This window comes from Paenibacillus plantarum (assembly GCF_013141695.1).
GTDB classification, from domain to species: Bacteria; Bacillota; Bacilli; order Paenibacillales; family NBRC-103111; genus Paenibacillus_E; species Paenibacillus_E plantarum.
In genome coordinates this window covers 288,358-346,028 of record NZ_WHNY01000040.1, presented here as the reverse complement: position 1 = coordinate 346,028, position 57,671 = coordinate 288,358, and the positions used below count along the sequence as shown (strand labels likewise).

The window sequence follows — 57,671 nt, the reverse complement described above, 5'->3', positions numbered from 1 at the left end:
TATTGGTCTTGATGACCAGGGTGTATATGTGTCGAGAACAATCCCAGGTTCCCCAGCAGAAGCTGCGGGGCTGCAGCCTGATGACTATATCCGAGCTGTAGATGGTGTTGCCGCTTCGACGACTTCAATTGATGCTGTTCGGAGTAAAATCATTGGCGTCGCGGGGACCAAAGTAAAAGTTACCGTATTGCGCGGGGATAAAGAATTAACGTTCGAACTTACTCGCCAAGCTGTAAATTCGCCCGAAGTGTATAGCAAAAGCTTTACAAATGGCGTTGGTTACGTACAAATCACGGACTTTTCAGATGAAGCGGATGAAGAATTTGACAAACAACTAAGTGCGCTGCAAGCCAAAGGACTGAAGTCGTTGATCCTAGATGTTCGTGATAATCCCGGCGGATATCTAGAAACGGCACGTAATATTGCTAAGCATTTTGTAAAAGAAGGCGTCCTCATTCATACCCAGAACCGTGATGGTGTGGATGATCCAGTGACTTTTCAGGATGGAAGTCCGCTGGGGATTCCAGTTTATATTTTAGCAAATGAGAATAGTGCAAGTGCTTCAGAGGTACTTTCGGGTGCTTTACAGGACTACGGAGTTGGGAAAGTGATTGGTATGCAAACATTTGGTAAAGGAAGCGTTCAGCAGCTCTTCGAGCTTCCCGATCAAAGTGTATTGAAGGTCACCGTTGAAGAATACTTAACACCCAAAATGCGAAAAGTGAACAAAGTAGGCATTACTCCGGACTTGAAAGTTGATGGCGTATCGGCACAGCTTATTACAGCACTTCATGAAACAGGTATTTCGGATATTCAAGTGTCGTTTACAAAGCATAATGTTACTTATAACGGTGTTGACGTTGGCTATGGCTTCGGCAGCTTCAGTGAAAAAGGTAAGTTCTATGCATCGGCACGTGGGCTAGCTGCTCTTATCGGGGCCAAAATTACATGGAATGATCAGAATCGCACCGTGGATATCACTGATAGCAAGGGAACACATGCGTTTGCGATTGATTCCGATAAGTTGATGATTGTCAACGGTATGAGCTATGTGAATGTTGATGTATTTGATGAGTATTTTCCACAGCTGAAGGTCACTCATCAAGGGGAGAACGTTTCAATTCAGGCTACAAAGGGGAATTAAGACGATGGGGAAAATTCAGCTCTTAAGCGAGCATATTGCGAACCAAATTGCAGCAGGTGAAGTGGTGGAGCGGCCTTCATCGGTCGTGAAAGAGCTGGTTGAGAACTCGGTTGATGCGGGGAGTACCCGTGTTGACGTCACGATTGAAGAAGGTGGATTAACCTTAATTCGGGTATCTGATAACGGCTCAGGCATGGCTCTTGAGGATTGTGAATTAGCTTTCCAGCGGCATGCTACGAGTAAAATTGCAACGAGCAAGGATCTGTTCTCGATCCGCACGCTAGGCTTTCGGGGTGAAGCCCTGCCAAGTATTGCTTCTGTCTCCAGGCTTGAGTGTGTAACCAGTGCGACGAATGATGGGTTGGGACGTAAAATCACCATCGAGGGCGGCACGATTCGTGCTGTGGAAGAAACAGCCGCATCGCGTGGTACAGAAGTGACAGTACGTGATTTGTTTTATAACACGCCAGCTAGATTGAAATATATGAAAACGATCCAGACGGAGCTTGGGCATATTTCTGATTATTTATATCGTCTTTCGCTCGCTCATCCTGGTATTGCTTTCACCTTGAAGCATAATGGCAATGTATTGCTCCAAACGTTAGGCAACGGGGATCTGCTTCAAGTCATTGCTGGCATCTATGGCACGGCGATTGCCAAGCAAATGCTTCCAATCCAAGTGGAAAGCTTGGATTATACCATCTCGGGCTTCGTCGCCAAGCCCGAAATGACGCGCGCGAATCGCGGTGGCATATCGACCATCGTTAATGGTCGATATGTGCGCAACTTCGCGCTGAATCAAGCCCTGCTGCAGGGGTATCACACCCTGCTGCCGATCAATCGCTTTCCCGTTGCTGCGCTGCACATCGGGATGGACCCTGCGCTTGTGGATGTCAACGTACATCCATCCAAGCTGGAGGTCCGCTTCAGTAAGGAAGCGGAGCTTACGGCATTGATCGAAGCCGAGGTGAAGCGGCTATTCGGCAGACAAGTGCTGATTCCTACGGGAGTCAAAGCGTCATCAGTGCCAAAAGGCGCATACGTTCAGGAGCAACTAGAGCTCACACGTACTGTAGAGCCGCCAAAGGAAACCCGTAGTCCGTCGATGGAGTTGGATGCGGAGTTTTATAAGGATCACAAGGATGCTGAGGATTCGAAAGATTCGAAGGGTTTGCAGGGTTTGAATGCTTTGGACGGTCTGAAGGAAACAAGTTCTAATCAGAGGAAGGATGACTCGCAGTGGTTGCCACCTCAGATCAAAGAAACTGCTCCTGATTACCGTCAGGCAGCGTCATTTCCTTCGACACTACCTTCGCAGAAGCCGCAGCCTGAGGTATCATTTTCGAGTGCCAGTTCACCTACAGAAAGTGGATTTGCAACCAAAAGAACACCAACGGCTAGTCAGAGTTACACGCCTGTGCGCGATGCATCATTTCGAAACACTTCTATTCAACAGCAACGTCGAACAAATGAGGCATTTATGGATTTGATGCCTTCGAATGAGGACAGTGATGCACCTAAGCTCCCAACGTTTCCTCGTTTGGATCCGATCGGACAAATGCATGGCACCTATTTGATTGCTCAGAATGAGACAGGGTTGTATTTAATCGATCAACATGCCGCACATGAACGTATTAATTATGAATATTATTATGAGCATTTTGGCAATCCTGCTGAGGCGAGCCAAGAATTGCTCGTTCCGATTACATTGGAATTCACTCCTTCTGAAGCGGGGGTTATTGCGGATAAGCTAGCCTTGTTTGAACAAGTTGGCGTGTATATGGAAGCCTTTGGCGGCAACACTTTCCTCGTACGTGCGCATCCTCATTGGTTCCCTTCAGGGGAAGAGAAGGCTATCGTTGAAGAGATGTGTGAGCTCATTATTTCGGATCGCAAAGCTTTGGATATCGCCAAACTGCGTGAGAAAGCAGCGATTATGTGCTCGTGTAAGGCATCGATCAAAGCTAATCAAAGCCTTGGTATACTGGAAATGGAGACATTAATTGATCGTCTCGCAGGCTGCCGGAATCCGTATACGTGTCCGCACGGACGACCGATCGTAGTAAGTTTTACAACGTATGAGTTAGAAAAAATGTTTAAGCGAGTGATGTAACCCTGTGCTAGTAACAACTTCGTATAACCCGTCCGCTGAATTGGTGGCGGAAGCCGCACGCTTATCCGTATTATATGGGGGCCGAAATGTGCCCCGTAAGAAGTATTCTTTGGAACATCTTAGGAGAAATTATAAGGATAGTTCTGTTCTGCTTGTGACAAGGGAAGAGATCAGGTACTATGAAGAAGACCACCCAGCAACTTTTTTCCATCCAAGTATGTCTCTCGTTCGTGTCAAACGGATGCAGAGGGGGGAGCCTGATTTACTCATAGAGGCATCAGGAGCCGTTTCCGGCGACCGTATCGTAGATTGTACAGCGGGGCTTGCGTCGGATGCTATCGTCTTCTCCTATGTGGTCGGTATGGAAGGGCGTGTAACAGCGCTTGAAAGTGAAACGATCCCAGCCATGCTGATTCAAGAAGGCTTGGTGCAGTATCAATCGGAAATACCGGAATTGAATGCTGCAATGAGACGCATTGAGGTTAGGCACACGCATCACCTATCCTATTTGCAGCAATTAGACACGCAGAGTGTGGATGTGGTCTATTTTGATCCCATGTTTCGCAGTCCGATTGAGGAATCGCATGCGATATCCCCACTTCGGCATCGTGCGAACGATGAAGCCGTTAGCTTGGCTTCGATCGCTGAAGCAAGACGCGTTGCACGCAAAAGTATTGTGCTTAAGGAAAACCGTGACAGTTCTGAGTTTGCTCGGCTCGGGTTCGAGCATGTGTTACGTTCAACAACGAAAACAACGTATGGAGTGATTCGATTGTGTTAGCCCCATCAGCCAAGCCGAAATTACTCGTGCTACTTGGTCCAACCGCTGTTGGCAAGACCAAGCTCAGCTTGGAAATTGCTCAGCGCTTCGATTGTGAAATTATTTCTGGTGATTCGATGCAGGTATATCGTGGCATGGACATCGGAACCGCCAAAGCGAGCGAGGCGGAGCAGCAAATCGTCCCGCATCATCTAATTGATATTCATGATCCATCGTATTCGTTTTCTGCAGCCGAGTTTCAAGAGCGAGTAAAAGGATTAATTCAAGACATTCACTCGCGCGGCAAGCTGCCTTTTATCGTTGGTGGCACAGGATTATATATCGAGTCGGTATGCTATGATTATCAATTCACGGATGTCAGCATGGATGAGGAATTCAGATTAATGCAGGAAGAATTTGCAAATACGCATGGGGAAGAAGCCCTGCATGCCAAGTTGCGGGAAATTGATCCTGAGAGTGCGGGCCGTCTGCACGCGAATGATCGCAGGCGCGTCATACGAGCACTTGAGATTTTCCATATATCTGGGGAAACCATGACCGCTCATTTGGCCTCCCAGAAAAAAGAATCTCCCTACGAACTATGTATCATTGGACTCACGATGGACCGAGCCCTGCTCTATCAGCGGATTGAAGAACGTATCGATGCGATGATTCAGGAAGGGTTGGTCGAAGAGGTACAAGCGCTACTTGCTGCTGGCACCCCAAAGTCAGCCATTTCGATGCAAGCACTTGGTTATAAAGAGATCGTCAGTTATTTGGAGCATGAGCTCAGTTTCGAAGATGCCGTAATCTTGCTCAAGCGGGATACACGTCGATTTGCGAAACGTCAATTGTCTTGGTTTAGGCACATGAAGGACATTGATTGGGTTGATGTGACAGATACAGCAAATTTTTCTGCCCATTTCGAAATGATTAGTGATATACTAGCAGGAAAGTTTGTACATAAAATAGAATATAATTAACAAATATCACCAATGATAAAAACTTCTATCGAAGTCATTTCGAAGATGAGCGACCGCGTTTAGAGGTTGTTTTTATCGCCAATAGGAAAGTTTGTTACGCACTTTATTGCTTAACAAAGGTAAACTTTCCTATGTGGTAGAAAATAGCGCCGTATGGGCGAAAGTTTCATTCCATTAAGGGGGACATACTGATGAACCGATCCATTAATATTCAGGACAATTTTCTAAATCAGCTGCGTAAAGAAAGCATTCCCGTAACCGTTTATTTAACGAATGGCTTTCAAATTAGAGGACTTATTCGTGCATTTGATAACTTCACGATCATCATTGACAGCGAAGGCCGTCAACAAATGGTGTACAAGCATGCGATCTCTACCTTCACACCACAGCGTGCTGTTTCGTTAATGGCGGCTGCAGAAGCAACGGAATAATCTGTATATCGCTTCAATTTGCAACTTTTTAATGGACTGAAACGTCTAACCGAATAGAAACTTTTGGGAGCAACCTTGTATAAAGGTTGTTCTTTTGTTGAAATTTAGTCGATTTTTCATTGGACTTGATAAATCGACTATCGCTCTAGAGAGAAACGAAACGTAAGGGAGTTGGTGAATATGGATAAAAAACCTACGAGACATCCATCCGCGCCGCAAACCAAGCCAAGGGAGTCTAAACCAAGCCAGAAAAAGGGCCCCAAGAAGAAAAAATTCAATGCACGTAAGCTCATTATGGGTTCCATCATTGCCGCAATTGTCGCTGTGATTTGCGCAACGGGGATTTATATTGTTGTCATCATGAGCGGCTTCAAAATCCTGGATGCAAATATTGATAAAATTATTTCCACAACAGAGTCTACCCTTATTTATGCGCAAGAGGAAGGGAAAGATAAGGATGGGAAAGAAAAACCTGCCACTGAGATATCCAAAATTTATCGCGGTGAAAATCGGGAAAGCGTCAATATCAAAGATGTTCCGGAACGGCTGAAGCAAGCTTTTATCGCCACGGAGGATCGTCGTTTTAATGAACACTCAGGTGTTGATTTGAGAGCCATCGGGCGTGCGCTTGTCACAGATATTATTCATATGTCTGCAGTTGAAGGTGGCAGTACAATCACGCAACAGCTTGCCAAGAACGTATTCCTAAGCTCAGAGAAAACAGCCTTCCGGAAAGGTACGGAAATGTCGATCGCATTTGCGTTGGATGAGCGGTTTACGAAGGATGAAATTCTGGAGAAATATTTGAACCGAATCTTCTTCGGAAGTAACGCTTACGGGATTAAGGCAGCAGCCAAGGTTTACTTTAACAAATCCAATTTGAACGAGTTGGAAGTATGGGAAATGGCGACACTTGCCGCACTACCCAAAGCACCTTCTCGCTACTCGCCATTAACCCACCCTGATTTATCGAAAGAACGTCGAGCAGTTGTCCTGCGGCTGATGACGGATCAGGGTTATATTACGGAGGCTGAGCGCGCCAAAGCCGCTGATGTCGATTACGTGCCGCCTGTATCGACAAGTACGGGAGGGACGAAACAGTATGCTTCGTTCGTGGACTATGTGGTTAATGAAGCAGAGGACATGTACGGTATTGAAGAAGATGAGCTACTAACCAAAGGATACCGTATATACACAACGATGGATATTAAAGCTCAGCAAACTATCGAGCAAACCTACGCGGATCCGAGTTTCTTCCAAAAGGATGCAACAGATGGTCAGAAAATTCAAAGTTCCATGGTTATACTGGACAATAAAACCGGTGGCATCATGGGATTAATCGGTGGCCGGGATTATAAAACCAAAGGGTTCAGTCGTGTGTATTCCAAAAGACAGCCAGGGTCGTCATTTAAACCAATTGCGGTCTATGCACCCGCTTTAGATAGTGGGAAATATACACCGTATTCGTTGTTAGATGATACGCAAACGTCTTTCGGTTCGTACACACCACAAAACTATGATCGCCAAACACATGGGCAGGTCACCATGTTTGAAGCCGTCAAGAAATCCTACAATCTGGCACCTGTCTGGTTATTAAACCAAATCGGTGTGAATACGGGGATTGCATTTGCGAATAAACTAGGAACCACATTAAATCCACAGAAAGATAAGAATTTAGCGATTGCGCTAGGCGGGCTTACTGACGGTGTATCGCCATTGCAAATGGCTGGAGCCTATACAGCTTTTGCAAACCAAGGTATGCAAAATAAAACTCATGCGATTTTACGCATTACAGACGCTCAAGGTAAAGAAGTTGCCGTGTATAAGCCTGAGAAAAAGCAAGTTATCCAGCCAAAGACTTCCTACTATATGACCCTGCTGCTGCAAGGTGTTGTGGAGACGGGTGGTACGGGTGTGAAAGCGAAGTTCAATCGTCCAGTTGCTGGGAAAACAGGGTCAACAGGACTTGATATTAAGGGCATTGAACAGTACGATCGAGATGTATGGTTCGTTGGCTATACCCCTGAATGGACTGCGGCCGTATGGGAAGGCTTCGATAAGGTCGATTCCAAACATTATGTGACGGTGGGGAGCGGCAGTACGGCCAACATTTTCAAGACCGTCATGTCTAAAGCTCTAGACGGCAAGCCAATTACAAACTTCGTTAAGCCTGCTAATGTAGACGATTTGAAGGAACCGCCTAGTGGAATCTCAGATGTTACGGCCACTTATGTACCAGAGTCAAAGCGTGTTAAGATTGCATGGACATCTCTCGGAGAGAAAGTTAGCTACGAAGTGTATCGTAAAAGCGCTACTGAGGCTGAAGCGAAAATGATTGTTCAAACACCTAAAGTGCTGGTCGAGGACACGACGATAAATAGCGGTGAAACCTATCAATATTATGTGGTACCGCTGGCGAGCGAATCGAATACACCGGGGGCGAAGTCGAATATCGCGACTGTTGAAATTCCGAAGGATGATTCGCTTCCGAATGGTGGTATTCCGTCACCATCCCCATCGGTTTCGCCGTCACCGTCACCAGGTAACGGGGGGAATAATCCTAATCCATCCCCATCACCGAGCGGGAAGCCAGGTCCTGCGACATCCCCAGGAGCAACGATTAAACCTGGCACAGGAACGGAAACAAGTCCAAGCCCAACACCAACACCAACACTAACGCCAACACCTAGCCCATCCATAAGTCCAACGCCGAGTCCAACGCCGACGCCATCACCGGTAAATAAGCCGATTGACGAGAAACCGAAGAATGGCACGTAAGCTGTCAGAGTGAGCATAATAAGGCCCAGAAAGGGCCTTATAGCTCCAGCGGGCCGAAGCAGACAAGCCGTAGCACCCGAAAAAGGCGTTACAAAGGCATTTTCTCGCTGAAATGTAGCTGAGTGAGCACTTTAAGACCCTAAAAGGGCCTTAAAGATTGGAATGCTAGTGTCGGACAAGCCGTAACGCCCGAAAAAGGCGTTATAAAATCTTTCTCGACCGACTAGACCTTATCTGCACGTATCATCACAAAACAAAATCAAACTGGAGGACCATTCAATGAAACTAGCCACTAAATCCATGAAGTCCAACATGCTAATCACCGCTTCCTTGCTTGCATTAACCCTGATCGCATCCGCGTGCGGCAATAAACCTACGGAAACAACTGGCGGCACGGCAACGCCTGGTACTAGCACTACTGCTCCAACATCATCCGCAACAGCAACAGCAACACCTGCGGCATCGACATCGGCAACAGCAGGCAAGCAATGGAGCAAAGCCCCAGATATGATGATTGATACGAACAAAACATATCAGGCAGAAGTAACAACGTCGAAAGGAACTTTTACAATCGACTTGTACGCCAAAGAAGCACCGAAAACGGTGAATAACTTCGTTTTTCTGTCCAAAGAAGGCTTTTATAACAATGTGACGTTTCACCGTATTATCAAAACCTTCATGATCCAAACGGGAGATCCGCAAGGGACAGGCAGAGGGGGCCCAGGCTATAAATTTGCTGATGAATTGAAAACAACGCATAAGTATGAACCAGGTACTGTGGCGATGGCTAACTCAGGTGCGAATACAAATGGCAGCCAATTCTTCATTTGTTCGGGTACGGATTGCGCGAATTTGAACAGTACGCCGAATTATTCAATTTTCGGAAAAGTCACAGCAGACAGTATGGCCACCATTACGAAAATCGCAGAAACACCAGTGGAAATGGGTGGAGAATCTACCCCAAGTAAGCCAAAAGAGAAGGTAACGATTAACACCATTGTAATCAAAGAAAAATAAACTAACATAAAGAAAGCTTTCATAAAAAGATAGGAGTGGATCTCATGAAACAACCGTGCCTATTGTTCCATGGATTTACAGGTGGACCTTATGAGGTTGAGCCGTTAGCTCGGCATTTACGAGAGCGTGGACAGCTGTGTGAGGTGCCAATCCTACCTTGGAATGGAGAATGCCGTCATCAGCTTCACGCTTCGCGTTGGGAAGAATGGGTGCAGGCAGCCGAATGGCATGCGGCCAAGATGACAGAGACGTATGGCTCCTTTGATATGGTTGGATTTTCTATGGGAGGTCTATTGGCAGCCTACTTATCGGTTCGTTACCCTGTACGTAAACTCATTCTGCTAAATACGGCGGTCATTTATGTGAGCCCAGGCCGGCTCTTGAACGTCCTTCGTGAGGAATGGAAGTATCAACGTAAAATTAGTTTCATCAAGGGGAAATCAACACCATTGGTGGCGACCTGGCAGTTTACGAGGCTTGTCCGACATCTGAAGCCGGAGCTCAGTCTAGTCAATAAGCCTACCCTTATTGCACAAGCGGAACGAGATCAAGTGATTCACCCGCAGAGTGCACGGTATATATATAGCAAGCTCAGAGGGCAGCGAGAGCTTCACTGGCACGCCAAATCAGATCATTTAATCTGTTTGAGCGAGGACGCCCCAGCCTTATTTCGGCAGGTAAGTACATTTCTGGATAAGGAGTAGGAAGGATGCCGGCAAAGCCTAGCATGAACAAAAAACAACGCGCCATCGTACCTGCACCAACGAAGAAGAAGGCCAACACTTCGAAAGTAAAAACACCATCTAGGTTGTACCGCCTATTTGTAAGGACGTTTCAATTCGTGTTGATCTCCTTTGCTTTGCTGGTGAGTTGGGTTGTGTTTATCCAGTGGAAGGTACAGTTAGGCCCAAATCAGCCGAGCTTGCCTAAGCAAGTTGATGTAGGTATCGTATTGGGAGCTTCGCTGCGTAATGATACCCCAAGTCCTGGGCTACAAGAGCGGCTGGATTTGGCTGTGGAGTTGTACAAGCAGGGGCGTTTCAAGCAGCTTATAGTATCAGGTGGTTTGGATCATAATGGTTCTAAGCTGACAGAAGCTGAGGGCATGAGGGACTATTTGGTAAAGAATGGCTTACCTAAGTCAAGCATACTGCTCGAGCCTAAGGCAACGAGTACTTATGAGAATTTACTTTTCTCTAAGCAAATTATGGACGAGAAGTCTCTTGTTAGCTCAATTATCATCACACATAAGTTTCATAGCTCTCGTTCACTTGATATTGCAGAAACGATTGGTTTCAAAGATCCGCTAGTCTCCTCTACCAAGTCAGAGGTGCTTTTCATGCCGTATCATGATACAAGAGAAACACTAGCCTACACAAATTGGTATTTAACCAAACTGCAATTGAAGCTCGGGCTGAAATGAAGAAAGCATGACAGGATAGCGGGGAATGCCGCTGCTTGTCATGCTTTCTTTTATTTATCCGTTTACGATGGTACCACCGTTGATATGTAGAATTTGCCCTGCCATGTAAGACGAGTCTTCACTAGCTAAGAATACATAGCTTGGTGCTAATTCACTAGGCTGTCCAGCCCGTTTCATCGGTGTCGTAGAGCCGAAGACCTCAACTTCCTGCGCTGTAAATGTAGACGGAATTAACGGTGTCCAGATGGGACCAGGGGCAACGCCGTTTACTCGAATGCCTTTGGCGTTCAACTGCAGCGAAAGCGAGCGCGTGAAGGTGACAATCGCTCCCTTTGTTGATGAATAATCAATTAATTGTTCGTGACCATGGTAAGCAGTAATCGAAGCGGTGTTTATAATCGCACTACCTGGCTTTAGATGAGGAAGTGCGGCTTGCGTCATATAAAAGTAGGAGAAAATATTCGTTCGGAACGTTCGTTCAAGCTGCGCTGATGTAATATCCGTTATACTTTTCTGAGGATGCTGCTCAGCGGCATTGTTCACCAGAATGTCGAGCTTCCCGAATTCTTTGACGACTTGGGCAACGACTTGTTTGCAAAAGCTTTCTTCACCAATGTCACCTGCGACGTGTAGGCACCTTCGACCCGCCTGTTCCACATGACGGTGTGTTTCTTCTGCGTCCTTATGCTCGTTCAGGTAGACGATGATCACATCGGCACCTTCTTTGGCGTAAGCCACGGCAATAGCGCGTCCTATGCCGCTGTCACCTCCAGTGATGATGGCAACTTTATCCTTCAGTTTACCAGCGGGTTTATAGTTCGCATTCTCAAATTCGGGAAGTGGCTTCATTTCCGATTCGATACCGGGTTGATGGTTCTGATGCTGTGATGGAAAAACAGGTTTTTCCTTAGTGGCAGTCATGCAATCGGCTCCTTTCATCCTAAGAAATTCTTAGTTAGGATGATACAAGTTCAGCCAAATCATACTTCACTCGGTAATGATAGCCATATTTCACTTGGTACCCAAGTTTCTCGTATAACGTAACTGCGGGCACATTGGTGGCGATTACTTGCAAATATTGCTGTGTTGCGCCTTTTGTGATGCTCCATGCCGTCATGGCATGAAGAATGGCATAGCCGTATCCCTTGCCGCGGTGCTCTTCGTGCACGATAACATTCACGAAGCCAGCCCATTCTCCTTCAACGATGACTGTGCCAAGTGCGACAATCTGGCCATGATCTTTCAGTGTAACGAAGGCTTTCGTGGCCGGCATGCGGTCACTTAATCCTTGATAAAAGCTTCGACGTTCCTCCGGGTACTGCTCTAAGAAGAGGAAAGCATCTAGCCATTCTTTCGTTACGGATTGTGTAATTTCTAATTCAAGATCGAGTGCTGAAGGATATTGCTTCTTTATGCGTTCTTCCGTGTATGAAGCCACTTGCTGGGAATTAGCTGTCATCATGTAACAAGGAGTATCTAATTCGTAGCCCTGGTCTTGCAGCAAATTGTCCAATTGATCAGGAGAGGCAGAACTAACATGAAAAATAGCAGGTAACCCATGACTATGGTAAAATTGTTCAACATGGGATAACCAATTGTCATCACGAGGGAAAGAGCCAATAGCAAACACGCTGTTTGCGCGTTTCGTTATTCCTTTGGATGCTCGAATGAGCCATTGATCAACCATTGTATTACTTTCAGCAGGCCAAGTATTTGCAGCCACACGATCAAGATATTCGAAAAAATCATATTCTGTTTGCATGGAAAGTGCCTCCATCCTCAAAAGTTATTACATAAATATACAATTTAGTGCATAAAAATTCAATTGAAAAATTGAAAAACTTGCGAACATTTTATCAATGTGTATGTGGGGAGGAAGACTACGATGGAACTACGATTGCGAACGGCCACATGGGAGGACTATGATGCAGTGAATACGATCATCCGTGAAGGTCAGGAAGAACATGCCGAGGCATTGCCAGATCGATTTGCCAAACTTGATCATGTTGTTGCGATGGGCTGGTATCGAAGCTTCTCGGATCGAGCGGACAAAGAGATTATCGTTGCAGAGATTGGGCAGGAAGTAGTCGGTGTCGCTATGTTAGAGATGAAGCAAAGTCCAAACTATGAAGCGCTTGTACCGCGTAAGTATGCTTATTTAAATGAACTTGCCGTTGCCTCCACACATCAACGTCAAGGAATTGGCAAGAAACTTTATCAGGCTGCTGCTGATTGGGCACGAGCACGCGAAGCCGAATCACTTGAGTTAAATGTTTGGGAATTTAATGAACGAGCGTTGCTTTTCTATGCATCCCTTGGCATGCAGACATTAAACCGCACCCTTACGACAAATTTATAAAAATAGAAGGAGATTACCTATGCTTTTTATAGATAATGAAGGAATCACGGATCCGAGAATTAATCTGGCCATTGAAGAGTTCGCCTTGCGTAAGCTCCCAGCGGGAGAGAGTTATTTACTCTTTTATATAAACGAACCTTCGATCATCATTGGCAAAAACCAAAATACGCTGGAAGAAATTAATCCCGAGTATGTGAAAGCGAATAACCTGCATGTGGTTCGGCGATTATCTGGTGGAGGTGCGGTCTATCATGATCTAGGGAACTTGAATTTCAGCTTCATCACCCAAGATGACGGGAATTCGTTTCATAATTTTCAGAAGTTTACGGCGCCAGTGGTTGAAGCGTTGCATTCACTGGGGGTTCAAGCTGAATTAACAGGACGTAATGATATCCAAGTTGGTGAACGCAAAATCTCAGGTAATGCGCAATTTTCAACCAAGGGAAGAATGTTCAGTCATGGGACACTTTTATTCGATTCGGAGATAGAGAATGTCGTTTCAGCACTTCGCGTGGATCCCGATAAAATTCAATCCAAAGGTATTAAGTCGATCCGAAGTCGGGTCGCGAATATTGTGGAATTTCTGAGAGAACCGATTACGATGGCAGAGTTTCGATCTAAGTTGCTTAGTTCTATTTTCGGAGTTGATGCTGAACATGTACCTAGCTATAAGCTAACAGAGGAAGATTGGGCACAGATTCATGAGATTTCGGAAGAACGCTATCAGAACTGGGATTGGAATTATGGGAAATCACCTAAAAGCACTGTTCAGCATGCCAAAAGAATTGAAGCCGTTGGCAGATTGGATATTCGTTTAGACATCGAAGAAGGTCATTTGCAGCATGTTAAAATATTTGGTGATTTCTTCGGTGCCCATGATGTCGCTGAACTTGAACAAATGCTGGTTGGCACGAGGTATGAGGAAAGTGCAGTTCGTGAACGATTGGCAGATGTGGAACTGAGACGCTATTTCGGAGCTTTGGACAAGGAGACATTCGTGGCCTTACTTATGCTGACTTAAACGTAATTCCATGTAAATAAGCAGAGACTACTGTATTCGGACAGAGGTTGCGGTCTAAAATGGCGTTTACAAGCGTAGGATGGTGGATACGCACTAATAAACCATCAAGTAAACGAGGTGATCCTCATGAGTGGTAGAAGCTTGCCATCCAGACAAATCAACATCGTTCTACGGCAGCCGGAACCGGGCAGTCAGCGGCGAACTGTTGAGGGATCAGGTGGGCAGTCAGGCGCTTCACCCCTTGCCGACGCCGAACCGATGATCTCTGGCAAAAGGACGCCAATGGAAGGTCCGCTATCGGATGTTTTCAAAGAGCTGAATGGGCTGATTGGCTTAGAAAATGTTAAAGAGCTCGTGCATGAAATTTATGCGCTGCTGCAGATCTCTCAATTTCGAGTTGAAGCCGGACTTATGAGCAATGCTCATGTGTACCATATGATTTTCAAGGGCAGCCCTGGAACGGGGAAGACGACGGTAGCACGATTGTTAGGTCGTATGTTTCATGCGATGGGCGTACTGAGTAAAGGGCATTTCATTGAAGTGGAGCGTGCAGACCTCGTAGGTGAATACATTGGACATACTGCACTAAAAACGCGCGAACTCATGAAAAAAGCGATGGGCGGCGTCCTATTTATTGATGAAGCATATAGCTTGGCACGTGGTGGGGAGAAAGATTTTGGCAAGGAATCGATTGATGCGCTGGTCAAAGGAATGGAAGATAAGAAAAATGATTTCATCCTCATTCTAGCTGGATATAGTGAAGAAATGGAGCAATTCCTAGCAACGAACCCTGGACTTCCTTCACGGTTTCCGATTCAAATTGATTTCGAGGATTATGCCATTGATCAATTGATCCAAATTACGGAGTTGATGGCGAAGGATCGGGAATATGTCCTGCTGCCGCAAACATTAGCGAAGCTTAAGCAACACTTAGCCGAGGAGAAGGCGATGACCTGGCGTTCTTTCAGCAATGCGAGGTATGTTCGGAATATTTTGGAGAAAGCGATGCGGCATCAAGCCGTACGATTGTTAAGTCAATATGTGAACGCACCGTCTAAACTTGAGCTGATGTCGATTCGTCCGGAAGATGTGAAATTTAAATGACAGATCAAAGAGCCAATTAACTTATTTAAGTTAATTGGCTCTTTTTTATGGGAAAGTAATTGACAGTTTAGAGGATCAGAGTAAAATATACAGAGTAATTATTTTGCTGATAATGATTATCAATATTGTTTCTAAATAAATGTTGGAGCGTGTAATGTTCACTACTCCAAAGGAGTTGTCATGTATGCGGAAGGTTGTTTTAGCCAGTTGGATCGCTCTTTTATTGTTTCTATCAGTACCATTAATCGCCAGTGCCAAGCCTCAGGATGATCTAGCCAAAGAAGATGCAGGCATCGTACGTGCAATTCAAGCTGCAGAAAGCGGAAATATCGAGCAAGCAACGAAGTTGTTTGAAGCTTTTCAAATCAATTGGCTTAGCTATGAAGATGGGATTAAAGAGCAATCCCTAGCTGCCTATCAGAAAATCGAAGGTGCAATGGGCGAAGCATCGCTGCAAATGATGAAGCAGCCTGTTGATGCTCAGAAGCTAGCTGCGAAGTTGAAGGATTTACATACGTTGAACACGTATTTCGTAGAAGGCAATCTCAGTGCGTTTGGAGCTTCAGCGAAAAGTGATAGTAATGTAACCGTAGCATCGTTAGTTACTTTATTGGAGAAAGCATCAGATCAACTGAAGGAGAAGGATATAGAGGGAGCTTCCGAAAGTATTCAAACCCTGCGTAATTCCTGGTTACTTATTGAGGGAATCGTGTTGACACAGTCCTCAGCCGTGTACACCTCCATGGAGCGAGACATGGTAACAGCGTACGCACAGCTTTCCGCTAGTCCGCCTCAAATAGCGGATGCCACTGTGACGATTACTCGGATGCATGCCGATTTACAACCTTTGGCAGCAAAGACAAGCTACTCCATGCTTGATGCCACGACGATTATCCTTCGGGAAGGGCTCGAGGCCTTGCTTGTCGTTATTGCGTTACTTGGGTTTCTCAAAAAGGCTGGCCACGAAAACAAGAAAAAATGGATTTGGTTTGGCGTATATGGGGGACTCATTGTCAGCATGGCTCTGGGCATTGTGGTGCAACAGTTATTTTCGGCGAGTGCGTTTGGGAATAACAACTTTCTAATTGCCGGATGTACCGGAGTTTTTGCTGCTCTGATGCTCCTGTATATGAGCTATTGGCTGCATAGCAAGTCAAGTATTTCGAACTGGCAATCTTACATTCGTAATCAAAGTGTAAAGGCGTTGGCAACTGGAAGTTTAGCATCGCTTAGTTTACTTGCTTTTCTAGCTGTGTTCCGTGAAGGGACAGAGACGGTCCTCTTTATGATCGGGATGGCATCCTCCATTTCATTGGCTTCGCTGCTCGGCGGAATTGGGATTGGTGTAGGTTTGCTGCTCATTATTGCCTTTCTAATTCTGAAGATCGGACTGCGTATACCGATGCGTCCTTTTTTCTTGATATCAAGTGTTTTTGTTTTCTACTTATGTTTCAAATTTGCAGGGATGGGCGTTCATGGACTTCAATTAGCTGGTTATTTGCCCGCAACTACAGCCGATTGGCTGCCAAGCTGGGATGCCGTTGCTCTATATCCTACCTTAGAGAGCGCAATTCCACAGTTCCTCTTATTGCTCCTGGCCCTCATTGCAGTGATCAAGGATCGTCTTAAAACCATTTCTAACAGAAATATGACATTAAACAATAAATCCTAATTTAAAGAAAAGTGGAGGGAATATCCCATGAAAAAAAGTCAACAACTTATTATTTTAGCAGCAGCAACTACACTTGTACTCGCAGGTTGTGGGAAATCAGAGCCAACTGAGGTCGCAAAAGTGCCATTTAAAGAGGGTTCAACGACTTTAGTAACTAGTGTCGATAGTTTGAAGGGTCAATTAGATGCTTCGAAAGTCAAGGATGCCAAGAAACTTGCCGATCAGCTGCAAGATCAATGGGCAAGCTTTGAGGATGAAGTAAAGCCTAAATTCCCTGAATTATATTTTAAAGTTGAAAAGTTTTTGACGCCGCTTGAAGCGGGCTTGAAAGAAGATAAGCTGGACTTCCCTACGTTAACGGCTTTGAATACGAATTTAAAAGCAGCGTTAACGGAGTTGACAACTTCTTTTGCAGATAACAAAGGTGCAGTTAATAAAGATGTCATTGAAGCTTCTGCTGCGCTGAAGGATGCTGCCAAAGCCTACAATAAATATGTGCAAGACCAAGGCAATCAACTGGTGACATTGCTCGATCAACTTAATACAGCTATTAAAAGCGGTGATATGAAAAAAGCGACAGAAGCATATGGACTAGCTCGTATGCCGTATGAGAGAATAGAGCCAATCATCGAAACGTTCAGTGAGTTGGATGGAGTAATGGATGCGCGTGTAGATGATTTTAAAAATGAGAAGGATCCTGCTTTTACAGGGTATCACCGAATTGAATACCTATTGTTTGTGAAGAAAAACATTAAGGATGCCGAGCCATTTGCAGCGCGTTTGCTTGAAGATGGTAAGAAAATGCAACAAGCGATTGCAGCAACAACGATTGCTCCTACAGATTTCATCGCAGGCGTTGGAGAATTGATGGAAGAAGCGCAATCCAGCAAAATTACAGGTGAAGAAGAGCGTTGGAGCGGTGCGACTGTGCCGGTGATTCGTGCAAATGTAGAAGGCGCTCAAGCAATCTATGATCTGGTTAAAGTTGAGTTGAAGAAGAAAGACGCAGCGTTGGATGAGAAAATCAGCAAGAGCTTAGCAACCGTTATCGAAACGATGAACACACTTTCACCTGTTGGCCCAACATGGAATGATTTCGGTAAATTAGAACAAGCCAAACAAGTCGATTTGAAAAATAAATTAGAAGCTTTGGCTGAACCGCTTGTGAAAATGCCGGGAACGCTAAGTAAATAGAGGAATGGGGTTAAGTGGTATGTCGGACAAAATGAATCGTCGAGCCTTCTTAGGAATGACCGCTGCGGGTGCGGCGGGCGTTGTTTTGGGAGATTTGTTGGGGAAGGCGCAAGTCGCGCTGCCAACGAATAAAGCTGCCGCTACCACGACCAATGAGACACTGAATTTCTATGGCACCCATCAAACGGGAGTTGTCACTCCTGCACAAAATTTTGCTAATGTGGCGGCTTTCGATGTCACGACTAGTGATGTGAAAGAACTGCAAGCACTTATGAAGCAGTGGACGGAGATGGCTGCCACCTTGATGGCAGGTAAACCGTTGGCTGTGGAGCCGCAGGATGGGGCTTTTCCACCAACGGATACCGGCGAGCAGTTTGGTCTTGATACGGGGAAATTAACTCTTACGTTTGCTTTAGGTGCCACTTTTTTTGAAAAAGAAGGTGTTGACCGTTTCGGGCTTCGCTCCCGTAAACCGGCAGGATTGACCGAGATGCCGATCTTTCATAAAGATTCACTTCAAGAGCAATTGACTCATGGGGACATCGTTGTTCAAGCATGTGCTGACGATCCGATTATCTGTTTTCATGCGATTCGCAACTTAACGAAGGCGGCTAGAGGCGTTGCTCACTTGCGCTGGCAGCAAACAGGTCAACTTGGCGTGAAGTCACAAGGAACGAAACGTAATTTATTTGGCTTTAAGGATGGTACGGCTAACCCTGCCTTACAAGATGAGACTTTTATGAAAAATAACGTCTGGATTGATGCTAGCGATAAGGACAGCGCACCGTGGTTAGCAGGCGGAACCTATATGGTTGTTCGTCGCATTCATATGCGAATCGAAACATGGGATCAACAAACCTATTCGGATCAAGAAGAGATCATTGGCCGTCAAAAGGTATCTGGAGCACCCATGGACGGCAAAGCTGAATTCGATACGCCGCAGTTTGCCGCAGACGCCGAAGGCAAGGTAACGGCTTTGGACTCGCATATACGGTTATCTAACCCACGTACTGGTGAAAATTCTGAGCGTGAACGTATTTTGCGACGCGGATATAATTTTATGGATAACCTGGACAGCGTAGGTCGCATCAATGCCGGATTGTTGTTTGTGTGCTTCAATCGGAATATCCAAACGCAGTTCGAATCGATCCAGAAACGCTTAACGAATCCTAAGATGCCTGATCAAATGCTGGCCTATACGGATACGACTGGCGGCGGTTATTTTGCTGTATTGCCTGGTGTTTCTTCGAAAGGCTCGTACTTAGGGCAGACATTGTTTGAGTGAAATAAAGAAGCAGGAGCAGGGTTGTTACGCGAGTAGAGCGATCTACTTGCGCGACTGCCCTGTTTTTTGTTGGCAAGACCGTTATAATTGAATTTTCCCGTGTCTCAAATTGACTTTCCTAATCATTTCCTCCACAATGATGAAGGAATAGGCCAATTAGGCCTTATTTCAGTCATTTTAAGCATTTTGAGGGAAGTAAAGGAGACGACTATGAAAACAACTTCACATATGGTAGAAAAAGAAATCGACGACAGAGCGGTGCTCGTCAGTTTGATTACACAGAAGCAGAAGAAAAATGAGCTGCTGGCAGAATATTCGTTGCAAGAACTTGTGAAACTGGCAGAAACGGCTGGCGTTCAAGTGCTGGACACAATGACACAGAACAAAGAAGCTAAGGATACCAAGTGGTTTATTGGGAAAGGGAAAGTCGAAGAGTTAAAGCTGATGTTGGAAGAGCTTGGCGGGAATACGGCTATCTTCGATCAGGAACTGTCGGGTGCACAGGTTCGTAACTTGGAAGCAGCACTTGATGTGAAAATTATCGATCGTACTCAGCTCATTTTGGATATTTTCGCACAGCGTGCCAAAACACGTGAAGGCATTATCCAGGTAGAATTAGCGCAGCTAAGCTATCTCTTGCCTAGACTGTCTGGACAAGGCAAAAACTTGTCGCGTTTAGGTGGCGGTATCGGGACAAGAGGTCCCGGTGAATCGAAGCTGGAAACGGATCGTCGGCATATTCGCGGACGTATTGACGAACTGAAAGCGCAGCTGGAAGAAGTTGTGCGTCATCGTACTCTGCATCGTGAACGTCGTAAGAAAAGTGGTGTATTTCAAGTTGCCTTAGTTGGGTACACCAATGCAGGGAAGTCTACGTTATTGAAACAATTAACACAAGCAGACGTCTATATTGAGAACCAACTATTCGCTACGCTAGATCCGACATCTCGGACAATGGTATTGCCAAGCGGCAAAGAAATCGTCCTTACAGATACAGTAGGCTTTATTCAAAATCTCCCTCATGATCTAGTAGCTTCGTTCCGTGCCACGTTAGAAGAGGCGAATGAGGCAGATTTGATTCTGCATGTGGTGGATAGCTCTACGGATATGCGTAACGAGCAAATGCGCGTTGTTCAAGAAGTATTAGAAGAACTTGGCGCTCATCAGAAAGAACAAATCACCATTTTCAATAAAATTGATCTTTGTCCTCAGGCGGATCTGGAGATGCTTTCAACGGAAGGCGAATTCATGAAAATGAGTGCTTATACGCCTGAAGATTTGGAACGACTCCGCATTACCATTGAAGATAAGCTCATGGGCGATAGCAAAGAGTTCCGGATTCCAGCCAACAAAGGGGATATTATCGCACTGATGTATCGCATTGGTGAGGTGCTGGAGACGGATGTGGATGGGGAAGACATGGTCTTCAAGGTAAGAGTGAACACGGAAGATTATGTGAAACAAGCTTATTTACTGGTAGATTATGATCAATCAGTATCGAAGCAAGTGCAGGATGAGAACGAGGGAGAGAGCAACTAAGATGCATTTCGGGGAAAAAGTTATGGCTAGAATGGAAAGGGCGGAGCAGCGTGTAGAGAGCGCTTTTCGTCAAATTGAGAAAACGATCGATCTCAATCAATGGAAGGTCATACGTGCTTTCCAAACACATAAAGTAAGTGATTATCATTTTGCTTCTTCCACGGGTTATGGCTACAATGATCGAGGCAGGGAAGTGCTTGATCTCGTCTATGCAGATGCTATGGGAGCAGAAGCAGCACTAGTTCGTCCACACTTTGTATCGGGGACTCATACGATCGGTACGGCTTTGTTCGGTGTACTGCGTCCTGGCGAACATCTACTTTACATCACAGGTAAGCCCTATGATACGTTGCACAAGGTCATTGGAAAGCCTGGCGATGGCACAGGTTCCTTGCAAGACTTTGGCATTGGCTACGGTGAAGTGGAGCTATTGGAAGACGGCTCGCCGGATTGGCCGGCAATTACAGCGGCCATTCAGCCGAACACGAAGGTGATCGGCATCCAACGTTCACGCGGCTACTCCTGGCGGCCGTCGTTCACGGTCGAACAAATCGGCGAAATGGTCCGATTTGTGAAAAAGATCAACCCAGAGCTCATTGTCTTCGTGGACAATTGCTATGGTGAATTCACAGAGCCGCAGGAGCCGACGCAGGTTGGCGTCGATCTGATGGCCGGCTCGCTGATCAAGAACCCCGGCGGCGGCATCGCCCCTTCGGGCGGCTATATCGCCGGGCGACGCGACCTCGTGGAGCTCGCCGCGTACAGATTGACCGCCCCCGGCATTGGGGGCGAGGTCGGGGCCATGCTCGGCGCGACGCGAGCTATGTTTCAAGGGCTATTTCTTGCCCCGCATTTGGTGGGGCAAGCCGTCAAGGGCTCGGTCTTCGCGGCAGCGATATTCGAAGACCTCGGCTTCGTCAGCTCACCGCGCTGGGATGCGCAGCGAACGGACTTGATTCAAGCGATCCGCTTCACGTCCGCGGAGCATTTGATTACGTTCGTGCAGGGCATCCAGAAGGCGTCTGCTGTCGATTCGCATGTCGTACCCGAGCCTTGGGACATGCCTGGGTATGAGCATCCAGTTATCATGGCTGCTGGGACGTTCATTCAAGGTGGCAGCTTAGAGCTGTCAGCGGATGCGCCAATTCGTGAACCTTTTATCGCTTATATGCAAGGCGGCTTGACCTACTCACATTGCAAGTTAGGTGTACTAACCGCTATCCAACATATGGAAGAAAAGGGATTACTGTGAAAATTTAAACTGTGAACAAACCTGACACTCCTTGACACGTTTTTGTTAGAAAGGTACAATGATAGTGAGGTACTTACTGACCAGGAGTGATTAGCATGAGTGATGAAATACGTAGAAATATGGCGTTATTCCCCATTGGGATCGTCATGAAGCTGACAGATTTAACAGCACGACAAATTCGTTACTATGAGCAACACGAATTAATTATCCCAGCTAGAACAGCTGGAAATCAACGGCTCTATTCGTTTAATGACGTGGAACGTCTTCTTGAGATTAAAGATTTGATTGAAAAAGGTGTGAACATTGCGGGTATCAAGCAAGTTCTTATCCCAGTGGATAAGGATTCAGAGGATGCAACGATTCTAAACGAGCACACCGAAGTGAAACGGAAAGAATTAACCGACTCTCAATTGCACAAAATGCTGAAGCAACAATTGATTGGCGGGGGTAAACGCCCAGATCAGGTTTCCTTAATTCAAGGACAGTTGTCCAGATTCTACAAGTAAAATCAGTTGTCAAATCGCTTAACAGTTGAGAGGAGAATGCACACGTGAGCTACAACATTAACTATTCCAAAGAAGATATTCTTCGCATCGCTAAAGCTGAAAACGTTCGCTTTATCCGTTTGCAATTCACAGACTTGATGGGAAGTATTAAGAACGTAGAAATTCCTTTGAGCCAGCTTGAGAAAGCGCTTGATAATAAAATGATGTTCGATGGATCTTCCATCGAAGGGTATGTGCGAATTGAAGAATCAGATATGTATTTGTATCCCGATCTAGATACATGGGTTATTTTCCCGTGGGTAACGGAGAGCAAAGTTGCTCGTTTGATCTGCGATATCTATATGCCAGACGGTACGCCGTTCGCTGGAGATCCACGCGCCATTTTGAAAAATGCGTTGAAGCAAGCAGAAGAAATGGGCTACACAGCCATGAACGTTGGACCTGAGCCAGAATTCTTCTTGTTCAAAACAGATGATAAAGGTAATCCAACAACGGAATTGAATGACCAAGGTGGATACTTCGATTTGGCACCGATGGATCTTGGGGAAAACTGCCGTCGTGATATCGTGCTAACGCTGGAAGAAATGGGATTTGAAATCGAAGCTTCTCACCATGAAGTAGCGCCAGGCCAGCACGAAATCGACTTTAAATATGCAGATGCAATTAAAGCTGCTGACCAAATTCAAACATTCAAACTTGTTGTTAAAACGGTAGCTAGACAGCATGGTTTGCATGCAACATTTATGCCGAAGCCATTGTTCGGAATGAATGGATCTGGTATGCACTGTCACCAATCCTTGTTCAAAGGTGAGACGAATGCATTCTACGATGAGAGCGACAAATTAGGCTTGAGCACGGTTGCAAGACAATATATGGCTGGTGTACTTCGTCATGCGCGTTCTTTCGCTGCGATTACGAACCCAACGGTTAACTCATACAAACGTCTAGTTCCTGGTTATGAAGCACCTTGCTATGTAGCTTGGTCTGCTAGTAACCGCAGCCCGATGATTCGGATTCCAGCTTCCCGCGGTCTAAGCACACGTGTTGAAGTTCGTAACCCGGATCCAGCGGCAAATCCGTACCTTGCACTTGCTGTTATGCTTGCAGCTGGTTTGGATGGCATTAAGAACAAAATGCAGCTTCCTCCGCCAACAGATCGCAACATTTATGTGATGACGGAAGAAGAGCGTGAAGCTGAAGGCATTCCTAGCTTGCCTCTTAACTTGAAACAAGCACTAGACGAGTTGCTTCGTGACGATGTTGTCTGTGACACACTTGGTGAGCATGCGCTAGCGCATTTCTATGAGTTGAAAGAAATTGAGTGGGATATGTACCGGACGCAAGTTCACCAATGGGAAAGAGATCAATATTTGTCTCTGTACTAAAATAATCGAAACCCTCGGCGCTGTAAGCGTTGAGGGTTTTTCTTTTTGACACGGTTTGAGGCGAGCGATGCTTCCCCATGTGGCGTGGTAGTCTGTGACAGGTTGGTTGTTGCGAGTAGAGTTGCTGGGAGAGAGTTTCGTAATTCTCTCGTGTTCTGGCAAATAAATGGATTATCTACAGTTAAAATTCTGGATTTTACGATCAAATCCAGAATAGATGGATTATCTACAGTTAATTTTAACCATATTACTCGATTTGAACAAAAGTGGCAGAATTACCTACATGTTTTCCATCTAAATCGAGTTTTCGAGGAAATTCATCGATAATAGCTGTATATTTTCCAGTTACTACAAGTTTTGAACACGTGTCCACAAGCTACTTTGACAGAAGTCTCCTTATCGAATGCAGTTCATGCTACATTGCCAACCGATAAGGGGGTATTGTATGATAATAAGGACAAATACATACTTAATGCCCGTCAGCCTCGCATAGCATGAGTTGATGGGCTTTTTAACGCGAAGGAGACTAATTGAACTATGGACAATTTCAATCGAAATTTAGAAAAGTATGCAGAGTTAGTGATTCGAATTGGGGTTAACTTGAATAAAGGCCAAGATTTGTTGGTTGAAGCTCCCATAGAAACATTGGATTTAACAAGATTAATTGTTCAGAAGGCTTATGAGGCTGGCGCAAATTTTGTCCACGTGCATTGGCAAGATGATGTTGTTACGCGGAATAAATTTGATTATGCATCAGAAGATTCAGTGGACTACTACCCGGAGTGGTATACGACGATGCTCGAACGTTTTGTTGAAAACGGAGGAGCCTTATTGAACATTAAGGTACCTAATCCGAATTTATACGATGGTATTGATGCCAGTCTAATTTCAAGAGCTTCCAAAGCCGCATCAACGGCAAGAGCCAAGTATCAGCACTATGTACGAACAGGCGAGTTTAGCTGGTGTTTGATCAAAGCACCTACAGAAGCTTGGGCTTCGATTGTGTATGCGGATTTGCCAGAGGAGCAGCGTATTCCTGCGATGTGGGATGCTATTTTCCAAATCAACCGTGTGTATGAAGAGAACCCCGTAGCAGCATGGCAGTCCCATTTGGATACGTTGAAGGCCACGCATAGCTTATTGAATGAAAGAAGCTATAAAGCTTTGCGATATCGGGCTACTGGTACGGTTTTGCGTGTCGAACTGCCTGAAGGACATATTTGGCTAGGTGGGGATAATGAGAACGCTCGCGGTATCCGCTATGTAGCGAATATGCCGACAGAAGAAGTGTTCACCATTCCTAACCGAACAGGTGTTAGTGGTACGGTAGCGAGTACTATGCCATTGAATATTAATGGCGCCTTAGTGGATCGATTTACCTTTACGTTCGAAGCGGGTAAAGTTGTTGACTTCCAAGCGGAGGTTGGTTATGACCATTTGGCACGTTTACTTGATATGGATGAAGGTGCGAGGTATTTAGGTGAGGTAGCACTTGTTCCTTTTGATTCTCCGATTTCGAATTTAAATCGTATCTTCTACAACACTGGCATTGACGAGAATGCTTCTTGTCACTTAGCGTTGGGTAGCTGCTACCCAATTAATTTAAAGGATGGTACCAAGTTATCGAATGCAGAGTTAAAGGCGCGCGGAGGGAATAGCTCCTTGATTCATGTGGACTTTATGATTGGTTCTGCAGAACTTGAAATCGATGGGGAACTTGCTGATGGGACGATCGAACCGATCTTCCGTGCAGGGAACTGGGTATTGACGTTTTAAAATGCAAAAAGCAAGGATCTCAAGTGTAAGTTCACTTTGAGAGCCTTGCTTTTTTGTGGTGTATGCCGTTGTTACATATCGCGGAATAAGCCAATGACACGTCCAAGGATCGTCACATTCTTTAATAGAATGGGTTGTAAAGCGGAGTTCTCCGGTTGAAGGCGAATATGATCCTTCTCCTTGTAGAAACGCTTAACAGTAGCTTCATCATCTTCTGTCATTGCGACAACGATATCACCGTTATTCGCTGTTTGTTGCTGTTTAACGATGACATAGTCGCCATTATGAATACCAGCTTCAATCATACTGTCACCCATAATGCTAAGCATGAACACGTTGTTATCACCAACCATACTTGAAGGAAGAGGGAAATAATCTTCGATATTCTCAGTGGCTGTAATAGGAACACCAGCCGTTACTTTACCAACAAGGGGAACACGAGCGACGGAAACGGCGAATTGGGATTCAGAACCATCAAGCCCTAGAATTTCAATTGCACGCGGTTTGGTTGGATCTCGACGAATCATGCCTTTTTTCTCAAGACGTTCCAAATGGCCATGCACAGTAGAACTAGAGGCTAGTCCAACTGCTTCGCCGATTTCTCGAACGGAAGGCGGGTAGCCTTTATCTTTCACTTCGTTCTTAATGAATTCCATTATTGCTTGTTGACGCTGCGAAATTTTACTCATAAGATATCACTCCAATACTGGGAATCATTACCCAAAGTATAACATAGAACCCGAGTTCGTACAAACATAAGTTCGAAAAATGGTTGACTCAAACATGTGTTCGTGTTATTCTGATATCAGAACAAATGTTTGGGGGATGAATTATATGTATATGGCTTATTCACAATCTAACGGAACAACAACACTTCGGGGTACTGCTCATGCATCCAAAGGGATGACGATTAAACGCGGTTATGCGAAGCTACTTCTTCGTTTCATACTGATAGCAGTAATTCTTGGAACTGTGTTTTCGTTCGGTGCGATCGTACAAGCCTATGCAGGTGATGGTACTGTTACCGTGTCTACTCCAATCACTTCCGCACAACCACTAGCGAAAGCTACTCAAAACGAGAAAGTTGTTATTCAAAGTGGTGATACACTCTGGGGGATTGCAGAAGCTCACAAAAAGAAGAGTGAGAACACGCGTTCCTATGTCGAGAAATTGAAAGCATTTAATCACTTAACGAACAGTTCACTTCAAGAGGGGCAAGTTCTATTACTACCATAATGAGCTAATTCGTAGTTCACTATATAGATGTTTGTTCGAGACATAGCCGTCTGTTGCTATGTCTCTTTACTTTGTATCCTTGACAATCCTATTCGGTGATGGCAAAGTAATACTCATATTGAAATTTTGACTGGGAGGATTACAATGAGTGACAGCATGGATAAGACGATTGAGCGAATCAATGAACTAGCTCGAAAGGCGAAGACAGTTGGCCTAACGGATGCAGAGATCGATGAGCGAAATGAGCTAAGGAAAATCTATATTAATGCATTCAGGGGTAACCTGAAAGTTCAACTAGATTCCATTAAGTTTACTGACGAAGAGAAATAAGCCTATACACATAGATATTACATTCAAAGGGGAAATGAATGATGACGTTGAAAGCTGTGCTATTTGATTTGGATGATACGCTGTTATGGGACGATCGTAGTGTGGAGGAAGCTTTTACTGCAACATGCGCAGAAGCCGCGAAGCAAGTCAATGGGTTGAACCTGGAGGAATTAGAAGTATCTGTTCGTAAGGAAGCAAGGAGTTTATATGAATCCTTCGAGACGTTCCCATTTACCAAAATGATCGGGATTAACCCGTTTGAAGGACTATGGGCCAATTTCACGCAAGGTGAGGACGAAAACTTCCGTAAATTAGAGAAGCTAGCACCTAGCTATCGTACAGAATCTTGGACTAGAGGACTTGCAGGACTGGGGATCGAAGATCGTGAGTTAGGGTTCAAGCTGGGTGAATTGTTTGCAGCCGAACGCCGCAGTCGTCCCTATGTATATGAAGAAACATTCCGTGTACTAGATGAGTTGAAAGGCAAATACAAGCTTCTTCTTTTAACGAATGGCTCGCCGGATTTACAGAAAGAAAAATTAGCAGGGGTTCCTGAGATTGCTTCTTACTTTGATCACATCGTGATTTCTGGAGAATTTGGACAAGGGAAGCCAGCAGCGGCTATCTTCAATTATGCATTGGGTCTGCTTGAGATTAGTGCGGATGAAGGTATTATGATCGGGGACAAACTGACGACAGATATTTTGGGATCAGGAAGCATTGGTATGCGTAACATTTGGATTAATCATCACGGGCTTCAAAGTGGCGATGAGATCGTACCTGCTTATGAAGTGACGCGTCTTCAAGAAATTCTCCCAATCATTAATAACGGTTAATTTCAAATAGAAAAAGAAAGCCCAACAGCTACTTTGGACGCAATGGTCTGAAGTGCTATTGGGCTTTATTGTGTTAACTTAATAATTAAGCTTTAATAAAGTCAGGATCATCAATGTTGTAAGCTACCCAGCCATCTTTTTCGATGAAAAGGCGAACGGCAACGATTTCACGGTTATCCATCAAGGTGAAGAAATGATTCGTGTTCTCAGGAACAGAGATCACATCACCTGGCTCAAGTTCAACATCGAAGTAGCCAAGCTCTTCGGATTTGATAATGAAAATCCCTTTTCCAGAAACGATAGCGCGGATTTCATCTTCAGTGTGCGTGTGTACTTGTTCGAATTTTTTCAGAAGCTCTTCAATATTCGGAGTTACATCAGATAGGGAGATGACATCCCAAATTTCATAACCGCGTCTAGCAGCTAGATCTTTAATTTCCGCTTCATAAGTGGAAATGATCTCTGCTTTTTCTTCATCGCTAAGAATGAATTTCTCACGAAGTGCTACAGGAAGCTTGTTCGCATCCCAATGTTCGTATACGACTTCTTGACTATCTAAGAAGGCTTTAACTTCTGCTTCGCCCTCGATACGTTCATTGGTATTTCGAATTCTAATTTGTGCCACGTTACATCCCTCTTTCATTAATAAATATAACCATATTATAGAGGATATCAAGCTAACTGTCGATGGAAGGATATAAATTTTTCCGATAAAACCTATAGGATTAAATCATAATTCAAAATCTTTTCATAGAAGCCGTATTCTGTTACACTAAATCTTAACATAATTTGTCGTTTTTTTTTAATCCTGCTTTAGGAAAAGTTGAAAGGGAGCCTTGCCATGAAGAAACCACCGATTCAAGAACAGCTTAAGAAGAAGATTATGATCCTAGATGGTGCCATGGGTACGATGATTCAGCAAGAGGACTTGACGGCTGATGATTTCGGAAGTGATGACCTCGATGGGTGTAATGAAATTTTATGTGTCACACGCCCAGATGTTATTCAAAAAATTCATGAAGCTTATTTCGCCGCTGGCGCTGATATGATAGAAACGAATACGTTCGGGACGACGAGTGTCGTACTTGCGGAATATGATTTACAAGACCGTCATCGGGAGTTGAACATCGCCGCTGCGAAATTGGCGATTGCTGCCGCTGAGAAATATTCGACACCAGAATGGCCGCGTTACGTTGTAGGTGCTATGGGACCGACGACCAAGACCTTGTCTGTGACGGGTGGCGTGACATTCGAACAACTGGAAGAAAGCTACTATCAACAAGCACTTGCGCTTGTCGAAACAGGCGTTGATGCGATGCTTCTCGAAACATCTCAGGATACGCTGAACGTAAAGGCGGGAAGTATCGGGATTCGCAGAGCTTTTGAAACATTAGGTGTAGAGCTTCCGATTATGATCTCGGGTACGATTGAACCGATGGGGACAACGCTAGCAGGTCAAAATATTGAATCCTTTTATATATCTCTGGAGCATTTGAAGCCTATCTCGATGGGTTTGAACTGTGCGACAGGACCTGAATTTATGCGGGATCATATTCGTACACTTTCTGGAATTGCGGATACAGCCATCAGTTGTTATCCGAATGCAGGGTTGCCGGATGAGAACGGACATTATCATGAATCTCCAGACTCTTTGGCCAAAAAGATGGCTGGCTTTGCTGAGCAAGGTTGGCTCAATATTGCCGGTGGTTGCTGCGGAACGACGCCTGAACACATTCGGGCAATGGCAGAAACACTTGCGAATTACAAACCAAGAGGGGAATACGGTTCTCATCCACCTGCAATCTCAGGTATTGAGACTGTCTATATCGAGCCGGAAAATCGACCAATCATGGTTGGAGAACGGACGAATATCTCCGGATCTAGGAAGTTTAAGCGCCTAATTAAAGAAGGCAAATGGGAAGAAGGCTCCGAAATTGCTCGTAACCAGGTGAAAAATGGCGCTCATGTCATCGACATTAATCTACAGGATACGGACATTGATGAAGCATACGCGGTAGAAGAATTCATGCAAGAAGTTGTGAAAAAGGTCAAAGTTCCATTGATGATTGACTCGACTTATGATCACATTATTGAGCTTGGACTCAAATATTCGCAAGGTAAAGCGATTATTAACTCGATTAACTTAGAAGATGGAGAGAGCAAATTCGAAGGGATTTTACCTCTGATTCATCGCTACGGGGCTTCAGTTGTTTGTATTCTCATTGATGAGCGTGGGCAGGCGGTTTCCCGTCAAGCCAAAATCGAAGTAGCAACTCGTTCGTATGAGCTTCTTACTGGCAAATATGGCATGAATCCAGAGGATATCATTTTTGATCCGAATATGTTCCCAGTAGGGTCAGGAGATCCGCAGTACATTGGCTCTGCCGTAGAAACAATTGAGGGGATTAAGCTGATCAAGGAAAAGTATCCTCTCGCCAAAACGATTCTAGGACTAAGTAACATCTCATTCGGTCTACCGGATGCGGGTCGTGAGGTTCTGAACTCTGTTTATTTGTACCATTGTACGAAGGCAGGACTTGATTATGCCATTGTAAATACGGAGAAACTAGAACGGTATGCGTCGATTCCTGATACAGAGCGTCAACTAGCAGAGGAACTCATTTATAATACGAACGATGATACCTTGGCGAAGTTCGTTGCCCATTTCCGTGAGAAGAAGGTCGAGAAGAAGGAGAAGATTTCGAACCTATCTTTGGAAGAAAGACTGGGCTCTTATGTAGTTGAAGGCACGAAAGAAGGCTTAATACCGGATTTGGAGATTGCACTTCAAACCTATTCACCTCTAGAGGTCATCAATGGGCCACTTATGAAGGGAATGGAGGAAGTTGGGCGTCTGTTCAATGGCAACGAACTTATCGTAGCTGAGGTGCTTCAAAGCGCTGAGGTCATGAAAGCATCGGTTAATTTCCTGGAGCCGTTCATGGAGAAGTCCGAGACTGCGGTGAAGGGTAAAATTATTTTGGCAACCGTCAAAGGGGACGTTCACGATATTGGGAAAAACCTCGTTGAAATCATCCTATCCAATAATGGATACAAGATTATCAACTTAGGGATTAAAGTACCGCCGGAGCAAATCATTGAAGCTTATCGCAAAGAGCAAGCGGATGCGATCGGACTGTCTGGATTGTTAGTTAAATCCGCGCAACAAATGGTTATTACTGCGCAGGATTTACGTACTGCAGGCGTGGATGTACCGATTCTAGTCGGTGGAGCTGCACTTACACGGAAATTCACCAAGACACGTATTCAACCAGAATATGAAGGTGTTGTTCTTTATGCAAAGGATGCAATGGATGGTCTGGATATCGCGAACAAGTTGAGTGACCCTGAGCAGCGTAAACGGTTGATTCAAGAGCTTCGTGATAGCCTGGAATCCGATGTCATGGACACAGGAAAAAAGGAAGAGAAGATGCCACAGCTTACGCGTGTGAGTTCTTCTGCAGTTTCGAAGGATTTGCCTGTTCAGGTACCACAAGACACCGATCGTCATATTTTACGCGATTACCCGATTAGTCATTTGATGCCTTATGTAAACATGCAGATGTTGCTAGGTCATCACCTTGGTTTAAAGGGTAAAGTAGAGCAGTTACTGAGTGATAAGGATTCCAAAGCACTTCAGCTGAAAGACACAGTAGACTCAATCCTATATGCTGCGCAGCATAACGGTATCATTAAAGCTCACGGCATGTATCGGTTCTTCCCTGCACAATCGAATGGGAATGATATCATCGTGTATGATCCAGCGGATACGAGCAAGGTGCTTGAGACATTTACATTCCCTCGTCAAGATAAAGAGCCTTACCTCTGCTTGGCTGACTATCTGAAATCCGTAGAGAGCGGCGAAATGGACTATGTAGGATTCCTGCTCGTGACAGCTGGACATGATATTAACGAATTGGCAAAAGAATGGCGTGACAAAGGGGATTATTTGAAATCCCATGCGTTGCAAGCGACGGCGCTTGAAGTAGCGGAAGGCTTTGCAGAACGCGTTCATCATATTATGCGCGATGTTGTTGGTATTGCAGATCGTGTTGATATGACGATGCAAGAAAGATTTGGAGCCAAATATATCGGACAACGGTTCTCGTTCGGTTATCCAGCTTGCCCTAATCTCGAAGATCAAGCGAAGCTGTTTAATCTGCTGAAACCTGAGGATATCGGCGTTGAGCTGACGGAGTCATTCATGATGGAGCCGGAAGCTTCCGTATCTGCGATTGTATTTGCACATAAAGAAGCACGTTATTTTAACGTAGGATAAGATTGCGAGAGCGAGGTAGCACGTGTGAACGATCCTGTTCCGCTGCATCCTCGCTTTCCGTTTTGCCGATGTGATATTGAGATAGAATGGGGTTTGGCTTGTGGACTTGTATTTTCTAGGAACGGGGGCAGGTATGCCCTCCAAGCAACGAAATGTCACCTCAATTGCCTTGAATTTATTAGACGAACGGGGAACATATTGGCTTGTTGATTGCGGTGAGGGAACGCAGCAGCAGATATTGAACTCTCCGGTGAAGCTGGGACGAACGGAGAAAATTTTCATCACGCATTTACATGGTGATCATCTGTATGGTCTCCCGGGATTATTGACGAGTCGTTCTTATTTGGGTGGCGATACACCATTGACTTTATATGGACCGCGGGGGCTAAAGCAATTCGTTGAAACTGCGCTGGAAGTCAGCGGAGCACATCTGAGTTATACACTTCACCTTGTCGAGCTTGATGAAGAGGGAGTTATTTTCGAAGACGAAAGCTTTCTTGTGGAAACGGCTCGCTTAGAGCATCGTATTGAATGTTTTGGTTTTCGCATCGTGGAGAAGGATCAACCTGGTAAGCTTCTAAATGAAAAGCTGAAGGAACTCGGAATACCGGCAGGTCCGATCTATGGCCAAGTGAAACTAGGGCACACGGTACAGCTTGAGGATGGCCGGACGATTCATGGGCAAGACTTCTTAGGTGCGCCTGTTCCAGGCCGTGTGGTTGTTATCCTGGGTGACACGCGCTATTGCGATGGAGCTAAACGCCTTGCTCGCGGTGCCGATGTTCTCGTTCACGAAGCGACCTTTGCCATGGATAAGCAAGAGCTAGCCTATGCCTTCGATCATGCGACATCGACCGATGCGGCACGAACCGCACAGGAGGCTGGCGCGAAAGCGCTGATCATGACGCATCTTAGCTCGCGGTATCAAGGGGATAGCGTAACTGAACTGCTTCACCAGGCACAACAAATTCACGCCAATAGTCACTTAGCAAGGGATTTCTGGAGCTTTGATATCCCCCGCAAAGTGTAAAATAAATAAGCTTCTCCCATTAATTACGAATGGGAGAAGCTTATTTTTGTATCCTACGTCAATTTCTTGCATTCACCTCATACACTAAACAAAACCAACGGAAATCGAGGTGAAGGTATGGGAATTACACTCGGTGAAGTGCTACTTTCTATCTTTATATCCTCGATCTTTTTCATTATGATTAAGGAAATTAGAAAGTCGTACAAAGATTCAGAATAGTTTGAAGATTAGATCTAAAGCCCTATACGCACTGATAGGGCTTCTGATAAAATAGTTGTAAACGCTTAATAACTGGGGGGGGGTGGACATGACGTATCCGGTTTACAGAGTAACTGTATACCATTTTGCCTTACTCATTTCTGTTTGTGTCATTATTGGGATTTTATGTCTATCAAGAGATACCTATGCCTCTGAAATACCAGTTTCTCAGGGGAAATCTGCTGTAGCGTCATCTGTTACAGGAGCTACATATAGTGCAAGTCAAGCCGTGGACGGTTTCATTCATACCAAATGGTTAGCAACTAATTCACAACTTCCACAATGGTTAACCGTAGACCTTTCGCAAAACGTACATGTTGCACGTGTTGAAACTGTGTTTGAGCATGCGAATAGCTCGTATGCTTACAAGATTGAATCCTCGATGGATTGCATCAATTGGAGCCTTTTTGCAGACCGTTCTGCGAATACAGCCATCAATTTCCCTTTTTATTCGGACAGTGGGGATGTTCAAGCAAGATTCGTCAGATTACAAGTAGTTGGCGTTGGCTCACCGGGAGAACAAGCCAGTGTGTTTGATTTTCGCGTATATTCAACGAGTGAGGCTCTGACACTTCTCTCACAGAATAAGACAACGGCTGCACTATCAAGTTTCTCGGGTTCTTGGGGCTCTGATAAGGCTGTGGATGGTCAATTGTTATCCAGTTGGGCACCCAGTAGCACATCATTACCGCAATGGCTGGTTGTGGACCTGGGGCAACTCGGCAATGTGCAGCGTTTTGAGACGACGTATTCCAATATCCAAGATATATATGGTTACAAAATTGGTTTTTCAATAGATGGTATCATCTGGTATACCTTTACCGATCGAACAGGGAATATGCAGGTGGGAGATCCGCGTTATGTGGATGAAGGGAATGTCACGGCACGATACTTTCGATTAACAACAACGAGCGTCGCCTCTGGAGGGTATGCTAGCGTTGGAGAGTTTCAAATATATGGACCAGATGGTGGTTTGAACAATAATCCCAATGGCCAGACGCTAACTCGCGTGTATTTGGATGATGAAGGTTATAACCTGCAACCATCTGAAACGATTGCCAGTTATTTAACAGGTGTTTATGCGAATGGCAATACATTTACGATCCAATCTGGAGCTACCTACAGAATCGCAAATACAGCTGTGGCAACAGTCAATGCGAATGGCGTTATCACGGGAGTTGCTGCAGGTTCAACAACTTTAACAGTATCCTATAACGGCAAATCCACTTCAGCCAACATTACGGTATCTTCTACTTTGGGGAATTTGAATCGTATAGCTTTCGACTCCTATTCGTATTCACTTCAATTTGGCTCAACGCGGTCTCCCTACGTGATTGGCTATAAAAATAACAGCAGCACACAAACGTTGACAACTGGCCTGACCTTCACGAGTTCAAATCCAGCAGTGGCAAGTGTAAATTCAAGTGGCTTGGTGACTGGCATTTCGCCTGGCGTAACGACGATTACAGCATATTATGGTAGTTTCACAGCATCAGCGAGTGTGAGTGTGACAACCACCGTTAGTCGGATAGAAGCAGATGAAAGTACAGTTTCCTTGGAGATAAATGGGACACAGTATCTTACAATTAATGCTTATGATTCGCAGTATAATGTCAACGACGTAACCTCGAATACGAGCTTCACAAGTTCAAATTCTTCTGTCGTTACTGTAAGTAGTTATGGTTATATCACAGCAGTCAGCGCAGGGAGTGCAATCATTACTGCGACTTATAATGGGATCTCGACAACGATTTATGTCACAGTAGGGTTCAAAGACATAGTAGCTCCTACCTGGAATTATGGTGCCAATGTAACGGTTACACCAAGCTCAGGTTCTTCTGTCACATTAACCTGGACGGCAGCAACGGACAACGTTGGGGTCACTTCCTACCAGATATACAAAAATTCGGAACTACTAACTACGGTGAGCGGAAGTGAGCTTACTACGCAATTATCAGGCTTAGCTACGGGCATTAACATGAGTTTTAAAGTGGAAGCGGGAGATTTAGCAGACAATTGGTCCTCTACTGGACCCGGCATAACTTACACGTTAACAGGTACTTTGAAGTCAATAGGTTCTCAGGCTCTCCTAATTTCGAGCCAGCGTGTCCGTGAAGCGGCACCTGACGGCGGGATGCTCTCCAAATTTCATGCTGATGAAGGTGAGCTAAGGGACGCTTTCAACGCAATAAATGAAGGTTCGGCCTCATCTCTGCTGTTACAAATTCAAGATGATCACGATACAACAGTCGTCGAATTCGCATCCAACGTCTTTAATGATTTACAGGATAGGAATGGGAGTATTCAATTGGATATGAACACGATTCAGTTTACAATTCCATTGCTTCTTTTCAAAAATCATGTAAGTGAAGCTGAAGGTTCGAATGGGCTCTTCTCCGTGATTATCCGATATGAAGCAAGTCAACTTGCAGAAACACTGAAAGAAAAAACAAACGCTGAACAAACTGCTTTGCTGCTGACCAATCCAATTGAGTTTGAAATCCAAGCAGGCGGCGTTGCGATTCATCATTATGAGAACATGTCCGTGGAGAGATCAATCGCTCTTCCTGGCACTTCCTACACGACCAATGTGACCGCTGTACGATTAAATGCGGGGTCCGGTGAGATAGCCTTCGTTCCATCTCTCTTAACCGGTAGCGATGGAGCATGGAAGATGGTCATTAAAGACCAATATGGCGGGTTATACTCCATCATTCAGAAAGATAAGCATTTTGAAGATATGAGGACGCATTGGGCACGTGAGGATGTAGAAAAACTTGCTTCCAAAAGGATCATTTCTGGGGTAGATGAACAAAATTTCGAACCTGAGAAGGAAATATCCCGTGCAGAATTCGCTACATTGCTCATCCGTGCCCTAGGCATGGAAGTGAACGAATCCGTTCCTGGAACCTCTGGTTTTAAGGATATTAAGGACAATGACTGGTATTCGCACATGGTCAATAAAGCGGCTAAAGCAGGACTAATCGAGGGCTTTGAAGATGGAACCTTTCGACCGCTACTGCAAGTGACACGTGAGCAGATGGCTGCAATGATCAATAGAACGATTCAAATCACAGGTAGCCAGCAAGAAAGCTATGCACAAGATACAGTTCTTAATCCATTTATAGATCAACATGCCATCGACAACTGGGCTAGGCAAGCAATGGCGTTTACCCTGCAAACAGGGTTAATCCAGGGTGTCACGGAGACACAGCTTAATCCCAATGCCTTCGCGACTCGAGCGCAAGCGGCTGTCATGTTGAAACGGTTGCTAATCTATTTACAATTTATTAATTGATGAGTCCTATAAACACAATTCTCCTTTGGGGAATTGTGTTTTTTTCATTTTTCACAGCAAATGTCACGATGCTTACAAAACCTTCACAACCAGCAAATCAGCAGAAAATAAAGTTTTGCTAATCTGGAATTGTAAACTCTAGTCGAGGGGCGTGAGGAAAAAATGAATGGAGTACCTCTGTTGACGGCGCCACAACCTGCTAAACTGATCGTAAAGCTTGCTAAGCATGAACAAGAAATTGAGCAAGCCTTGCAACTGCGATATCAAGTATTTGTGGAGGAAGAGAAAAATTTACGGTTGATGAATGAACAAAAGCTGGAACGTGATGCTTATGATCCTTATTGTGATCACTTAATTGTCAAAGACCTTGAAACCGATCAAGTGATCGGTACTTATCGACTTTTGCCTGGTGATCGGGCAAGCGAGGGGATTGGATTTTATTCCGAAACCGAATTTAATTTAAGCGCAATGTCAGAACTGAGACAACAATCTTTGGAACTGGGTCGCAGTTGCATTGCTCCAGCTTATCGCGGCGGAAGGACTATACAAATGTTATGGGAAGGGATTGCGAGCTATATTAGTGAGCGCAATTTCACTCATTTAATCGGATGTGCGAGTGTACACTTTTCAACGATTGAGGATTTAAATGAAATTTATTCGATGCTGAAGCAGAAACAGGTGTTGACGGATCGATTTGGGATTAAACCCCTCGAAACACATCGGATTTCTGGCCTCGCTCAAATTGATCTCTCTTGTAATGAGAAAGAAATGTTTCGCAAACTGCCACCTTTGATGAAAGGATATCAGTGGCTTGGAGCTGAAATTGGTGGTGATCCTGCGTATGATGAGCTGTTTAGGACGGTAGATTTTTTTATCATATTGCAAAAAGATAAGGTGGCGCGTCGATATAGACGTCATTTTCTCAATGCAGAGTGAGATGAGGTGGGTTTGACTTGTATGAATGGATCGCAAAGTTAACCTCAGGTGAAGGAGAACGAAGACTTCTGGTGCGAATGTTACCCATTGTTCCATTATGGATGTTGTCGTTCCTTTGTTGGGGAATAGCTTCAATATGGTATCTCATTTCACGAAACGGGTTTCTAAAGAATGTGAGACACAATCTGACAGATGTTTTAGGACCGATGTCGGAACGTAAAGTCAGATCTCTTACAAAGGATTATGTACGAAATGTTGTGTTTTCGCTGTTCGAAATTTGTTTCCATTCGGATCGTTTGCCTACGAGTGAATTCAAGTTGCAAGGTGAGGAGCATTTGCATGCCGCGCAACAGTTAGCTAGCGGAAAAGGGTTTATTATTTACACGCCTCATGTTGGTAATTTTTTTAACTATTATTGGTATTTCTCGAGAAGGTTCGATTGTCTTACTGTCGCATCAGCGGGGAGCCCTGAACTCAAGCCCTTATATGACAAGTTTGCCGCATTAGGTTGCAAAGGTTTAGATTATGACAGCGTTCCCTCATTGGAATTATATCGCAGCTTAAAACGACATATACAATCCGGAGGCGTTGTTTTCTTGCTTGGCGATTTCTGGCGGCCTTCTTTTCCATTGTCGAAACTATTCGGCAGGGTGACTCGTACTCCTGAAGGTACAGCTATGTTGGCACTTGAGCTGCAAATTCCTATCGTACCCTTCTATGGATTCCGTTCCCATGGCTTCAAGCACCGGCTTGTAGTGGGTGAGCCACTTTCTGTATACGCCAACGATAATAGTGGTGGTCGAGCTGCAAGGGTTGAAACCAATCTGATATTGAATAGCTTCGTAGAGCAGGTTATTCGGGAGCAGCCTGCTTCTTGGTTTTACTGGTTTAACGTTCATGAACGTTGGGAAAACGTTCTTCAGGAAGCATAATGGACATAAGGACGGGGGAATCGATAAATGGATACAGCAAGCCACTTATTGTTTGGGGTTAGCCTTGCAGGATTAGCTTGTTTAGAAACGGTGGTTACGGAGCAACCTGCATTAAGTCACGCTATTCTCGCTGGAACGTTGATTGGATCCCATGCACCGGATTTAGATACATTAGCCCGATTACGCGGGTATGCGAGTTATGTTCGTTTACATCGAGGTGTGACGCATTCAATACCAGCGCTATTGATCTGGCCACTAGTGATAAGTTTACCGATCGCGGCTGTGTTCGGCGTTTGGGAGAATTTCTTTCATCTATTCCTATGGACGTTCCTAGCTGTTGTATGTCATGTGGGGCTGGATGCGTTTAATGTATACGGTGTGCAATGCTTACGGCCTTTTACGAAAAAATGGGTGCATTTGGATACGCTGTGTCTGTATGATCCGTTCTTGTTCACGCTTCATGCTGGCGGGGTGATCCTGTGGTTTGCAGTATGGGGAGGCATGGCCGGAAGTCATATCGGGGAGATGTTTGCTCTTATTTTTGCAGCATCGCTTATCTATGTGTGGTTCCAAAAATCTCAAAGAAATAAGCTCATTAAGCTTGTGCATAGTGAGTTGAATATTCCAACAGGTGTATGTCGCCTTGTACCGAGTTTAAGTTGGTTCTATTGGCAGTTTGTCTTTGAAAGTGATACCAGCTTTTATTTAGGAGAGCTTCGTCATGGTCAGGTGGTCGTTCTTGAGCAATATAGTAAGAAGGATTACAATCAACAGCAATCACATCCAATCGTGAAAGCATCGATGGGGACAGATGGTGTACGCGCTTTTCTACAATTTGCTCAGCACATTTATGTGTGTTGGAAAGAGAAGAATGGTGGATATGAAGTACAGTGGCGGGATATGCGTTTCTGGCATAAACGCAAGCTGAGCTTCGGTGTCGATGTGCATCTGGATCAGGATATGAATGTTGTGAGTGATCGGATTGGTATGGACAAAAAGGCTTGGGATCCGCCTTTTGTGTGAGTGCATAATTGCGTAAAATAAAAAACACTTCAGTCACTTATTTTTCAAAATGCTGAAGTGTTCTTTTTATTTTAAAAAACCAATTACTCGAATTGTCCAGCGTAAATGAGCTCTTTAATTTCACGTCTACCGGATGGAACTTCGCGTTCTTGCAGATTTTCAGGAAGGGCATCAGCAGGACCACGGTACCCGATGGCAATAACGGCGTGAAGTTCGTAGTCAGCAGGAATTTGGAGTGCTTCGCGTGCTTGTTCACGTTCGAAACCACCCATCGCATGTGTGATTAACCCTTGATTATTCGCTTCAAGCGCTAAATATCCCCACGCAGTGCCAGCATCGAATGCATGACTAGGATTGTCTGTTCCTCTTGGACTTTTGGTGTGTGAAATAACGAGTGTAAGTACAGGAGCTTTCTCACACCATACAAGGTTAAATGGATTAATAAACGTATGGAATTTAGCAAGTTGCTCAGGTGTACGGGCAACGATGAAACGCCAAGGTTGATTGTTACTCCCCGATGGTGCCCAACGAGCGGCTTCAAATAGACTTAACAGTACGTCTTCCGATACTTCTTGATTCGAGAAGGAACGAGGGGACCAACGCTCAAGAAACTGTGGATTAATTTCATGATCAGGTTGACGATGAGCTTCAATTTCATTGGGTAATGATGTGGACATTATTTATTCCTCCTTATTTTGGATCTCATCCTAATTTTACCTTATTATGAGCTTGTTTACGAATTTCTCAATTTTTCATTATCTTGTATGTCATTGGCGCAATTTGGCAAAGCTAGTTGTTATGAACATGATGGACCAAGAAGAGGTGCGAAAACCGTGAAATTCACGAGTCATGATGTCATTATTATTGAAAGAGCTTTAAGAACTGCCATGAAACATGATCGAGAAGAGCACCGTTCGAGAGACTATCAAGAAGTTTTGTTCAAAATGCAAGAGAGTGCCAACCAAGCGCTGTCGGTTACAGCTCAGATCACTAGTGACCATGATGGCATACGATACGATTATGATGATTCAGCTGATTTGATGTAGACATACGAACGTATATTCTGTAAAATGGAAGAAACGAAATGGGTAAGGAGATTCAGTTTATGAATCCTTTCACAGGTAAGGTTTCTTCAATGATAGAGATGATTGACGGGTTGCGCAAATCGCCTGAAATCATGCAACAAGTTACATATTGGCATACGATACCCCCAAGAGATCCGAAACTGGCTGATTTTCCAGAAGGATTGCATGAGGGTATTTGTGTTGCGCTTCGACATAAAAACATCGGGCAATTATATACGCATCAGGCGGAATCGTTCCGCCAAGTGACGGCAGGCAATCACGTTGTTACTGTAACTCCGACAGCGTCAGGGAAGACACTTTGCTACAATCTGCCCGTTCTTCAGAAGATTTTGGAAAACGACGCTTCGCGAGCTCTCTATCTATTTCCTACTAAAGCGCTGGCACAGGATCAGGTCGCAGAGCTGCAGGAAATGATTGAATTTATGGATGTGGATATTAAAACGCATACGTATGACGGCGACACACCGCCTACAGTTCGGCAAGCGATTCGAAACGCAGGACATATTGTTGTCACGAACCCAGATATGTTGCATTCAGCGATTTTGCCGCATCATACCAAATGGGTGAAGCTGTTCGAGAATTTAAACTACATTGTGATTGATGAAGTACATTCTTATCGGGGTGTATTCGGCAGTCATGTCGCGAATGTGATTCGCAGATTGAAACGGATTTGCCGCTTCTATGGTTCCAATCCGCAGTTTATATGTGCTTCAGCTACGATAGATAATCCGAAGGAGCATGCTGAGCGTCTGATCGGTGAAACCGTTGCGTTGATTGATAATAACGGTGCGCCGGCTGGCGAGAAGCACTTTGTATTTTATAACCCGCCTGTTGTGAATCAACAATTAGGGATTCGTAAAAGCTCCGTCTTGGAAACACGTACGCTTGCAGGCAAGTTGCTGCGGAGTGGGATCCAGACGATTGTGTTTGCCCGCAGCCGCGTGCGTGTGGAGATCTTGCTGACCTATTTGCAAGAGCTCGTTAGTCACGAGCTGGGCAGCAAGTCGATCCGCGGCTATCGCGGCGGGTATCTCCCTAAGCTGCGCAGGGAGATCGAAAAAGGCTTACGCAGCGGGGAAATCCGCGGCGTTGTGAGCACGAACGCGCTGGAGCTGGGCATCGATATTGGCCAGCTGCAAGCGTGCGTGCTTAATGGCTATCCCGGCACGATAGCCAGCACTTGGCAGCAGTCCGGGCGAGCAGGACGGCGGCAGGAGACCTCGCTGACGATTCTCGTCGCGAGCAGTAATCCGCTGGATCAGTATTTGATCCAGAATCCGCGCTATTTCTTCGAGCGTCCGCCAGAGCAGGCGCGCATTCATCCAGATAACCTGATCATCCTCGTGGATCATGTGAAGTGTGCGGCCTATGAGTTGCCTTTCGAAGCGAATGAGAAGTTCGGTGAGGAGTCGCTCACCGATGTTCTCGAGTACTTGACTGAAGAGCAGGTGCTGCACCAAGTCAACGATCGCTGGTATTGGATGGAGCAGTCGTTCCCTGCTCATAACATTTCATTGCGCTCTGCGGCGCAAGAGAATTTCATCATTATTGATATGACCAATGGTCATCGCGTGATTGGGGAATGTGATCGTTTCAGTGCGCCAACCTTGATTCATGAAGAGGCTATTTATATACATGAAGGCATACAATTCCAAGTTGAAAAGTTGGATTACGAAGAGAAGAAAGCATTCGTGAGGCAAGTAAGTGTAGACTACTTCACGGATGCGAGTATGGCTGTACAGCTCAAGGTGCTTCACGTGAATCGGGAGGGTCATGTTGGTGGTCTACTTCGTCAACTCGGCGAGGTGACGGTGAATGCGCAGCCAACGATTTTCAAGAAAATCCGTCTGCGCACACATGAGAATATCGGCTCGGGGCCGATTCGATTGCCAGAAGAGGAGCTGCATACGAGCTCCTATTGGTTCACTTTCGACGAGGCGATGGCGGCGGGACGATCGGCAAATGACATGCAGCATGCGCTGCTTGGCATTGCCAACGTCCTGGCGCATCTAGCGCCGCTGTATTTGATGTGCGACCCGATGGATATCCGGGTCGTCCCACAAGTGAAGGCAGTGCACAGCAAGCTGCCGACCGTATTCTTCTACGACCGCTACCCGGGCGGCGTGGGTCTTAGTGATCGGCTGTACGAGGTCCACGGACAGCTGATGGATCAGGCGCGCAGCCTGATTAAGAGCTGCGGCTGCATCAGCGGCTGCCCGGCCTGTGTAGGGCCGATCGAAGAGGTCGGCTTGCTGGGCAAGAAGCTCGCGCTGGAGCTGCTCGCAGAGCTCGATGGCGGTGCCCGATGAGCGGGCTCCGCGAAAGGCTCGGCCGCCTGCGGGGACCCGCAGCGGCTGGGGTAACACCGCCGCCCCCGCCGGAGGCAGGGGGCGAATGGGCGCAGCTCGGCGCCCATATTGCGACGAGCCCAGCTGGCTCGTTCGTCATGCGGCGCCGCCAGTACGGCGCGGACAGCGTGCACGGCATCTATCGGCTGCGTGAGCTCGCGGATGTGGCAGCGCAGCTGTCCTGCTTCCACGACGGAGACGCCGTCGTCCGGCTCGAAGAGTTGCTCTTCTTCGATACGGAGACTACCGGACTCGGCGTCGGTGCTGGCAACGTGCCATTCATGGTCGGCATCGGCTACTACACGGGCGAGCTGTTCACGGTTGAACAGCTCATGATACGCAACCCGGCAGAAGAACATGCGATGCTGGTGTACTTACAAGAACTATTAGGACGATACACGCATATCGTCTCTTATAACGGCCGTACGTTCGATTGGCCGATTCTCAAGAATCGCTTCGTCCTGAATCGTCTTAAACTAGATGACTCGAAGCTGCTTCAACTCGATCTTCTGTACGCTTCACGCAGTCTGTGGCGTAATACGCTGCCTTCCTGTCGGTTGAGCAAAGTGGAGGAGAGTAGACTAGGCTTTGAACGTATAGATGATGTGCCTGGGTCAATGGCGCCAGCGTTGTACTTTCAATATTTGGCTGAGAAAGACCCTGATGTCCTTCAAGGCGTATTTATACATAATGAGCACGATATTGTGACATTGGCCGCGTTGACGATCCATTTTGGCAAGCTATTGCGTCCTGCTGTGAATGATCTTGATCTCATTTCTAACCCTGATCTTGATCTCGATCTCATTTCTAATCCTAATCCCGATCTCATTTCCAACATTGACTCCGAAGAACTCTTTCGGACAGGGCTCTGGCTCGACAAAATGGCAAGGCCTGCCAAGGCGGAACAATATTTCAATGTTTTACACGAGAAACTAATGAATAGTGAGTCTACTGTCCAGTCCGCTGAACAAGAAACTGTCTTGCTACAATTAGCAACCTACTATAAGAAAATTGGTCAATATAACCGTGCAATCGAGCTATGGAAGCAGGCTATTTTACTAAAACCTGCAAGTATTTCGTTACAGCTGGAACCTTATTTAGAGCTTGCGATGTACTACGAACACCGTGAGAAGGACTTGGGTCAAGCCGTCTTTTATGCAGAGGAAGCGTGGGCGAGACTTTGGCGCCGGCGTGCGCTTCACCGAGGTGACCGCAAGATCAACGAGATTGAAGAGGCTTGGGAAAAGCGGATTGCACGTCTGAAGCAGAAAATGCGAAAGAAAGAGATGACTTTACGAGCGCTAGCAGACTCGTATCCATCATCTTCGGATAAAATGGTAATATCGAAAAGAAACAAAAAAACACCAAAACCCACTTACGTGAGCGAAGGTTTAATTTAAAGGATAATCATCACATCTCATTCAGTCTCCCTATGGTACGCGTTTACGCAATCCGCCAATTGGTTATACAAGGTATAAAAATGGCAAGGAGTGATTCTCGTGCCTGAGCTTCCGGAAATGGAAACGTATCGTCAACAGTTGACACGATTCATCATAGGAGTACCGATTACAGGAGTCGATGTGACACGCCCGAAATCGTTGAATGTAGATCCAGACAAATTTGCGGGTAAGCTTATCGGTAACCGGATTGTGCGGATTGAGCGCAGAGCCAAACACCTACTGTTTCATTTGGGCTCAGGTGAGATCCTGCTTTTACATCTCATGCTTGGCGGTTGGATGTTCTTTGGTACCCAGGAAGAGAAGCCAGATCGAACGATTCAAGTGGACATTCATTTAGGGAGCAACAGTCTGTACTTTATTGGATTGCGTTTAGGTTACTTGCATCTTCATACCCCAGAGGTAACCAATAAGCTCTTACAAAAGCTTGGACCAGAACCGCTCGAACTTAACTTTAATCAATTCCGAAATGTATTGCGGCCTAAACGGGGGAATCTAAAAGTAACGTTGGTGGATCAAACCTTTCTTTCTGGAATAGGGAATTGCTACTCGGATGAAATTTGTTTTGAAGCGGGCTTACTTCCTTTGCGGAAGGTACATTCTCTTACCGAAATTGAGCAACTTCAGCTCTATCAAGCTATGCAGGCTTTACTTCGTGAAGCGATTGGGGTCGGCGGTTATATGGAAGAACCTCTATTCGTGGGTGACCGTCTAACTGGTCAATATAATCCGAAATGTCGTGTCTATGATCGCAAAGATGAGCCCTGTTTGCGATGTGGGAACCCTATCATTCAAACTGAAGTCTCGAGCCGTAAATGTTTTTATTGTGCCCATTGCCAGAAGTGAAAGGTCGGATTGAACATGTTTATCGGCGCCCATGTAAGAACCCGAGGCGGTTATTTGAATGCAGCCAAAACCGCCCTTTCAATTGGTGCAAAGGCCTTTCAGTATTTTCCGATGAATCCGCGTAGTTTGGCTACGAAAGCTGTTAATCTAATTGACGCGAACGCATGTGCTCAGTTATGTAGGGAACATGGCATACTCTCCATTGGACATGCTCCTTATGCTTTAAATCCCGCAGCAGACGAGCCTGAACGTGTGGTCATGGTTAACTTGCTAAAAAATGGCCTGGACATTACAAATGCCTGCGGTTCTGTTGGACTTGTCGTGCATTTTGGTAAATATACGGGAAAAGACCCGTTACAAGGTTACAAAAATATAATACAATGTTTGAATAGTGCTACGGAGGGTTACACGGGAGCTTCTTTCATATTGCTTGAAAATCAAGCAGGAGAAGGTTCCCAACTTGGTCTGACTTTTGAAGAAATGGTTCAAGTTCGTAAGCTATGCGATTCACCGGAGAAAATTGGCTTTTGCTTAGATACTTGTCATGCTTTTGCTAGTCGACTTTGGCAAGGAACGGATTGGGCAGAACTGGAGTCGAAGGGTGTTCAGTTAGATTATTTACCTCATCTGAAAGCTATTCATTTGAATGATTCGGTATATCCATGGGGATCACGTCGTGATCGGCACGCCAACATTGGTTCGGGTCACATTGGTATTTCGAATTTTCAAAGCCTACTACACTCTCCTTATTTACGAGACATTCCAATTGTTCTTGAGACAGGTACTAGGCGTGATGGCACGCATCAGGAAGAGATTGCGTTCGTAAATTCGTTGTTGGAAAGGAAATAAGAGGATGATTCATGTATACTTAGATGATTCGCGTCCTTGTCCCCAAGGATTTGTTTTGGCCAAAGATGCGCAAGAATGTATTGCATTGCTTCAGGAATGTGAAGTAGACATCTTATCTCTGGATCATGATTTGGGTTGGATGTCGAAGCAAACGGGCATGGATGTTGTCATTTGGTTGACCCAGCAGCGTAAATTTCCAAAAACGATTTATATTCATACCTCTAGCCCTTCCGCATGCACACAGATGTATCAGATGCTTGATGCTGTCAAGCCAGTTGGAATGAGGCTTTACGCGCATCGTATGCCTGATGAAGTATTGATGAAGGTAGCACAAAAAAAACTATCCAAGTAAACCGTAATGTGAAAGGAAACGAACTTATGATCCATTTATCCGGTATTCATTTTATACGTGGAGAACGCCATATTTTAAACGATGTGAATGTACATATCGAATCCGGTGAACACTGGGTATTGCTGGGCCGAAATGGCTCTGGCAAAACAACGCTGCTTGAAATGATGAATGGCTATGAATTTCCAAGCCGTGGCACAGTCGATGTGCTCGGAAACCGCTACGGTCAATGTGATGTACGGGAAGTTCGTAAGAAGATCGGTTATATATCGCAATCTCTTTTCGAAAAATTAAGCTTAATTGATCCAGTCCTTGAAGTCGTTGCAACTGGTGAGTACGCTTATCTGAGGTTTTATCAAGAAATTCCACAGGAAGTGAAAGACCGAGCAATGGAAATGCTTACTCGTGTACGCATTCCACATCTGGCTGATCAGCCTCTGGGAAGCCTTTCACAAGGGGAACGTAAGAAGGTTATGCTTGCACGATCCTTGATGAGTAAGCCAGCGATCCTCGTTATGGATGAGCCTGCTGCGGGCTTGGATTTGTTTGAGCGCGAGCGGTTCTTATCTGACGTAAACGAGCTTAGTAAACAGGATGTAACGGTTGTATATGTCACCCACCATATCGAAGAAATCATGCCTTTATTTACGCATGTTGCGATAATTGAGCAAGGTGAACTGATTGCCTCTGGACGCAAGGAAGATGTATTGACACCTGAGAATATTCATAAGGCTTTCGGAATTCATGTTGCCTTGGAATGGTTCCAAGATCGCCCATGGATCAAGGTTATTGCGGACAAATAGGCTTATTTAGTAAGTTAGCCTAAAAAAGAATGTAGATTACTAAAAGGATGCGGCTATGACACAATTAACGACCTATATTGGAACCTCGAATCATGGGTTCGCACAATATGCGCAAGACGAACTTCGGAAGTTATTTCCACTCACCAAATTTACCTTACTGGTACCGACAGAAGTGTTCTATTTTCAGGTGCCTGAAGATACTGCAGATGTCATTTCTACATTGCAAGAGAATGAACCCATCTTTCTACGGCATGTTCAACCTGTTCATCAAGAATGGGAGCTTAGCCGTACGGATGCTGACATTGCACATTTGACAACTTGGCTTCGTGAAGCGTATGCCACTGGTTTATTTGGTTACGGAGAGAAAATTGCCACGCAAATTCGGAAGGAAGAGCGGGCAGATGTTCCTTATGCACCTTTTGCTATTAAGGCAGCCATAGATGAAATCCTCACTGCTGAATGTGGTGGTGAACCTGTTGTTCGTTATGCAGATCATATTATTTCGGTGTACATAAGCGCCAAAAAGGTCTATATCGGTATTTCAAAACCAAGTGATAACTTATCAGATTGGTCAGGTGGTGCTATCCGTTTCATGAAAGAAGAGGATCAAATTTCACGTGCCAAATTTAAGCTTTTGGAAGCTGAGCAACGGTTCGGGATTGATTTCAGTATCGCTCGTAAAGCGATTGATATTGGAGCTGCACCTGGCGGATGGACGTCTTTGCTGCTAGAGCGCGGTTTGAAAGTTACAGCGATTGACCCGGCTGCGATGAACCCGCGTCTACTAGGCAATCCATTGCTGACGTTCCTGAAGAAAAATGCGAATGATGTGAAGCTGCGTGAGAATGAGTTTGATTTACTAGTCTGTGATATGAGCTGGGATCCGCGGCAGATGGGACATCTTGTGTCGGATTTGCTTTTCTCTCTGCAAAGTGGCGGGACAGCTATCATTACCGTGAAGCTTATGCATAAAAAACCGTTCCAAACGGTTCGTGATATTCTGCGTATTTTCGAAGACTCCCTTTTTCTCTTGAAGGCGAAGCAGTTGTTTCATAATCGGGAAGAATTGACACTTTATTTGCAAAAAATATAAAAACGGAAAAATAGCTAGATTTTCCAATAGCCCTCCCTTATAATCAAGAGCAATATGGCTTGGATATAAGAGGGGGTTTTTACTAATTGTGAAGCCTAGACCACAGTGGCAAGGGTCAATTGTAGGAGGGAGATACGAACTCGTGTCCATGCTTGGACAAGGCGGCATGAGCCAGGTATATCTCGCTAGGGATAAGAAATTAAAGGGCAAGCGCTGGGCAGTGAAAGAGGTTGAGTGCGTAGGTTCCGATGAGACTGCTTTCTTGGAAGAAGCAGAAATGCTCGCCAAGCTAGGGCATGCACAGCTCCCACAGTTAGTGGATTATTTTATTACCGAGGGTGGATATGGATATCTGGTCATGGACTATATCGAGGGTCCAACACTACAGGATTTATTCGAAAAAAGTCAACGTGAACTACCAATTAAGTTAATCGTTCAAATTGCTTTTCAGTTACTTGATATTTTCCACTACTTACACACACTTCAGCCCCGACCCATCATATACCGCGATCTAAAGCCGTCCAACGTCATGATTAACCAACATAATCAAGTCCGATTAATTGATTTTGGCGTAGCTAGGCAATTTAAACAAGGACAAACTTCCGATACTATGCAGATGGGAACGATCGGGTTCGCTGCTCCGGAACAATATCTAGGTCTGCAAACAGACGCCCGAACAGATCTTTATACACTTGGTTCTATGTTATATTATTTGTTGTCAGGCGGTCACTATGTATATAGCAAGGCCAAGCCTCTGGAACTACGGCATGATGAGATCCCTGAAACCTTGCGCAAAACGATTCATTTTCTCCTGCAAGATCAACCTCAGAACCGCTGTCAAACCGCCATGGAAGTGAAGCTAAGACTTCGTTCCTTATCCCCTGAAACCGATCAACTTGTTATCGAATCTGGGCTGAAAGTTGCTTCACAACAATCAAATACATCCGATAAATTAATTGTCATTGGTGGATTATTTGCAGGTGTCGGTGCTACTTTCACAGCTATTACACTAGCCAGATTAATGCATGCTCTCCAAATCCCCAACGCGCTTGTTGAACAGCCGACGATTGAACCTGATTTATATATGTTATTGTATGGAGATCGCCATGCACCAAGCCCCTATATGTTTCCCTCTGATCACATATGTGACCCATCTTCTACTTTCACTACACCATGGATCAACGGTTTTACCACTTGGGCACCCATTAATCCTGATGGTTTTCAAGGTAATTGGCAGGCCTCTCATGCATTCAAGCTTCTACACATGCTCAAAAAGCCGATCATCCTATGGGATGTATCGACTGAGTGGGAGCATCCTGCTGTACAGGAACTTTGTTATAGTGCAGATGAAATAATCGTTATTGTAGATAGTTTGCCTGGCAAATGTGATCGCCCACGTTCGCGCCAGCGAATAGCGCAATTCACATCCTACCAGCAGCGAGGGAAGAAGGTGCATTACATCGCGAATGGTGCTTTGCCTTCGCATTATCGAATGGAGTGGCAGGACTCTTTTCCATCTAAACCACTGTGTACCTTGCCCATAATTGCAAGATCCGAAGTCGTGCAAGCTGTGTGGAAAGGTGATTGTATTCAAGATCAGCCGCAATATTTGGACATTTTTTACGAAGCATTGAAACCATTCCTCAGCGAGATTCTCACGGACGAAAGCCTCAATCAATTCGCTCTACAACCCAAAAAATCGATATTTTCCCGATTCAATAAGCGCGGTTAGTGTTTTTATTTAACTGATAAATTGTCCAAGCTAGTAGGGTAGCGAAACAAGACCATAGTAAATAAGGAACCAATAACCAAGCAGCTAGCTTGGAATAAGGAATTGTTGCGTATATTAATAAAAACGTAGTGATAGCCACAATAGCAGAGTCAAGGAAAGCAAGACGTAAGTTTTTTAATTTGAATTCAAAAAAGGTAAAGGCTTGGTTAGCCACGTAATTTACTAATAATATCAAAACATAGCTGCCCCCCGCTTCTTGAAAGCCATCGGTTTTCGTGTAAACAATAGCGACAGATGCAGAAATTAATGCATATAAGATCGCCCAAACAATTCCGAATAACTTAGCTGGTGGATTCCAGCTTGGTTTTTTCAGAGTGGCATAGTAGGTCAGATCTGTTGGGAACAATACGCCTGAAATCGAAAATAGTGCATAGGTAATCAAGAACACAGTGATAAACGTAAACATATGCAAACACCTCCTATTTATGAGTGAGCTTGTATTACTATATTACACGTTTGGGATAAGTTATAACCAAATCCAGCCAAAAGTATGATATGATGAGTCATATTTTGCATGAGATAAAGAGGGGGAAACAGACATGGAGCAACGATTTTCCAGAGAATCTAGATGTTTCAAAACATCACGTATTTTTCCGACTGATGTAAACAACCATAATACGCTTTTTGGCGGAAAATTGATGTCTTATATCGATGACATTGCTTCCATAGCAGCTCATAAGCATTGTCGGAGGTCAGTTGTGACGGCATCAACGGATTCTGTTGACTTTTTGTCACCGATTCATACTTCGGACTCTGTTTGTTTAGAGTCTTTCGTGACCTGGACTGGCAAAAGCTCGATGGAGGTATTCGTTAAGGTCGTTACCGAAGATCTGAAGTCTGGGGAGAGAAAAATTGCAGCTACCTCTTTCCTAACTTTTGTCGCTTTAGATGAAAATAAGGTGCCCGTGGAAGTGCCAGATGTCATTCCCGAAACGGAAGAAGAGAAGAAGCTCCACGAATCCGCTCCACACCGCGCTGAGATGAGACGTATCCGCCGTGTGGAAAGTAAGAAGCTCGCTAGTTTCTTCACGATGAAATATCCTTGGGAATAAGGGATTGATTTATTAGGAGAATGTGGTACAATTTGGGTAATTGAAAGTCGGACAAGCGGAAGCACCGCTGATCGTAGAGGAATAATCTCTATAGTCAGCGCGTGCTTTTTTTTGTTTTTCCGGAGCAGATAGGAGGGGAAGTATGAGGGCGGAAACGATAACGCGAATAGCCATCGTGCTCGCTGTTATGGGTTGTGTACTCATTGGCAATGGTATGTACGCGAAATTTGCTGGATAGTGAAAGTTTGTGAGAGTGGGTGCTGCAATGAAGAAGCTTCAATTGTTTGTCTTAGATGACGACATGATTTATGCCGAACGGTTAGCCATATTCATCCGAGCGACGGAGTTCGCTGAACGTATGCAAGTAAAGCTTTTTTCGCAAGTTGAGCTCCTACTGCAGGTGTTAGAGGAACCTAACCTTAGTGGAGTGCTATTAATATCTGATGCTTTTTATCCGTTATTGCAGCATCATCGTACGTCATTAAGTAAAATTTTTTTGAGTCAACATATTAGAAATTCCGATCCGCCAGAAACTGTCCATCCTTTCTTATTCCGCTTTCAACCACTTCACGATTTGATCTCACACATTCATGCCATATACACGGACAGATCCCCGTCCGGTTCTGGTCGAACACAAGTTAATCGCACACGTGTGATATCTGTGTATAGCAGCAGTGGCAATGCAGGAAAATCGATTACAGCTGTTCATATGGCGAAACAGTTGGCATTTCGTGGGGAACGTGTTTTGTATCTCAGCTTGGAGTCTATTAGTGTTGCTTCTCAGTGGTTGCAGGGAGAATCGGGGCGATTATCACAGCTCCTTTATTATTTGAAAGATTCTTCAGAGTCGATCAGAGCTAAGTTGGCTCTTTTGAAATCACATGATGCCACTCGAAGGTTTGATTATTTAACACCACTTGAGCAAATTCGCGAGATGCAAGAAATGAGTGGTGAGCAAGTGAAGAAGCTCTTAGCTTCCATAGTTGGCCTGTCCGTCTACGATACCCTTATCGTGGATCTTGAAACGTCTGTTCATCCGAGAATCGTCAAGAGTTTAGAGCTCAGCGATGTGATCATTTGGCTAATTCGAGATGATTGGAAGGATGCTTTCCGAACCAAAACACTATTAAAACAAATGTGTGCATATCCTCAAATCCATTTTGTCATGACGAGCTTTAGAGGGACACAAACCAATGCATTCAATTTCTTAGGTAAAGAAGTAACATTCAAACTTCCCTATATTCCAGATTGGAAGGTGATGAGTTCGGCAGAACAAGTCTGGCAATCGGATATATTTTCCGAACAGGTGTATGTCATGTTGCAAGCTGTATGCAATGAGACTGAGAGAAATTCTAAGGAAGGAGCGCATTCTTATCTTGAATCAAGCGCTGTTTAACGAATTAAAGCAGGAGATTAAAGAAAATCTCGATCTCACACATGAGGTTAGTGATGCACAGTTATTGGGGCACATCGAAGAAACCATTTTTCGCGCTGCAAGTGCGCATAGCTGGACTTCAAGTGATATGCACGTCGGTGTTAAGCGTATTTTCGATAGCTTTAGGGGGTTAGATATTCTCCAACCGTTAATCGACGATCCAACGGTGACAGAGATCATGGTTAATGGTCATAGCTGTATTTTCTTCGAACGGATGGGGGCAGTTGAACGTTACCCATATGAGCTAGAAAGCTCAGAGAAACTTGAAGACTTAATCCAAATGATTGTTTCCAAGGTGAATCGGATTGTTAATCAAGCCACTCCAATTGTGGATGCAAGGTTAAAAGACGGTTCGCGCGTAAATATCGTGCTTCCACCAGCCTCGCTTAGTGGTCCAACCTTAACGATCCGAAAGTTTCCTGCAAAGCCATTGGATATGTCGGATTTGATTCGTATGGAAAGTATTTCTGGTGAAGCGGCGGAGATGCTTCGGATCATGGTTGAATCGGGGTTTAATATATTCGTTGGCGGTGGAACAGGGTCTGGTAAAACAACGTTTCTCAATGCTTTGAGTGCTTGGATTCCTGAGCATGAACGAGTAATTACAATCGAAGACTCAGCTGAACTACAGATCCAAACTGTACCTAATTTAGTTCGATTGGAAACGAGAAATGCGAATACGGAAGGGAAGGGAGCGATCACGATGCGAGAATTAATTCGATCTTCTCTGCGGATGCGTCCTAATCGCATTATTGTAGGTGAAGTACGTGGAGCTGAAGCTTTAGATATGCTTGCTGCAATGAATACTGGGCATGATGGTAGCTTAAGTACCGGGCATGCGAACACCTCGCAGGATATGCTCAGTAGACTGGAGACGATGGTACTTGGTGCGGCTCCACTCCCCATTGAAGTCATACGTAAGCAGATCGCCTCAGCACTTGATGTCATTGTACATATTTCCCGAATGAGGGATCGATCACGCAAAGTGACAGAGATTCATCAAGTTGTTGGCATGAAGGATGGCGAAGTTCAGCTGCAACCGCTGTTTCTCTTCGAGGAGAGCGGAGAGTCGCCAGATGGGAAACTTCTTGGAACACTCCGATATACGGGTCAGACACTTGCTAATCAGTACAAACTTCAAATGGCAGGTAAGCAACTGCCTAGTTGGTTTAATTGCAGTGTAGGAGGTGATGTGAGATGAGTGTGTGGTTGCTGCTCATTTTCATGGGTGGCGCGAGTTGGCTTCTATTACTATTTCTTGAAAGACGAAAATCCCCGCGTAAAGAAAGCGAGCCCCCGCCAACACACAAGTCACCGCTAATCCACCCGGTTGTATTCATCGATTATAACGAGTATCACTTGTCCACCAAAGAGAGAATTGCAGCCATACTCATGCTAGGTTTACCGGCATTCATGATCGGTTATATTTTCTACCAAAATGTTATCCTCGCTGCCGCTTTAGCATCAACGGGTTTTCTGTTTCCTCGCTTTCGTCGGCTGCAATTAATCCAAAAACGTAAAAATATGCTCTATGTACAATTTAAGCAAGCTCTCAGCTGTCTTTCTTCCTCTATGACGGTGGGGAAATCCATTGAATCAGCATTTCGAGAGGCATGGGTGGACTTGAAGCTGCTGTATCCTGATCCAGCTTGTTTGATCGTCGTTGAGTTTGGACTGATTTGCCGTAAGGTCGAAAATGGTGAACCGATCGAGACAGCGCTTAAACATTTTGCAGATCGCAGTCATTTAGAAGATATTCGCAGCTTTTCTGATGTTTTTCTGACCTGTAAGCGTACGGGAGGAAATCTAGTTGAGGTGATGAAACGCACAGCGACGGTCATTGCCGAGAAGTTAGACATAACCCAGGAAATTTCAGTCATGGTCGCTCAAAAACGTTTTGAATCGAGAGTACTTGTTGTTGCACCCATCCTCATTGTTGCTGTATTGGCGTTTTCCTCGCCTGATTATATGGTTCCACTATATCGTGGGAGCGGGATTCTCATTATGACTGTCTGCTTGTTATTGCTTGGCGCTTGTTATGTACTCACTCAAAAAATAATGAATATCAAGGTGTAGGATGTGGATATGGTTATTTGGCTTAGCGCAAATTGCGTTTTGTATGTCTCTACAGGTGATCGGACGGAAGAAATACGGTAGTCAGGTTCAGAAACAAACGTACCCTTTTCGGATGAAAATGCTCTTACCATCAAGTTACTTTGTGATCGATAAGCTCCAATTGCTAGAAAAGTTCCCCGATTTCACTTCAAAAATCCATCATAAATGTATGACCTTGTATGGAAGAAGTTTATCTTCGCAAGGCAGTAAATGGTTCATGGCAGAACTTATTTCCGCCGGCATGGTGTGCCTATTCGTCGTTACAATACTTGCTATTCTAGCAGGTGAAGATAGTTCGTTGCTTGCTTTTGGTGTGGTTGCTGCAATAGCGACACCAGTGATGATGGTTCGTGATTTGGACAGCAAAATACGTAAAAAACAGCAAAGGATGATTCTTGAGCTGCCTGAATTTTTGAGTACAATCGTGCTCCTAGTAAATGCTGGAGAGACTGTCAACCGTGCTTGGATTCGTTGTGTTCAAGCAAAGCCAAATATGCCGGATTCCCCGCTTTACAAAGAGCTGCTTGTAGCTGTGCATGAACTGGAGATGAACATCTCCTTCACGAAAGTATTAGAGGATTTCAGTAAACGTTGCGCGTTACATGAAGTGTCATTATTTGCATCAACGTTAGGTTTGAACTATAGAAGAGGGGGCAATGACTTTGCCGTTTCACTGCATTCGCTTTCGCTGGAGCTGTGGCAGCGGAGAAAGAGTGTATCGCGGACACTAGGGGAGGAAGCATCTTCTAAGCTTGTATTCCCGATGGTGTTAATTTTTGTTGTGGTGATGGTGATTGTTGCTGCACCTGCGTTACTCATGATGAACCAATAGGAGAGGGATGTTGAAATGAAAACATTACTGGGAACTTTTAAGCGTGTGTGGAAAGAGGAAGACGGGCTAGGAACATTAGAAATTTTATTGATTGTAGCGGTGTTGGTTGCGATAGCGATTATTTTCAGAAAATGGATTGTTTCGTGGTTTCAGAAGTTGATCGGTGATGCCAACTCCGACCTGAAGGATAACAGTGCGGTTGCCCCCTGTGCGCCGAGCCCGACCACGAGTTGTGCGCCGTAGTCGACTTCGTCAGTTCATTAACAATGACCTGGGTACCTTTACGTTAGAAGCCTCGCTAGTATTTCCGGTGATATTAATTTGCACAGTGACATTGTTGTTTGTAGGCATGTTTGCCTATCAGCATGTCTACATAGGGCAATTAGCTCGCTCAGCTGCTGAAAAGTTAGCTTTTACTTGGACGAACAGCCATAAAGAGATAAATACAGGAAGTTATTATCCGCAGGAAACGGACGGTTTGTATTGGCGTCTGACGCAAGACAATGTAAGCGACTTATTTGGCTTGTTACAAGGTAATTCAGGGGCTAGTGTCGTACTTCCCACCAATCAAGCAAATGGTTTAGTCGAGAAAAAACTGGCCAAAGCCGGGGTATTACTTCCGGATGGCGTTACTGGAACGGCGACATATTCGAATTATTTAGTAGATCATCGGGTTGAGGTAACTGTGAACAAGTCTTATATCATGCCTTCAATACTTACTCGGTGGATGCATGCGACGAAAACGAAAAGTAAAGCTGTCGTACATGTTATTGATTCTATAGAGCTGATCAGAACCACAGATCTGACACGCAGCTATTTGCCAACTTTAGTAGGTCGGATATCTTCACAGAAAGCGAAGGCGGCACTTGTAGATCCGGTCAAAAGCGATTTATCTGGGCCAAGCGTCACTATTCAATCTGAACGACAGGCATCTTCCTACTTGAGGTCACTTGTGGGAGGGACAGAGGTTGTGCGGACGACTGCGTCTGGTAAAAGCAGAAAAATTGATGCTTTAGACGCAAGAGGCATTGGGCATCAAGCGTTTTATAGTTTGACGGAAGCTCAGCTACGCACTGAGCAACTCCCGAAGGATGTTGAACTGCTCGAACATGATCCGACTGTAAAAGGTATCGTTTGGCATTTTTTTAAGAAGGATGCCAGCGGCAAAGGGATGCCCACTGCCTCTTTTCGCAAAGAACTCGAACGTAAAGGGATCGTAGTCGTTATTCATAATTAGAAAGAGGGGAGCCATTGAAAAGATTCTTACAAGCAGAAAACGGCACAGTATCCGTCTATTTGATTCTTGTTATTGTGCCGATTTTTTTATTTCAAGCGGTACTCATTGATTTCGCAAGAATAAAAGTAGCGGAGAAAGAAACGGAATCTGCCTTACATGCAGCTGCACGATCAGTAATGTCCTCCTTTGATCCCGAGCTGCAGAAGAGAGGGCTTTATGGCATGGGTCTCTCTCAAGAAGCGGCAGAAAAATTACTTAACGATGTGTTTGTCCAAAACTTATCAGGTGGCGTCTCCGCGAATGCTTTTCACTTTATTAATACCAAAGCTGTCGATGGAGCTTTACGTGTTACACCTGTGTATACGCTTGCTAGTCATGTCATATTGGAGGGGCAGCTCCTTGAGGATATGAAATTAAAAGCACCGATTGAATACACACTCGAAATTGTTGATAAATTTCAAAAGAGCGGCGTCCGTGA

At 45.0% G+C, this 57,671-nt stretch carries 52 protein-coding genes (2 of these 52 only partly in view); 46 read left to right on the top strand and 6 right to left on the bottom strand.

Features of this window, described 5'->3' with window-relative positions:
- The 9 genes from GC096_RS13820 to GC096_RS13780 form a co-directional block, all read left to right on the top strand.
- A protein-coding gene (locus tag GC096_RS13820) for a S41 family peptidase (protein ID WP_171630872.1) crosses the window boundary here: on the top strand, positions 1-1,144 show its 3' portion. The gene continues 296 nt to the left of window position 1, outside the view; the window shows 1,144 of its 1,440 coding nt (coding positions 297-1,440); its start codon lies off the left edge, out of view; its stop codon occupies positions 1,142-1,144.
- 4 nt (positions 1,145-1,148) lie between these two features.
- The gene (gene mutL / locus GC096_RS13815) at positions 1,149-3,257 is read left to right on the top strand and encodes a DNA mismatch repair endonuclease MutL (RefSeq protein WP_171630871.1); all 2,109 of its coding nucleotides are present in this window, start codon (positions 1,149-1,151) and stop codon (positions 3,255-3,257) included.
- Between the two features lie 4 nt (positions 3,258-3,261).
- Positions 3,262-4,038, top strand: coding sequence for a class I SAM-dependent methyltransferase (locus GC096_RS13810; RefSeq protein ID WP_171630869.1), 777 nt, complete (start codon positions 3,262-3,264; stop codon positions 4,036-4,038).
- Positions 4,032-5,000, top strand: a complete 969-nt coding sequence (miaA, locus tag GC096_RS13805) for a tRNA (adenosine(37)-N6)-dimethylallyltransferase MiaA (protein WP_376769498.1) — start codon at positions 4,032-4,034, stop codon at positions 4,998-5,000. The genes GC096_RS13810 and miaA overlap by 7 nt, the downstream gene beginning before the upstream one ends.
- 191 nt (positions 5,001-5,191) lie before the next feature.
- Positions 5,192-5,431: an RNA chaperone Hfq gene (gene hfq, locus GC096_RS13800; protein WP_056620871.1), complete on the top strand. Its 240-nt coding sequence runs from the start codon at positions 5,192-5,194 to the stop codon at positions 5,429-5,431.
- Positions 5,432-5,611: 180 nt separating this feature from the next.
- Positions 5,612-8,209, top strand: a complete 2,598-nt coding sequence (locus tag GC096_RS13795) for a transglycosylase domain-containing protein (RefSeq protein ID WP_171630868.1) — start codon at positions 5,612-5,614, stop codon at positions 8,207-8,209.
- Between the two features lie 279 nt (positions 8,210-8,488).
- Entirely contained in the window at positions 8,489-9,226 is a 738-nt protein-coding gene (locus tag GC096_RS13790; protein WP_246302737.1) for a peptidylprolyl isomerase, read from the top strand.
- Positions 9,227-9,270: 44 nt separating this feature from the next.
- On the top strand, positions 9,271-9,930 hold the full coding sequence (locus tag GC096_RS13785; RefSeq protein ID WP_171630866.1) for an alpha/beta hydrolase: 660 nt from the start codon (positions 9,271-9,273) through the stop codon (positions 9,928-9,930).
- Positions 9,931-9,935: 5 nt separating this feature from the next.
- Positions 9,936-10,649 carry a YdcF family protein gene (locus GC096_RS13780; protein WP_246302736.1) on the top strand — a complete coding sequence of 238 codons (714 nt, stop codon included), beginning with the start codon at positions 9,936-9,938 and terminating at the stop codon, positions 10,647-10,649.
- Positions 10,650-10,703: 54 nt separating this feature from the next.
- On the opposite strand, the gene GC096_RS13775 is transcribed toward GC096_RS13780, so the two are convergent.
- Positions 10,704-11,570, bottom strand: coding sequence for an SDR family oxidoreductase (locus GC096_RS13775; protein WP_171630865.1), 867 nt, complete (start codon positions 11,568-11,570; stop codon positions 10,704-10,706).
- A 34-nt stretch (positions 11,571-11,604) separates the two neighbouring features.
- Positions 11,605-12,411 carry a GNAT family N-acetyltransferase gene (locus tag GC096_RS13770; RefSeq protein ID WP_171630863.1) on the bottom strand — a complete coding sequence of 269 codons (807 nt, stop codon included), beginning with the start codon at positions 12,409-12,411 and terminating at the stop codon, positions 11,605-11,607.
- Between the two features lie 123 nt (positions 12,412-12,534).
- Between GC096_RS13770 and GC096_RS13765 the strand changes: the two genes are divergently transcribed.
- From GC096_RS13765 to GC096_RS13715, 11 genes are all read left to right on the top strand, one after another.
- Positions 12,535-13,008: a GNAT family N-acetyltransferase gene (locus tag GC096_RS13765; protein ID WP_171630861.1), complete on the top strand. Its 474-nt coding sequence runs from the start codon at positions 12,535-12,537 to the stop codon at positions 13,006-13,008.
- Between the two features lie 19 nt (positions 13,009-13,027).
- Positions 13,028-14,029, top strand: coding sequence for a lipoate--protein ligase (gene lplA / locus GC096_RS13760; protein ID WP_171630858.1), 1,002 nt, complete (start codon positions 13,028-13,030; stop codon positions 14,027-14,029).
- Positions 14,030-14,155: 126 nt separating this feature from the next.
- Complete coding sequence (locus GC096_RS13755; RefSeq protein ID WP_056620891.1) at positions 14,156-15,133, top strand: AAA family ATPase; 978 nt, start codon at positions 14,156-14,158, stop codon at positions 15,131-15,133.
- 184 nt (positions 15,134-15,317) lie between these two features.
- Complete coding sequence (locus GC096_RS13750; protein ID WP_171630856.1) at positions 15,318-16,805, top strand: FTR1 family iron permease; 1,488 nt, start codon at positions 15,318-15,320, stop codon at positions 16,803-16,805.
- Positions 16,806-16,832: 27 nt separating this feature from the next.
- Entirely contained in the window at positions 16,833-17,999 is a 1,167-nt protein-coding gene (locus GC096_RS13745; RefSeq protein WP_171630854.1) for an EfeM/EfeO family lipoprotein, read from the top strand.
- A 19-nt stretch (positions 18,000-18,018) separates the two neighbouring features.
- Positions 18,019-19,284, top strand: a complete 1,266-nt coding sequence (gene efeB / locus GC096_RS13740; RefSeq protein ID WP_171630852.1) for an iron uptake transporter deferrochelatase/peroxidase subunit — start codon at positions 18,019-18,021, stop codon at positions 19,282-19,284.
- A gap of 210 nt (positions 19,285-19,494) precedes the next feature.
- Positions 19,495-20,823, top strand: a complete 1,329-nt coding sequence (hflX, locus tag GC096_RS13735) for a GTPase HflX (RefSeq protein WP_171630850.1) — start codon at positions 19,495-19,497, stop codon at positions 20,821-20,823.
- A 31-nt stretch (positions 20,824-20,854) separates the two neighbouring features.
- On the top strand, positions 20,855-22,075 hold the full coding sequence (locus tag GC096_RS13730; protein WP_376769500.1) for a methionine gamma-lyase family protein: 1,221 nt from the start codon (positions 20,855-20,857) through the stop codon (positions 22,073-22,075).
- 95 nt (positions 22,076-22,170) lie between these two features.
- Entirely contained in the window at positions 22,171-22,581 is a 411-nt protein-coding gene (locus GC096_RS13725) for a MerR family transcriptional regulator (protein ID WP_047676992.1), read from the top strand.
- Between the two features lie 56 nt (positions 22,582-22,637).
- The gene (glnA, locus tag GC096_RS13720; protein WP_171630981.1) at positions 22,638-23,966 is read left to right on the top strand and encodes a type I glutamate--ammonia ligase; all 1,329 of its coding nucleotides are present in this window, start codon (positions 22,638-22,640) and stop codon (positions 23,964-23,966) included.
- A 537-nt stretch (positions 23,967-24,503) separates the two neighbouring features.
- Entirely contained in the window at positions 24,504-25,742 is a 1,239-nt protein-coding gene (locus GC096_RS13715) for an aminopeptidase (RefSeq protein ID WP_171630846.1), read from the top strand.
- 71 nt (positions 25,743-25,813) lie between these two features.
- On the opposite strand, the gene lexA is transcribed toward GC096_RS13715, so the two are convergent.
- The gene (gene lexA / locus GC096_RS13710; protein ID WP_171630844.1) at positions 25,814-26,431 is read right to left on the bottom strand and encodes a transcriptional repressor LexA; all 618 of its coding nucleotides are present in this window, start codon (positions 26,429-26,431) and stop codon (positions 25,814-25,816) included.
- 145 nt (positions 26,432-26,576) lie between these two features.
- Between lexA and GC096_RS13705 the strand changes: the two genes are divergently transcribed.
- From GC096_RS13705 to GC096_RS13695, 3 genes are all read left to right on the top strand, one after another.
- The gene (locus tag GC096_RS13705) at positions 26,577-26,978 is read left to right on the top strand and encodes a LysM peptidoglycan-binding domain-containing protein (protein WP_171630842.1); all 402 of its coding nucleotides are present in this window, start codon (positions 26,577-26,579) and stop codon (positions 26,976-26,978) included.
- 144 nt (positions 26,979-27,122) lie between these two features.
- A complete protein-coding gene (locus GC096_RS13700) occupies positions 27,123-27,308 on the top strand; it encodes a DUF896 domain-containing protein (RefSeq protein ID WP_056620911.1) in 186 nt (61 codons plus the stop codon).
- Positions 27,309-27,349: 41 nt separating this feature from the next.
- A complete protein-coding gene (locus GC096_RS13695) occupies positions 27,350-28,144 on the top strand; it encodes an HAD family hydrolase (RefSeq protein WP_171630979.1) in 795 nt (264 codons plus the stop codon).
- A gap of 85 nt (positions 28,145-28,229) precedes the next feature.
- On the opposite strand, the gene mtnD is transcribed toward GC096_RS13695, so the two are convergent.
- A complete protein-coding gene (gene mtnD, locus GC096_RS13690; RefSeq protein WP_171630840.1) occupies positions 28,230-28,769 on the bottom strand; it encodes an acireductone dioxygenase in 540 nt (179 codons plus the stop codon).
- 216 nt (positions 28,770-28,985) lie between these two features.
- Here mtnD and metH point away from each other — a divergent pair, with 216 nt between their 5' ends.
- From metH to GC096_RS13660, 6 genes are all read left to right on the top strand, one after another.
- Positions 28,986-32,423: a methionine synthase gene (gene metH / locus GC096_RS13685; RefSeq protein WP_171630838.1), complete on the top strand. Its 3,438-nt coding sequence runs from the start codon at positions 28,986-28,988 to the stop codon at positions 32,421-32,423.
- 100 nt (positions 32,424-32,523) lie between these two features.
- The gene (rnz, locus tag GC096_RS13680) at positions 32,524-33,453 is read left to right on the top strand and encodes a ribonuclease Z (protein WP_171630836.1); all 930 of its coding nucleotides are present in this window, start codon (positions 32,524-32,526) and stop codon (positions 33,451-33,453) included.
- Positions 33,454-33,760: 307 nt separating this feature from the next.
- Positions 33,761-37,009: a discoidin domain-containing protein gene (locus GC096_RS13675; protein WP_171630834.1), complete on the top strand. Its 3,249-nt coding sequence runs from the start codon at positions 33,761-33,763 to the stop codon at positions 37,007-37,009.
- A 162-nt stretch (positions 37,010-37,171) separates the two neighbouring features.
- Positions 37,172-37,945 carry a GNAT family N-acetyltransferase gene (locus GC096_RS13670; RefSeq protein ID WP_171630832.1) on the top strand — a complete coding sequence of 258 codons (774 nt, stop codon included), beginning with the start codon at positions 37,172-37,174 and terminating at the stop codon, positions 37,943-37,945.
- 17 nt (positions 37,946-37,962) lie between these two features.
- Complete coding sequence (locus GC096_RS13665) at positions 37,963-38,877, top strand: lysophospholipid acyltransferase family protein (protein WP_171630831.1); 915 nt, start codon at positions 37,963-37,965, stop codon at positions 38,875-38,877.
- Between the two features lie 27 nt (positions 38,878-38,904).
- Entirely contained in the window at positions 38,905-39,900 is a 996-nt protein-coding gene (locus GC096_RS13660; RefSeq protein WP_171630829.1) for a metal-dependent hydrolase, read from the top strand.
- 83 nt (positions 39,901-39,983) lie between these two features.
- Here GC096_RS13660 and GC096_RS13655 read toward each other — a convergent pair whose 3' ends face one another.
- Positions 39,984-40,577, bottom strand: coding sequence for a nitroreductase family protein (locus GC096_RS13655; RefSeq protein ID WP_171630827.1), 594 nt, complete (start codon positions 40,575-40,577; stop codon positions 39,984-39,986).
- A gap of 156 nt (positions 40,578-40,733) precedes the next feature.
- On the opposite strand from GC096_RS13655, the gene GC096_RS13650 reads away from it, so the two are divergent.
- The 9 genes from GC096_RS13650 (at position 40,734) to GC096_RS13610 (ending at position 50,462) form a co-directional block, all read left to right on the top strand.
- Complete coding sequence (locus GC096_RS13650; RefSeq protein WP_171630825.1) at positions 40,734-40,946, top strand: hypothetical protein; 213 nt, start codon at positions 40,734-40,736, stop codon at positions 40,944-40,946.
- Positions 40,947-41,005: 59 nt separating this feature from the next.
- Positions 41,006-43,294 carry a DEAD/DEAH box helicase gene (locus GC096_RS13645; RefSeq protein WP_171630823.1) on the top strand — a complete coding sequence of 763 codons (2,289 nt, stop codon included), beginning with the start codon at positions 41,006-41,008 and terminating at the stop codon, positions 43,292-43,294.
- The gene (locus GC096_RS13640; protein ID WP_171630820.1) at positions 43,291-44,733 is read left to right on the top strand and encodes a ribonuclease H-like domain-containing protein; all 1,443 of its coding nucleotides are present in this window, start codon (positions 43,291-43,293) and stop codon (positions 44,731-44,733) included. Before GC096_RS13645 ends, GC096_RS13640 begins: the two co-directional genes overlap by 4 nt.
- 99 nt (positions 44,734-44,832) lie before the next feature.
- The gene (locus GC096_RS13635; protein ID WP_171630818.1) at positions 44,833-45,636 is read left to right on the top strand and encodes an Fpg/Nei family DNA glycosylase; all 804 of its coding nucleotides are present in this window, start codon (positions 44,833-44,835) and stop codon (positions 45,634-45,636) included.
- Positions 45,637-45,651: 15 nt separating this feature from the next.
- Positions 45,652-46,485, top strand: a complete 834-nt coding sequence (locus tag GC096_RS13630; protein ID WP_171630816.1) for a deoxyribonuclease IV — start codon at positions 45,652-45,654, stop codon at positions 46,483-46,485.
- Positions 46,486-46,489: 4 nt separating this feature from the next.
- Complete coding sequence (locus GC096_RS13625; RefSeq protein ID WP_171630814.1) at positions 46,490-46,837, top strand: cyclic-phosphate processing receiver domain-containing protein; 348 nt, start codon at positions 46,490-46,492, stop codon at positions 46,835-46,837.
- Between the two features lie 26 nt (positions 46,838-46,863).
- Positions 46,864-47,637, top strand: coding sequence for an ABC transporter ATP-binding protein (locus GC096_RS13620; RefSeq protein WP_171630813.1), 774 nt, complete (start codon positions 46,864-46,866; stop codon positions 47,635-47,637).
- A 55-nt stretch (positions 47,638-47,692) separates the two neighbouring features.
- The gene (locus GC096_RS13615; protein WP_171630811.1) at positions 47,693-48,730 is read left to right on the top strand and encodes an SAM-dependent methyltransferase; all 1,038 of its coding nucleotides are present in this window, start codon (positions 47,693-47,695) and stop codon (positions 48,728-48,730) included.
- An 88-nt stretch (positions 48,731-48,818) separates the two neighbouring features.
- Positions 48,819-50,462: a serine/threonine protein kinase gene (locus tag GC096_RS13610; protein WP_171630809.1), complete on the top strand. Its 1,644-nt coding sequence runs from the start codon at positions 48,819-48,821 to the stop codon at positions 50,460-50,462.
- On the opposite strand, the gene GC096_RS13605 is transcribed toward GC096_RS13610, so the two are convergent.
- On the bottom strand, positions 50,446-50,928 hold the full coding sequence (locus GC096_RS13605; protein WP_171630807.1) for a TspO/MBR family protein: 483 nt from the start codon (positions 50,926-50,928) through the stop codon (positions 50,446-50,448). The two genes, GC096_RS13610 and GC096_RS13605, sit on opposite strands and share 17 nt — an antisense overlap.
- 133 nt (positions 50,929-51,061) lie before the next feature.
- Between GC096_RS13605 and GC096_RS13600 the strand changes: the two genes are divergently transcribed.
- The 8 genes from GC096_RS13600 to GC096_RS13565 form a co-directional block, all read left to right on the top strand.
- The gene (locus GC096_RS13600; protein ID WP_171630805.1) at positions 51,062-51,574 is read left to right on the top strand and encodes an acyl-CoA thioesterase; all 513 of its coding nucleotides are present in this window, start codon (positions 51,062-51,064) and stop codon (positions 51,572-51,574) included.
- Positions 51,575-51,839: 265 nt separating this feature from the next.
- A complete protein-coding gene (locus GC096_RS13595) occupies positions 51,840-52,970 on the top strand; it encodes a P-loop NTPase family protein (protein WP_171630803.1) in 1,131 nt (376 codons plus the stop codon).
- Positions 52,951-54,210, top strand: coding sequence for a TadA family conjugal transfer-associated ATPase (locus GC096_RS13590; RefSeq protein ID WP_171630801.1), 1,260 nt, complete (start codon positions 52,951-52,953; stop codon positions 54,208-54,210). Before GC096_RS13595 ends, GC096_RS13590 begins: the two co-directional genes overlap by 20 nt.
- Positions 54,207-55,085 carry a type II secretion system F family protein gene (locus tag GC096_RS13585; RefSeq protein ID WP_246302734.1) on the top strand — a complete coding sequence of 293 codons (879 nt, stop codon included), beginning with the start codon at positions 54,207-54,209 and terminating at the stop codon, positions 55,083-55,085. The genes GC096_RS13590 and GC096_RS13585 overlap by 4 nt, the downstream gene beginning before the upstream one ends.
- A 1-nt stretch (position 55,086) precedes the next feature.
- Complete coding sequence (locus GC096_RS13580) at positions 55,087-55,956, top strand: type II secretion system F family protein (RefSeq protein WP_171630799.1); 870 nt, start codon at positions 55,087-55,089, stop codon at positions 55,954-55,956.
- A gap of 15 nt (positions 55,957-55,971) precedes the next feature.
- On the top strand, positions 55,972-56,199 hold the full coding sequence (locus GC096_RS13575; protein ID WP_171630796.1) for a Flp1 family type IVb pilin: 228 nt from the start codon (positions 55,972-55,974) through the stop codon (positions 56,197-56,199).
- Positions 56,189-57,193: a TadE family protein gene (locus tag GC096_RS13570; protein ID WP_171630794.1), complete on the top strand. Its 1,005-nt coding sequence runs from the start codon at positions 56,189-56,191 to the stop codon at positions 57,191-57,193. Before GC096_RS13575 ends, GC096_RS13570 begins: the two co-directional genes overlap by 11 nt.
- Positions 57,194-57,207: 14 nt before the next feature.
- Positions 57,208-57,671: the beginning of a hypothetical protein gene (locus tag GC096_RS13565; protein ID WP_171630792.1), read on the top strand. 1,795 nt of this gene lie beyond the right edge of the window; only the first 464 of its 2,259 coding nucleotides appear in the window; its start codon is at positions 57,208-57,210; the stop codon falls past the right edge of the window.

What these genes read in the sequence shown, in the direction of transcription:
- GC096_RS13645 (WP_171630823.1), top strand. Translation starts at nt 41,006, where the DNA reads ATGAATCCTTTCACAGGTAAGGTTTCTTCAATGATAGAGATGATTGAC.
- GC096_RS13675 (WP_171630834.1), top strand. Translation starts at nt 33,761, where the DNA reads ATGACGTATCCGGTTTACAGAGTAACTGTATACCATTTTGCCTTACTC.
- lplA (WP_171630858.1), top strand. Translation starts at nt 13,028, where the DNA reads ATGCTTTTTATAGATAATGAAGGAATCACGGATCCGAGAATTAATCTG.
- GC096_RS13745 (WP_171630854.1), top strand. Translation starts at nt 16,833, where the DNA reads ATGAAAAAAAGTCAACAACTTATTATTTTAGCAGCAGCAACTACACTT.
- GC096_RS13775 (WP_171630865.1), bottom strand. Translation starts at nt 11,570, where the DNA reads ATGACTGCCACTAAGGAAAAACCTGTTTTTCCATCACAGCATCAGAAC.
- GC096_RS13750 (WP_171630856.1), top strand. Translation starts at nt 15,318, where the DNA reads ATGCGGAAGGTTGTTTTAGCCAGTTGGATCGCTCTTTTATTGTTTCTA.
- GC096_RS13580 (WP_171630799.1), top strand. Translation starts at nt 55,087, where the DNA reads ATGTGGATATGGTTATTTGGCTTAGCGCAAATTGCGTTTTGTATGTCT.
- GC096_RS13575 (WP_171630796.1), top strand. Translation starts at nt 55,972, where the DNA reads ATGAAAACATTACTGGGAACTTTTAAGCGTGTGTGGAAAGAGGAAGAC.
- GC096_RS13785 (WP_171630866.1), top strand. Translation starts at nt 9,271, where the DNA reads ATGAAACAACCGTGCCTATTGTTCCATGGATTTACAGGTGGACCTTAT.
- GC096_RS13660 (WP_171630829.1), top strand. Translation starts at nt 38,905, where the DNA reads ATGGATACAGCAAGCCACTTATTGTTTGGGGTTAGCCTTGCAGGATTA.
- GC096_RS13715 (WP_171630846.1), top strand. Translation starts at nt 24,504, where the DNA reads ATGGACAATTTCAATCGAAATTTAGAAAAGTATGCAGAGTTAGTGATT.
- GC096_RS13630 (WP_171630816.1), top strand. Translation starts at nt 45,652, where the DNA reads ATGTTTATCGGCGCCCATGTAAGAACCCGAGGCGGTTATTTGAATGCA.
- hfq (WP_056620871.1), top strand. Translation starts at nt 5,192, where the DNA reads ATGAACCGATCCATTAATATTCAGGACAATTTTCTAAATCAGCTGCGT.
- GC096_RS13585 (WP_246302734.1), top strand. Translation starts at nt 54,207, where the DNA reads ATGAGTGTGTGGTTGCTGCTCATTTTCATGGGTGGCGCGAGTTGGCTT.
- GC096_RS13700 (WP_056620911.1), top strand. Translation starts at nt 27,123, where the DNA reads ATGAGTGACAGCATGGATAAGACGATTGAGCGAATCAATGAACTAGCT.
- GC096_RS13620 (WP_171630813.1), top strand. Translation starts at nt 46,864, where the DNA reads ATGATCCATTTATCCGGTATTCATTTTATACGTGGAGAACGCCATATT.
- GC096_RS13770 (WP_171630863.1), bottom strand. Translation starts at nt 12,411, where the DNA reads ATGCAAACAGAATATGATTTTTTCGAATATCTTGATCGTGTGGCTGCA.
- GC096_RS13705 (WP_171630842.1), top strand. Translation starts at nt 26,577, where the DNA reads ATGTATATGGCTTATTCACAATCTAACGGAACAACAACACTTCGGGGT.
- mutL (WP_171630871.1), top strand. Translation starts at nt 1,149, where the DNA reads ATGGGGAAAATTCAGCTCTTAAGCGAGCATATTGCGAACCAAATTGCA.
- lexA (WP_171630844.1), bottom strand. Translation starts at nt 26,431, where the DNA reads ATGAGTAAAATTTCGCAGCGTCAACAAGCAATAATGGAATTCATTAAG.
- GC096_RS13780 (WP_246302736.1), top strand. Translation starts at nt 9,936, where the DNA reads ATGCCGGCAAAGCCTAGCATGAACAAAAAACAACGCGCCATCGTACCT.
- GC096_RS13600 (WP_171630805.1), top strand. Translation starts at nt 51,062, where the DNA reads ATGGAGCAACGATTTTCCAGAGAATCTAGATGTTTCAAAACATCACGT.
- GC096_RS13625 (WP_171630814.1), top strand. Translation starts at nt 46,490, where the DNA reads ATGATTCATGTATACTTAGATGATTCGCGTCCTTGTCCCCAAGGATTT.
- efeB (WP_171630852.1), top strand. Translation starts at nt 18,019, where the DNA reads ATGTCGGACAAAATGAATCGTCGAGCCTTCTTAGGAATGACCGCTGCG.
- GC096_RS13695 (WP_171630979.1), top strand. Translation starts at nt 27,350, where the DNA reads ATGACGTTGAAAGCTGTGCTATTTGATTTGGATGATACGCTGTTATGG.
- GC096_RS13725 (WP_047676992.1), top strand. Translation starts at nt 22,171, where the DNA reads ATGAGTGATGAAATACGTAGAAATATGGCGTTATTCCCCATTGGGATC.
- GC096_RS13615 (WP_171630811.1), top strand. Translation starts at nt 47,693, where the DNA reads ATGACACAATTAACGACCTATATTGGAACCTCGAATCATGGGTTCGCA.
- GC096_RS13755 (WP_056620891.1), top strand. Translation starts at nt 14,156, where the DNA reads ATGAGTGGTAGAAGCTTGCCATCCAGACAAATCAACATCGTTCTACGG.
- metH (WP_171630838.1), top strand. Translation starts at nt 28,986, where the DNA reads ATGAAGAAACCACCGATTCAAGAACAGCTTAAGAAGAAGATTATGATC.
- GC096_RS13765 (WP_171630861.1), top strand. Translation starts at nt 12,535, where the DNA reads ATGGAACTACGATTGCGAACGGCCACATGGGAGGACTATGATGCAGTG.
- GC096_RS13655 (WP_171630827.1), bottom strand. Translation starts at nt 40,577, where the DNA reads ATGTCCACATCATTACCCAATGAAATTGAAGCTCATCGTCAACCTGAT.
- GC096_RS13795 (WP_171630868.1), top strand. Translation starts at nt 5,612, where the DNA reads ATGGATAAAAAACCTACGAGACATCCATCCGCGCCGCAAACCAAGCCA.
- GC096_RS13790 (WP_246302737.1), top strand. Translation starts at nt 8,489, where the DNA reads ATGAAACTAGCCACTAAATCCATGAAGTCCAACATGCTAATCACCGCT.
- GC096_RS13730 (WP_376769500.1), top strand. Translation starts at nt 20,855, where the DNA reads ATGGAAAGGGCGGAGCAGCGTGTAGAGAGCGCTTTTCGTCAAATTGAG.
- GC096_RS13640 (WP_171630820.1), top strand. Translation starts at nt 43,291, where the DNA reads ATGAGCGGGCTCCGCGAAAGGCTCGGCCGCCTGCGGGGACCCGCAGCG.
- GC096_RS13670 (WP_171630832.1), top strand. Translation starts at nt 37,172, where the DNA reads ATGAATGGAGTACCTCTGTTGACGGCGCCACAACCTGCTAAACTGATC.
- GC096_RS13605 (WP_171630807.1), bottom strand. Translation starts at nt 50,928, where the DNA reads ATGTTTACGTTTATCACTGTGTTCTTGATTACCTATGCACTATTTTCG.
- GC096_RS13595 (WP_171630803.1), top strand. Translation starts at nt 51,840, where the DNA reads ATGAAGAAGCTTCAATTGTTTGTCTTAGATGACGACATGATTTATGCC.
- hflX (WP_171630850.1), top strand. Translation starts at nt 19,495, where the DNA reads ATGAAAACAACTTCACATATGGTAGAAAAAGAAATCGACGACAGAGCG.